59 protein-coding genes, 1 tRNA gene and 3 pseudogenes are annotated in these 44027 nt (G+C 50.2%); 36 read left to right on the top strand and 27 right to left on the bottom strand.

Annotation, left to right across the window (positions count from 1 at the left end; translation table 11 throughout):
• The 5 genes and pseudogenes from ABLU67_RS01525 to ABLU67_RS01505 form a co-directional block, all read left to right on the top strand.
• On the top strand, nt 1–1006 hold a 1006-nt coding region (locus ABLU67_RS01525), incomplete at its 5' end, for an FKBP-type peptidyl-prolyl cis-trans isomerase N-terminal domain-containing protein (RefSeq protein WP_348852124.1).
• An 841-nt stretch (nt 1007–1847) separates the two neighbouring features.
• Nucleotides 1848–1934: pseudogene (locus tag ABLU67_RS01520) on the top strand (type VI secretion system contractile sheath small subunit); the annotation flags it as partial.
• A 117-nt stretch (nt 1935–2051) separates the two neighbouring features.
• On the top strand, nt 2052–3626 hold the full coding sequence (gene tssA, locus ABLU67_RS01515; protein WP_049083326.1) for a type VI secretion system protein TssA: 1575 nt from the start codon (nt 2052–2054) through the stop codon (nt 3624–3626).
• Between the two features lie 104 nt (nt 3627–3730).
• Nucleotides 3731–4210, top strand: a complete 480-nt coding sequence (locus tag ABLU67_RS01510) for a hypothetical protein (protein WP_048260554.1) — start codon at nt 3731–3733, stop codon at nt 4208–4210.
• A 937-nt stretch (nt 4211–5147) separates the two neighbouring features.
• Nucleotides 5148–5804, top strand: coding sequence for a hypothetical protein (locus ABLU67_RS01505; RefSeq protein ID WP_142891100.1), 657 nt, complete (start codon nt 5148–5150; stop codon nt 5802–5804).
• A gap of 302 nt (nt 5805–6106) precedes the next feature.
• On the opposite strand, the gene ABLU67_RS01500 is transcribed toward ABLU67_RS01505, so the two are convergent.
• The 8 genes and pseudogenes from ABLU67_RS01500 to ABLU67_RS01465 all read right to left on the bottom strand — a co-directional run bounded on the left by ABLU67_RS01500 (nt 6107) and on the right by ABLU67_RS01465 (nt 10694).
• A complete protein-coding gene (locus ABLU67_RS01500; RefSeq protein ID WP_348852123.1) occupies nt 6107–8440 on the bottom strand; it encodes a primase-helicase zinc-binding domain-containing protein in 2334 nt (777 codons plus the stop codon).
• A gap of 11 nt (nt 8441–8451) precedes the next feature.
• Complete coding sequence (locus ABLU67_RS01495) at nt 8452–8772, bottom strand: DUF5375 domain-containing protein (protein WP_004185276.1); 321 nt, start codon at nt 8770–8772, stop codon at nt 8452–8454.
• Complete coding sequence (locus ABLU67_RS01490) at nt 8769–9029, bottom strand: hypothetical protein (protein ID WP_348852122.1); 261 nt, start codon at nt 9027–9029, stop codon at nt 8769–8771. The genes ABLU67_RS01495 and ABLU67_RS01490 overlap by 4 nt, the downstream gene beginning before the upstream one ends.
• Nucleotides 9030–9100: 71 nt before the next feature.
• Nucleotides 9101–9550, bottom strand: coding sequence for a hypothetical protein (locus tag ABLU67_RS01485; protein ID WP_240273340.1), 450 nt, complete (start codon nt 9548–9550; stop codon nt 9101–9103).
• Complete coding sequence (locus ABLU67_RS01480) at nt 9543–9842, bottom strand: Derepression protein (protein WP_072032091.1); 300 nt, start codon at nt 9840–9842, stop codon at nt 9543–9545. Before ABLU67_RS01480 ends, ABLU67_RS01485 begins: the two co-directional genes overlap by 8 nt.
• Nucleotides 9832–10032 carry a host cell division inhibitor Icd-like protein gene (locus ABLU67_RS01475; RefSeq protein ID WP_232633948.1) on the bottom strand — a complete coding sequence of 67 codons (201 nt, stop codon included), beginning with the start codon at nt 10030–10032 and terminating at the stop codon, nt 9832–9834. The genes ABLU67_RS01480 and ABLU67_RS01475 overlap by 11 nt, the downstream gene beginning before the upstream one ends.
• A 24-nt stretch (nt 10033–10056) precedes the next feature.
• Nucleotides 10057–10428 (bottom strand): annotated as a pseudogene (locus ABLU67_RS01470) (ash family protein); the annotation flags it as partial.
• The gene (locus ABLU67_RS01465; protein WP_181944414.1) at nt 10428–10694 is read right to left on the bottom strand and encodes an AlpA family transcriptional regulator; all 267 of its coding nucleotides are present in this window, start codon (nt 10692–10694) and stop codon (nt 10428–10430) included. The gene ABLU67_RS01465 and the pseudogene ABLU67_RS01470, both read right to left, overlap by 1 nt.
• 547 nt (nt 10695–11241) lie before the next feature.
• On the opposite strand from ABLU67_RS01465, the gene ABLU67_RS01460 reads away from it, so the two are divergent.
• From ABLU67_RS01460 to ABLU67_RS01440, 5 genes are all read left to right on the top strand, one after another.
• A complete protein-coding gene (locus ABLU67_RS01460; protein WP_117380451.1) occupies nt 11242–11979 on the top strand; it encodes a glycoprotein 3 in 738 nt (245 codons plus the stop codon).
• Nucleotides 11976–12221, top strand: coding sequence for an ogr/Delta-like zinc finger family protein (locus ABLU67_RS01455; protein WP_110223083.1), 246 nt, complete (start codon nt 11976–11978; stop codon nt 12219–12221). The genes ABLU67_RS01460 and ABLU67_RS01455 overlap by 4 nt, the downstream gene beginning before the upstream one ends.
• A gap of 17 nt (nt 12222–12238) precedes the next feature.
• Nucleotides 12239–12805 carry a phage polarity suppression protein gene (locus ABLU67_RS01450; RefSeq protein WP_267716852.1) on the top strand — a complete coding sequence of 189 codons (567 nt, stop codon included), beginning with the start codon at nt 12239–12241 and terminating at the stop codon, nt 12803–12805.
• A 509-nt stretch (nt 12806–13314) separates the two neighbouring features.
• Nucleotides 13315–14136, top strand: coding sequence for a hypothetical protein (locus ABLU67_RS01445; RefSeq protein ID WP_085831437.1), 822 nt, complete (start codon nt 13315–13317; stop codon nt 14134–14136).
• A complete protein-coding gene (locus ABLU67_RS01440) occupies nt 14133–14879 on the top strand; it encodes a hypothetical protein (protein WP_085831438.1) in 747 nt (248 codons plus the stop codon). Before ABLU67_RS01445 ends, ABLU67_RS01440 begins: the two co-directional genes overlap by 4 nt.
• 43 nt (nt 14880–14922) lie before the next feature.
• Here ABLU67_RS01440 and ABLU67_RS01435 read toward each other — a convergent pair whose 3' ends face one another.
• The 18 genes and pseudogenes from ABLU67_RS01435 to ABLU67_RS01350 all read right to left on the bottom strand — a co-directional run bounded on the left by ABLU67_RS01435 (nt 14923) and on the right by ABLU67_RS01350 (nt 26201).
• Complete coding sequence (locus ABLU67_RS01435; protein WP_085831439.1) at nt 14923–16116, bottom strand: integrase domain-containing protein; 1194 nt, start codon at nt 16114–16116, stop codon at nt 14923–14925.
• A 183-nt stretch (nt 16117–16299) separates the two neighbouring features.
• Nucleotides 16300–16402: transfer RNA gene (locus ABLU67_RS01430), tRNA-Leu, on the bottom strand.
• On the bottom strand, nt 16393–17583 hold the full coding sequence (locus ABLU67_RS01425) for a site-specific integrase (RefSeq protein WP_049091340.1): 1191 nt from the start codon (nt 17581–17583) through the stop codon (nt 16393–16395). Before ABLU67_RS01425 ends, ABLU67_RS01430 begins: the two co-directional genes overlap by 10 nt.
• Nucleotides 17544–17750, bottom strand: coding sequence for a hypothetical protein (locus tag ABLU67_RS01420; RefSeq protein ID WP_047683674.1), 207 nt, complete (start codon nt 17748–17750; stop codon nt 17544–17546). Before ABLU67_RS01420 ends, ABLU67_RS01425 begins: the two co-directional genes overlap by 40 nt.
• 345 nt (nt 17751–18095) lie before the next feature.
• Nucleotides 18096–18536: pseudogene (locus tag ABLU67_RS01415) on the bottom strand (DUF550 domain-containing protein); the annotation flags it as partial.
• A 146-nt stretch (nt 18537–18682) separates the two neighbouring features.
• A complete protein-coding gene (locus ABLU67_RS01410; RefSeq protein ID WP_348852121.1) occupies nt 18683–18910 on the bottom strand; it encodes a hypothetical protein in 228 nt (75 codons plus the stop codon).
• Nucleotides 18907–19287 carry an HNH endonuclease gene (locus ABLU67_RS01405; RefSeq protein WP_348852120.1) on the bottom strand — a complete coding sequence of 127 codons (381 nt, stop codon included), beginning with the start codon at nt 19285–19287 and terminating at the stop codon, nt 18907–18909. The genes ABLU67_RS01410 and ABLU67_RS01405 overlap by 4 nt, the downstream gene beginning before the upstream one ends.
• Entirely contained in the window at nt 19287–19640 is a 354-nt protein-coding gene (locus tag ABLU67_RS01400; RefSeq protein WP_348852119.1) for a hypothetical protein, read from the bottom strand. The genes ABLU67_RS01405 and ABLU67_RS01400 overlap by 1 nt, the downstream gene beginning before the upstream one ends.
• Nucleotides 19641–20363, bottom strand: a complete 723-nt coding sequence (locus ABLU67_RS01395) for a hypothetical protein (protein WP_348852118.1) — start codon at nt 20361–20363, stop codon at nt 19641–19643.
• A gap of 130 nt (nt 20364–20493) precedes the next feature.
• Nucleotides 20494–21009 carry a hypothetical protein gene (locus tag ABLU67_RS01390; RefSeq protein WP_348852117.1) on the bottom strand — a complete coding sequence of 172 codons (516 nt, stop codon included), beginning with the start codon at nt 21007–21009 and terminating at the stop codon, nt 20494–20496.
• Nucleotides 20994–21128: a hypothetical protein gene (locus ABLU67_RS01385; RefSeq protein WP_260456444.1), complete on the bottom strand. Its 135-nt coding sequence runs from the start codon at nt 21126–21128 to the stop codon at nt 20994–20996. Before ABLU67_RS01385 ends, ABLU67_RS01390 begins: the two co-directional genes overlap by 16 nt.
• Complete coding sequence (locus tag ABLU67_RS01380) at nt 21125–21910, bottom strand: ParB/RepB/Spo0J family partition protein (RefSeq protein ID WP_080528343.1); 786 nt, start codon at nt 21908–21910, stop codon at nt 21125–21127. Before ABLU67_RS01380 ends, ABLU67_RS01385 begins: the two co-directional genes overlap by 4 nt.
• Nucleotides 21903–22103 carry a hypothetical protein gene (locus ABLU67_RS01375; RefSeq protein ID WP_047683655.1) on the bottom strand — a complete coding sequence of 67 codons (201 nt, stop codon included), beginning with the start codon at nt 22101–22103 and terminating at the stop codon, nt 21903–21905. Before ABLU67_RS01375 ends, ABLU67_RS01380 begins: the two co-directional genes overlap by 8 nt.
• The gene (locus ABLU67_RS01370; protein ID WP_128334824.1) at nt 22103–22630 is read right to left on the bottom strand and encodes an HD family hydrolase; all 528 of its coding nucleotides are present in this window, start codon (nt 22628–22630) and stop codon (nt 22103–22105) included. Before ABLU67_RS01370 ends, ABLU67_RS01375 begins: the two co-directional genes overlap by 1 nt.
• Before the next feature lie 132 nt (nt 22631–22762).
• Nucleotides 22763–23590, bottom strand: coding sequence for a DUF2303 family protein (locus ABLU67_RS01365; protein WP_348852116.1), 828 nt, complete (start codon nt 23588–23590; stop codon nt 22763–22765).
• Between the two features lie 58 nt (nt 23591–23648).
• The gene (locus ABLU67_RS01360) at nt 23649–24020 is read right to left on the bottom strand and encodes a hypothetical protein (protein WP_004123001.1); all 372 of its coding nucleotides are present in this window, start codon (nt 24018–24020) and stop codon (nt 23649–23651) included.
• 1194 nt (nt 24021–25214) lie between these two features.
• Nucleotides 25215–25427 (bottom strand): hypothetical protein, encoded by a 213-nt coding sequence (locus ABLU67_RS01355; RefSeq protein ID WP_148675907.1) that lies wholly within the window; start codon nt 25425–25427, stop codon nt 25215–25217.
• A gap of 141 nt (nt 25428–25568) precedes the next feature.
• On the bottom strand, nt 25569–26201 hold the full coding sequence (locus tag ABLU67_RS01350) for a S24 family peptidase (protein WP_047683645.1): 633 nt from the start codon (nt 26199–26201) through the stop codon (nt 25569–25571).
• Between the two features lie 103 nt (nt 26202–26304).
• Between ABLU67_RS01350 and ABLU67_RS01345 the strand changes: the two genes are divergently transcribed.
• The 17 genes from ABLU67_RS01345 to ABLU67_RS01265 all read left to right on the top strand — a co-directional run bounded on the left by ABLU67_RS01345 (nt 26305) and on the right by ABLU67_RS01265 (nt 38651).
• Nucleotides 26305–26508 carry a Cro/CI family transcriptional regulator gene (locus ABLU67_RS01345; protein ID WP_047683642.1) on the top strand — a complete coding sequence of 68 codons (204 nt, stop codon included), beginning with the start codon at nt 26305–26307 and terminating at the stop codon, nt 26506–26508.
• A gap of 22 nt (nt 26509–26530) precedes the next feature.
• Entirely contained in the window at nt 26531–27082 is a 552-nt protein-coding gene (locus ABLU67_RS01340) for a YmfL family putative regulatory protein (RefSeq protein ID WP_348852115.1), read from the top strand.
• Nucleotides 27083–27254: 172 nt separating this feature from the next.
• Entirely contained in the window at nt 27255–27434 is a 180-nt protein-coding gene (locus ABLU67_RS01335; protein WP_064349867.1) for a DUF4222 domain-containing protein, read from the top strand.
• Entirely contained in the window at nt 27424–28335 is a 912-nt protein-coding gene (locus ABLU67_RS01330) for a conserved phage C-terminal domain-containing protein (RefSeq protein WP_049106564.1), read from the top strand. The genes ABLU67_RS01335 and ABLU67_RS01330 overlap by 11 nt, the downstream gene beginning before the upstream one ends.
• A complete protein-coding gene (locus tag ABLU67_RS01325; protein WP_281120124.1) occupies nt 28332–28790 on the top strand; it encodes a hypothetical protein in 459 nt (152 codons plus the stop codon). Before ABLU67_RS01330 ends, ABLU67_RS01325 begins: the two co-directional genes overlap by 4 nt.
• A gap of 178 nt (nt 28791–28968) precedes the next feature.
• Nucleotides 28969–29922, top strand: coding sequence for a phage N-6-adenine-methyltransferase (locus ABLU67_RS01320; protein WP_348852114.1), 954 nt, complete (start codon nt 28969–28971; stop codon nt 29920–29922).
• A complete protein-coding gene (locus ABLU67_RS01315; protein WP_015370239.1) occupies nt 29915–31765 on the top strand; it encodes a DNA cytosine methyltransferase in 1851 nt (616 codons plus the stop codon). Before ABLU67_RS01320 ends, ABLU67_RS01315 begins: the two co-directional genes overlap by 8 nt.
• Complete coding sequence (locus tag ABLU67_RS01310; protein ID WP_348852113.1) at nt 31762–32238, top strand: SOS-response repressor and protease LexA; 477 nt, start codon at nt 31762–31764, stop codon at nt 32236–32238. Before ABLU67_RS01315 ends, ABLU67_RS01310 begins: the two co-directional genes overlap by 4 nt.
• A complete protein-coding gene (locus tag ABLU67_RS01305) occupies nt 32235–32633 on the top strand; it encodes a RusA family crossover junction endodeoxyribonuclease (RefSeq protein WP_128334829.1) in 399 nt (132 codons plus the stop codon). Before ABLU67_RS01310 ends, ABLU67_RS01305 begins: the two co-directional genes overlap by 4 nt.
• Before the next feature lie 88 nt (nt 32634–32721).
• Complete coding sequence (locus ABLU67_RS01300) at nt 32722–33552, top strand: KilA-N domain-containing protein (RefSeq protein WP_348852112.1); 831 nt, start codon at nt 32722–32724, stop codon at nt 33550–33552.
• Between the two features lie 9 nt (nt 33553–33561).
• Nucleotides 33562–34086, top strand: coding sequence for a hypothetical protein (locus tag ABLU67_RS01295; RefSeq protein WP_080528332.1), 525 nt, complete (start codon nt 33562–33564; stop codon nt 34084–34086).
• Nucleotides 34087–34094: 8 nt separating this feature from the next.
• Nucleotides 34095–35150, top strand: a complete 1056-nt coding sequence (locus tag ABLU67_RS01290) for a DUF968 domain-containing protein (RefSeq protein ID WP_117066447.1) — start codon at nt 34095–34097, stop codon at nt 35148–35150.
• An 18-nt stretch (nt 35151–35168) separates the two neighbouring features.
• Entirely contained in the window at nt 35169–35999 is an 831-nt protein-coding gene (locus tag ABLU67_RS01285) for an antitermination protein (protein ID WP_047683618.1), read from the top strand.
• A 210-nt stretch (nt 36000–36209) separates the two neighbouring features.
• On the top strand, nt 36210–36401 hold the full coding sequence (locus ABLU67_RS01280; RefSeq protein ID WP_060591433.1) for a hypothetical protein: 192 nt from the start codon (nt 36210–36212) through the stop codon (nt 36399–36401).
• Between the two features lie 149 nt (nt 36402–36550).
• Nucleotides 36551–37630: a site-specific DNA-methyltransferase gene (locus tag ABLU67_RS01275; protein WP_117066448.1), complete on the top strand. Its 1080-nt coding sequence runs from the start codon at nt 36551–36553 to the stop codon at nt 37628–37630.
• A 443-nt stretch (nt 37631–38073) separates the two neighbouring features.
• Nucleotides 38074–38499, top strand: coding sequence for a tellurite/colicin resistance protein (locus ABLU67_RS01270; protein WP_015370231.1), 426 nt, complete (start codon nt 38074–38076; stop codon nt 38497–38499).
• On the top strand, nt 38496–38651 hold the full coding sequence (locus ABLU67_RS01265) for a DUF3927 family protein (RefSeq protein ID WP_117066449.1): 156 nt from the start codon (nt 38496–38498) through the stop codon (nt 38649–38651). Before ABLU67_RS01270 ends, ABLU67_RS01265 begins: the two co-directional genes overlap by 4 nt.
• A 478-nt stretch (nt 38652–39129) precedes the next feature.
• Here ABLU67_RS01265 and ABLU67_RS01260 read toward each other — a convergent pair whose 3' ends face one another.
• Nucleotides 39130–39540, bottom strand: a complete 411-nt coding sequence (locus ABLU67_RS01260; protein WP_014228559.1) for a hypothetical protein — start codon at nt 39538–39540, stop codon at nt 39130–39132.
• 242 nt (nt 39541–39782) lie between these two features.
• Between ABLU67_RS01260 and ABLU67_RS01255 the strand changes: the two genes are divergently transcribed.
• The 9 genes from ABLU67_RS01255 (at nt 39783) to ABLU67_RS01215 (ending at nt 43995) form a co-directional block, all read left to right on the top strand.
• Nucleotides 39783–40172 (top strand): phage holin family protein, encoded by a 390-nt coding sequence (locus ABLU67_RS01255; RefSeq protein ID WP_004139418.1) that lies wholly within the window; start codon nt 39783–39785, stop codon nt 40170–40172.
• Nucleotides 40162–40440 carry a phage holin family protein gene (locus ABLU67_RS01250; RefSeq protein WP_014228560.1) on the top strand — a complete coding sequence of 93 codons (279 nt, stop codon included), beginning with the start codon at nt 40162–40164 and terminating at the stop codon, nt 40438–40440. Before ABLU67_RS01255 ends, ABLU67_RS01250 begins: the two co-directional genes overlap by 11 nt.
• Nucleotides 40440–41069 carry a glycoside hydrolase family 19 protein gene (locus ABLU67_RS01245; protein ID WP_163586204.1) on the top strand — a complete coding sequence of 210 codons (630 nt, stop codon included), beginning with the start codon at nt 40440–40442 and terminating at the stop codon, nt 41067–41069. The genes ABLU67_RS01250 and ABLU67_RS01245 overlap by 1 nt, the downstream gene beginning before the upstream one ends.
• Nucleotides 41070–41071: 2 nt before the next feature.
• The gene (locus ABLU67_RS01240; protein WP_163586206.1) at nt 41072–41347 is read left to right on the top strand and encodes a hypothetical protein; all 276 of its coding nucleotides are present in this window, start codon (nt 41072–41074) and stop codon (nt 41345–41347) included.
• Entirely contained in the window at nt 41298–41495 is a 198-nt protein-coding gene (locus tag ABLU67_RS01235) for a hypothetical protein (RefSeq protein ID WP_227630585.1), read from the top strand. Before ABLU67_RS01240 ends, ABLU67_RS01235 begins: the two co-directional genes overlap by 50 nt.
• A gap of 154 nt (nt 41496–41649) precedes the next feature.
• Nucleotides 41650–42072, top strand: coding sequence for a hypothetical protein (locus ABLU67_RS01230; protein ID WP_348852111.1), 423 nt, complete (start codon nt 41650–41652; stop codon nt 42070–42072).
• Nucleotides 42069–43361: a DUF6575 domain-containing protein gene (locus ABLU67_RS01225; RefSeq protein ID WP_348852110.1), complete on the top strand. Its 1293-nt coding sequence runs from the start codon at nt 42069–42071 to the stop codon at nt 43359–43361. Before ABLU67_RS01230 ends, ABLU67_RS01225 begins: the two co-directional genes overlap by 4 nt.
• A 76-nt stretch (nt 43362–43437) precedes the next feature.
• The gene (locus ABLU67_RS01220) at nt 43438–43683 is read left to right on the top strand and encodes a DUF2560 family protein (protein ID WP_163586209.1); all 246 of its coding nucleotides are present in this window, start codon (nt 43438–43440) and stop codon (nt 43681–43683) included.
• Nucleotides 43684–43752: 69 nt separating this feature from the next.
• Nucleotides 43753–43995 carry a hypothetical protein gene (locus ABLU67_RS01215; RefSeq protein WP_117066452.1) on the top strand — a complete coding sequence of 81 codons (243 nt, stop codon included), beginning with the start codon at nt 43753–43755 and terminating at the stop codon, nt 43993–43995.
• Nucleotides 43996–44027: the final 32 nt, after the last annotated feature.

The following is a 44027-nucleotide window of genomic DNA, read 5'->3' as shown; positions in this document are numbered from 1 at the left end:
GAACGCCGAGCTGGCCGCTGCCGCCGAAGCGGCGCAGAAAAAGCAGGATGAGACCTCCCGCGCGCTGTCGGCGCAGATTGCCGCGCTGAACAAGCAGCGCGCGGAGATAAAAGGTAAGCAGAAAACCGAGCTTGATGCGCTGACCAAAAAGAACGCCGAGCTGGCCGCTGCCGCCGAAGCGGCGCAGAAAAAGCAGGATGAGACCACCCGTGCGCTGTCGGCGCAGATTGCCGCGCTGAACAAGCAGCGCGCGGAAAGAGAAGGCCAGCAGAAAACCGCGCTTGATGCGCTGACCAAAAAGAACGCCGAGCTGGCCGCCGCCGCCGCAACCGCGCAGAAAGAATATGATGTTTCAGTCGCTGCTTTAAACGATAAAAATAAAAAATTACAGTCTACGCTCGATAGCCTGGCTATCAAGCAAAGTGATTTAAGCCTTGCGGATAAAAGTCATAAAAATGCCTATGCGCTCGGCGTTTTCTACCTTACCCAGGCGCTATCCGATGTGAATAAAATGGCCGACAATAATGTCAAGCTGGCGCCTTCAGCGTTGGTTTCCGGGTTTAACGACGCTTATAATAAAAAACTCAAAATTAAAGAAAATGAAATAGAAAGTATCGTTAACATGCTTAACGAACAACTATCGTCTAAGTACGTCGATATTGAAAAAAGAATCATGGCTAAAATCAAAAACAAGAAATATGAGATTTTGCCTAATGGTGTCTATTTTGTGGTTGATAAAAAAGGAAAGGAGTCGTACAAGTCGAATGAGACTTTGTCTATGAATATCCTTGAGAAGAAGCTTGATGGTACGCCGATACTCAATACGATGAATTCAAAGATGGTTTACGATAAGCAAATCGATCCGCTAATGGCCAAAGTACTATCATCCGGATTAAAAGGCGGAACGGTCACGCTATATGGACAGGCCGGCTCGCTGTATAGCAGCACGCCAGCGGACCTGAACCCGGATACCTTAATCTCCATTACCTTCGAACTCATTCCCTGAGCGATCGATAGCGGCTCCCCGCCGACTTGCGTATCCGCAAAGCCATCGCCCGCATACCAGGGGGGGGGCAGTCAGATGTCCGGGACGGACATCATGGCTGCAACTATCGCCTGGCGGGCAGAATATTGCCCATCGCGCTTTCAACCGATCGCTTCCGGCAGCAGCCAATCCAGCTGCATGAGGTTTGACTCAAAGGCGGTGACGCCCGAGGCCTCCCCCGGCGTAATGCGCCGCTTCGTCATACGGGGCGAGGTGTGAAAAGCAGCATATTACCATTCTCAACGAGTATGAAGACGTAACTGCGATCCTGTCCCTTTCCCAATGAATCCCGAATTGATATCTGCCAGATATTATTTGTGAATTTTATATTAATCTTGCCAGTCATTAATTATAACCATATTAATACCCAGAGCTGGGCGGCTTACAGCCTGTAAACCATAAAAAAATAATTTATTTCACACTTCGCCATTCGCGATTTTTTCAGTGTCAGGAGTGATCTTTATTTCCGCTGCACATTGATTTGCATCAATCAACTCTGTCTATTCAGATATGAATTTAATTCATATTCCTCTGCCAGGTATACACTCAGCCTTTATTGTAAGCAAAAGGTTGTTATTACATACCGGCTTTGTTTGTCTGATGCGTTTCATTTTTACATTTGCCTTAAGATGTCTGAGGAAAGTCTTATAATGGACTTTGGGGCCGGCAGGTTGATATTTTTTGGCGCTTTGCTCTACTATATCCTGGTCATCACACGCCGTTATCTTTAACACATTATTCCTCACGGGAAGGGACCCCTATGGCTGATACGTTCCAGAATGAGGTGCCCAGGGCACGCATTTTCAGAAAAGAGTTCGAAAAAATCCTGAAAGACCCGGCGCTGACGCAGGAATTACGCGACGAAATCAGCGCGCTGGCCCCGAAATAAACGGCGTGCGTTATTTAATGGATTAACCGGGAATATGCTGGACGCGCAGGTGGCTGATTCCGTGGCCCGAATGGCGCTGGCAGCCGGCCCCGCGCTGACCGGAGAGGAGATGTACTGATGGCCAATGTTTATACTCTGATTTCAGTCTGTCAGGCCGCTGCTGATGCGCTGGCGGTACAAACGCAACAACGTCTGCTGTTGTGGAATAACTGGCTGCAGCCGCTGTCAGCCGATAAACCCGCGGGGGACGATCCCGGCTACGATGATGATTTCCAGCAGATGCGCGAAGAGGTGAACAAGATCACCGGTGCGGATAGCGATCTGATTTGTAGGTTGGCCGAAAAACTGCTCACCACCGTGACCAAAGATATTCGCGTTGCCTCATATTACGCGTGGGCGCGGCTGCACCGGGATGGCGAAAGCGGTCTGGCGGACGGACTGGAACTGCTGGCCGGGCTGATGCAGGGTTTTGGCGAGCAGCTGCACCCGCTGCGGGAGCGCAGCCGAAGGGCCGCATTTGACTGGCTCGCCGGACAGCGGATGCTTGACAGCCTGTCGCTGTACCCCGAGGCCGGCAGTACTGATGCCTTGCGTATCAGCGGCGCATTATTGCTGATGGAGCAGGCGCAGGAGGGGACTGTCCCCGATGCGCTGTGCGGCGTCCTCGAGACCCGTCTGTTGAAGTCGGGCGGGCCGGATGCCGTCGTGCCGCAGAATGTCAGCGATGTTTCGCCCTCTCAGGCAAACAACTATACGCCGGCGCTGAGCCCTATCACCTCCGGCCAGGAACTGCTGACGCAGGCGCGTATCCTGGCGAAATATCTCGGTGACCAGCCGGAGGGCTGGCTGGCCGCTCACCATCTGATGAAAAGCATCCGCCACGACACGCTATATCAGCTGCCGCCGCTATCAGCAGAAGGCAGAACCCGTATTGAACCGCCGAAGCCGGACCAGCGGGCATTGCTGAAGCGGTTGTATCTCCAGCAGAGTTGGACAGAACTGCTGGAACAGGCTGACGGGATGTTTTCTCGTGGCGCGAATCATCTGTGGCTGGACCTGCAGTGGTATATCCACCAGGCTCTGCTGAAGGCAGGGCGGGAAGCGGAAGCCGCTATTATTCAGAACGACCTGAAAGGGCTGCTGTCCCGGCTGACGGGGCTGGAAGGACTGGCATTTAACGACGGCACGCCGTTTGCCGATGAGGTCACGCTGAACTGGATACAACAGCAGGTGCTGGAGAACGCCGCAGGCTGGCGGGATGATACTGCCGCCAGCGCCGCTACCGCATCCGGCGATGACGATATTCTGCTGCTGGAGCCGGAGGCCCTCGCGGTTGCCGACAGCGACGGCCCGGAGGCGGCGCTGGCCTGGCTGCAGAACCGCCCGGGTATCACCAGCGTGCGCAGCCGCTGGCTGCTGCGCCTGCTGATGGCGCGTATTGCCGAGCAGACCGGCAAAAATGAGCTGGCGCAACACCTGCTGGCGGAACTGGGCGCGGATGCTGCCGGAATTCCGCTGGCACAATGGGAGACAGGTCTGCTGTTCGAAGTCAAAGCCCGCCACCTCAGGCTGCTACGCCTGAAGGCCGGGCGCAGTGAAACCGACAAAAACCGCCTGCAGTCTGCTATGGACCGCCTGCTTGCCGAGCTGATTGCCATCGATCCCGCCCGTGCCGCAGTGCTGTGCGCTTAATCTGTTTACGAAAAATAAGGTGGCGGGAGCGGCGATGAAAAAAAAAAGAGAATGCCGCTCAGCGCATATCTCACAACGTATTAAAAGTTAACGGGGGCGATAACGTGTCGGCCAGAGAACGTTTTTTTAAGAAAGTGCAGCAGAACTCCGATAGCACACCGCCCGGCAATAAATCCGCTGAGGCGGAAATTCAGGCATTCCGCCGCCGGATGGATGCGCTGGTGCAGCAAATCAGCCAGTGGTTTGCGGGGTCCGGCATTGAGGTCATTCTATCAACAAAGCATATTCATGATCTGAGCACGATCGGCTATAGCCTGAACAGCGGTATATGCCGTTATGACATCACCACACTCCGGCTACAGAACGGCGATCGTCACGTCAGCATAGTACCTGAACAGCTCTGTCGAGGTGTGGAAACGGGCTGCATGACAATGCGGGTTAATGCTCCTGGAATCACTCAGCTGTTTTACCTGAGCATGGCGCCGGAAACGGGCTGGTTTATCCGCCGCGAACATCAGAGCGAAAAAGAGAATGCCATCATGACGGAAGAGCTCTTTTTCCATGCCGTTGATTGCCTTGCCTGAATAGTCGCAGCGGTTTCTCATATTGTGCAGGCAACCGTTGCCTGACCCATTACAGATATTCGGGCTGTCTGCTCTGAAGGCTTCATGCTTGTGCTTTCAGCCGCAATGAGCCTCTTAATGAGTTTTACCATTTTAGGACCCGCGTTTTTTGGCTCTTTCTCCTGGAGCCCAAAAAGGCACCACAAGGCTGCGGTCCTCAGTCATTCCCGCCAGACCGATATAGACACAAAAAAGCCCGCAGGGCTTACGCCGTGCGGGCTCTTAGGACTTCATCGGATGACTCTGGTAATCACCGCTGGAGAATTTTGGTGGGCTGGCGGAGTCTGAATTAATCTTGTAACTGTTTAAAAATAAATAATTTTAATGTGTTCAACTTTCATTTGTGTACCTAAATGTGTACCAATTATGGGATGTCATAGCATTCTTACCTATCTAAAGTTGTCGATTGCTCTTTCTCCTGATGATTTTTCTGTATCTACAAAGGCTGGATAAAAAGTTTTTTTGCATTTAACTGTTCACACTGTTCACAATCTTATTTTTCTTTTTAATATCATAATGATAGATGGTGATCAGTTGGTGAAGAGTGAACAGTAAACTCTTCACCTCAGCGTGTTTCTTGCCTATTTCATGCGACCGTCACGGCAATACGATGGTGATAAGGGGGGAAGAAAAAAGTTTTTGTGAATACTGTGCTATGTGGTTTTTTTGTTTATTTTCAATGTATTATATTGTGATTGCTAGATGAGCAGTGAACACTTTACTGTTCACCTCTACGGGCTACAGGTACAAACGTTATATTTTGTTGTGAGCAAAACACAGAATTAAACTTACTATAACTTGATGAAGTGACATACGTATTGATATCCTTTTTCGTAGGGGAACAATACTTTTGATTAAGAAATGTCGAGTTATCTATAATACTATTAGGGTTCGAAATATGGGAAATATTAAAAAATACTCTATACATATGCTGCTTATAATACTTATTGCTCTTTTGCTTATATTAGTATTTTCAATTAAGGACGGTAGTATATTTTTGATTAACAGTAGTTTTACTGATTCAGTACAGGCTGTTAGCGGAGTTTTGTCATTTTTAGGTGGTGCTGCTGCTGTAGTGGTTTCAATTTATATATCACGTAAAGATACTCGTGAAAAAAAGAATGAAGAAGAAATTAAAAAAAAGAAAGTGCTCTATTATATTTATTATATGGTTCGTGATTTAGATGATGCATTTTATCAATTTGAAAGGGATTTTAAGGACTTGATATTTGATAGGGAAGTGTTTATTTCTGATTCTATATATGCCCATCATTACGCGCTTTTAATTAAATCAGCCAACCTGCTAAAGGAATATAGCATAACAGATATGCCCCGTTACGATATTTTAATAACATTTATCTCCATTAGAGACAATGTAAATAAAATAATTCAGTTTGTTGATGATTTTAAAGGGCTTCACAACGAGAAATTGGTTTATAATGATGACTTTATAATGTTGCAAGGTCATTATCAATCTGACTTCGTAAAAATGATGCAGGCTATTCATGAGGTGAAGGATGATACGCAGAAAATAAAGGAGTGCTTAGGGATCTAATATCATTAATTTTAACTTGTTTACAAAAATAATAGTGTGCATATATGAGGTGCTTTTTGCATCCTTTCGTAATTTGATATATCTCGATGAAAGTAACGCCTGCTCTTGGTACTCAGTTGCCTGATAACTTTCAAGGGTAAAAAGTTTTTTCTGGAAAAACTGTTCACACTGTTCACTCGGTGTTTTTATTGTTTATTTTCATGATGTTATCTTGTGAATACTCGGTGAACAGTGAACACTTTACTGTTCACTCGGGCCGGTATGCAGGCAAAAAAAGACCGGCTGTTGCCGGTCCGGGTAGGTTATGTAGCGGTGGGTTCGTCGCACTTCGGCAGCCAGTCGGCGTTGCTTTCCTCCCTGAGGGCGAGATTGGTCTGCATGCCCTGATTTGTGCGGCGCTTCTCGTAATTCAGGCCGTACTCTTTCAGAATGGCTGAGAGCCCCTTGCCGAACATGGTCAGACTGAGCGCATTCCTGTAGCCGTGGGCCTCCATGTACACCAGATAGGCGTGATACAGATACAGGCGGGGCTGGCGCGGGATAATGTTGGCGTTCCCCATATACATTCCGTCCGGCTCCGGCAGCGCCTCCAGATAGCCGCAAAAATCAAACGTCGGGTCAGCGTCGCGTTTAATACTGAGCGCCTCGTCGGAGTTCTGCTGCGACTGGAGCAGTGAACGGGCACTCATCGGGTCGCTGAACCGCTGCATTAACTGGCGCACGATGACGGCCAGCTCGCGGGCGATTTTATCCCTGAGCTGCGGGTCGCGCTCCTCCGGGGCTATCTGCTCCGGGAAGTGGATAATCACCCGGCGACGTGACACGCCGCCGCTGCGGTCGGTGAAGCGCATCGGATTATTGTTGACCGCCAGAATCACCGCCGGAATATGCGTCGAGTACGGGTTCTGGTATTTCGGGTCGACCGACACCGCATCGCCGCCGGTGATGGCCTTGAGCCCCGCACCGTCACCGCTCCATTTCTCCTGGTCAGGCAGACGAATGAGCGAGAAGCCAATCAGGGAGGCGCGCTTGCGCGGGTCTTCCAGCGTGTCGATATCCGCCGACGTGGCGTTATCCTCTCCGGCCAGCATCGTGGCGATTTCGGCGAGGATACTTTTCCCGCTGCCGCCCGGCCCGGTCACTTCGAGAAAGAGCTGCCAGTCGTAGCGGTTCGCCAGCACCATAAACAGTGCGGCCAGAATCACGTTACGTTTTGTCGGGTTGCCACTGGCCGCCCGGTCGAGCCAGCGCCAGAAGTTCGGCGCGTGGGTCTCCAGCGTTTCGCCCTCCACCGGCGGGGTGAAATCCACGTCACACAGGGTGCGCAGCCAGTGCGATTTGCTGTGCGGGCTGAACAGACCGCTCTGGGTATCGAGTACCCCGTTGCGAAAACCAATCAGACGGCGTGCCGGTGCCTCCTGCTGGGGAATAATCAGTTTCAGGGTTTCCACCACCGACGCAATTCTCCCCGATGAGAACGGGGCGCGCAGCCGCTGGAACAGCCCGGCCACATCGCGGGCAAAATCAGACGGCGTTATCACCTTCCAGATGCCGTTTTCATACCGGGACAGAAGCTGGCCGTTGGCATCCACGGCCAGCGCTTCGCCGTAATGCTCATGCACCCGCATCGCCTTATCACTGGCGCTCATGGCGGTAAATTCCGCCTCGCTCATGGTGTCGAAGGGGCTTTGTGCCGGTGGCCGGATGGCGGCATAAATGGCTTTCCGTGTGACCTCCTCGCCGTGCTGCATAAACGCATCATTCCAGTCGCCGAACACCGGCGGCAGGGCAACAACGCCCTCACAGGCGTCTGCGGCCACAGCGGCTTTACTCTGGCCGTCGCCGTTAAGGTCACGGTCGGCGGCGAGGACAATCTGACAGGCCGGGTGTTTCTGACGGGCCAGGCTCGCCAGAGAAAGAAGGTTCACGGACGACAGCGCCACCATGACGGTTTCTCCGGTCAGGTGATGCACAGTTAGGGCCGTTGCATAACCCTCCGCTATCCACAGGCGTTTCCCGGCCTGTTTCTGCCCGTCGATGAGATGACATGCTCCTTTCACCTGCCCGCCCTTCAGGGTGCGCTTGAGCCCCTCAGCATTAATGAGCTGGAGGTTAACCAGCGCGCCAGCCCCGTCATACAGCGGCACCACCACATCACCGGCGCGGTAGGCCACGCCGCCGGTTTTGTGCGACGTGGTCAGCGTCAGACACTCACGACCGGCAAAGCCCTTGCGGGTCAGGTAGGCGTTGCCGGTGGCCGGGCGCGTTTTCTCCAGCAGTCTGACGGCCAGCGCGGCCGCTGCTTTGCGGTCGGCCTCCGTTCCGGCGTCTGCGGCCTCCATCACCTCCGGGGCCACCGGTGGCAGATTCCCGGTGACGGCGTTCACTTTCCCGGCGGCCTCGGATGCCGATATGCCGAACACCTTCTCAACCAGTTTCAGGCCGTCACCGGCACCGCACTGGTTACAGAACCATGTGCCACGCCCCTCTTTATCGTCAAAGCGGAACCGGTCAGCGCCCCCGCACACCGGACAGGCCTGATGGCGGTTTTTTATCACTTTCATTCCCAGCGCCGGGAGAATACGCGGCCAGTGGCCGCACGCCTGTTTTACGGTGTCCGTTACGTTCATTTTCATGGTTTTCTCCCTCAGTGCAGTACAGGCGATGTGATATGGCGGGCGCAGAGCTCATCCATCACGGCGAGTCCGAGGAAGGACAGCGACGGGGCGGCTTTCAGCGGCCCGGCCTGCATCAAATCTTCCAGTAATGCACAGGCAATCAGACGGCCTTTTTCCTCGCCGTGCTGGCGCAGATAGAAGCCCTCCAGCTCGGCGGCGATGGCGCTTTCCAGCGCGTCGAGGGTGAGGTGAGGATAGCGGTGCTGGCGTTCGCACAGGGTCAGCCAGGCACAGGCGACAGCGCGGCGATACAGGGCGGCACGCAATACGGGCGGCAGAGGCGTTTTCATACATTGCCCTCCCCGGTGAACCAGCGGTGGTTGCAGCGTTCGACCACGCCGTTGAGCTGGGCGGTCATCAGGTAAATCACGGAGGTGAGCTGCGACTGTTGCGCCGGGTCGCGGCGCAGGGAAGTACAGTCCTGCTCCTGCATCATCGCGCTGACAAAGTGGCCGACGTTGCGAAGATGTTCCAGGCATTCAAGGTCATTCTGGCTGAATGCAGTCAGGCGCTGATTTTGTAGTATGGCTGAGGTATTAACAGGCATGATTCCGTCTCCTGAGGATGTGCGTATCCCTGCGCAGGTACGCACATTTTATTTTTGGGTGTCGTTTTTAATTACAGATAATGGCGGTAGCTGTTATCCGGTTTTATTTTCATGTCCGTGTCGACATTATTCCGCCATTTCCTCACCGCTGGTGCCGGACGTCTCTCCGGGGAAATATCACCCGGATACTTATCGATATTCCGCACGCGGTATTGCTGTAATTCCGGGTCAGCAGCGATTTCACGTAAAACGGCATGGCGGTTTTCAGGGTTTCGCTTTATTAAATCAAGGCGCTCACAGCTAAAGTCCCGCAAAAAGCGGCCGAGCGGAATTTCTGCCATGCTGCCACCGGCAATAATACGAATAAGGATGGTGTAGGTGTGCCGGTACGGGTTCCAGACCAGTCCCGGACAGCGGTACGGCATGTCCCACGGAATACCATCGGCCAGAACACTCAAGACCTTCACGTCAGGAAAACCGGAGCTCCGGTATATTTCACCCGGCTGAGGGAAATCAAACATGCTGTTCACCTCCGCTCACCGATGGTGGGGCCACGAAATCCCGGCACAGTCCTTTGGCTTTGAGCTCCTCCAGCACGTAGCTGATGTCCTCATGCAGATAACTCAGAATATGGGGCACCGAAAGCTGATGCAGCCCGGAGAGTTCACGTTGTTTCAAATCAAGCCCGACAAAGTGTGTCACGGCGCTGGCGCGATTGAGTTTGTGGTAAGCCTCAATACTGAGGTGCTCGCGGAAGGTGCCAGTGTCATCGCAACGTACAGAGACGCGCTGAATGCTGTTTTCAGTATGCATGTGATGCCTCCGCAAGCGGCAGACGGGCGGCAAGAGAAAGAACGTACTCGCGGACAAGGGAGCGACGTGCGGTACGCTCGTCACCGGCAACGGTGCGGAGCATACAAATGCGTGGCTTACGGTCTGCGCGACGAACAGCCGCAAATACAAAGACGAATTCAGGGTGAGACGGGGTGAGGATCGTAGCCATAAGGCAACCTCCGATGGATAGCTGATAATTGCTATCGCCGGAGTTCTCACGCTCAGTGGCGATAGCCCAGACGGGGGTGAGAATACCGGCTCCATCGAATACCGGCCAGCCCGAGGGCTGCCCCGCCTGAGCTACCATTGACATGGCGGCATAATGTGCGAATACGGACAGGAGACGGAGAGTCACACCTGCACGAATGTGCGCACACCACACCATTATCTGGTGCTCTGTGGCGTTGATTGCGACACAAAAAAAGACGCATGGCGCGTCTGGTATCGCCGATGGATTGCTCGGGTTCTCACGCCCGGTTGCCGATTTTGCGACAATGGCAAAACTGTACCAGGAAACACACAACAGATGCAAGCCAGAAAAAGGGGCTGTTTGCTGAACGGGCATCATGCGTCGTAACTCCGGTTGCGTTCGGCGATACGGTCGGCCATCCACCCGGTGATTTCCGACTGCGCCCACGCCACGTTTTTCCCGCCTAGGGAGATTTGTTTCGGGAAAGCCTCCCGGCTGATGAGGTCGTAAATCGTGGAGCGTGACAGGCCACACAGATGCATCACTTCGGGCAGACGGATAAAACGCTCGTGAACGGCATCAGAGACTGGCATCAGCGGCGCGGCAGGAGCAGAAGACGGGGAAGAAAAAGCGGTGTGCATCGGGCTACCTCATAAAGTCCATACAGTGCCGGTCGTGTCCGTCCGGCCTCGGGTAGCTCTCTATTTTGTGAATATTTTCCTTCATTGCAACAGAGGCATGTTGTGCCGTGGAGCGATTTTGTCTGTTATTTGAGCTGTGAAATGAAAAAGTGAAAAATAATTGGCACACGACGCGCTGAGACATTCATAAAACTCGATTAATTGCATTCTCCTATTAATTTCATGAAATAAAATGTTTAAAACAATGAATCATTCGAAAGGGGATTGCCGGTAGCGGTGAACAGTAGTGAACAGTCGGTGAACACTTTCACCCTCAACTGTTCACCACTTAACTTGCTGTATTTATTATCTTTTCATTTAAAGTGAACAGTAGTGAACAGTTATATGTAAAAAAACAAACGGTGAGTATGCTTTTCCTGAGACCTTTCTCTGGCAAGCCGGCTTTTGATGTCCTGTTTGTGCCAGAACTGCCACAACCTCAACAGGTCGTGTTGTTGTGTGTGCCCCGGCAGAATCACCTCATGTTGAAACCACGAGGAAACCTGCCATGACCGACAACACCTTTATCCCTGATTACCTGAAACCGGCGCTGGAGCGACTGGCCGCAGCCAGAGCGGCCCATCTTGAACAGGCCCGCCAGATGGAGGACACCCTGACGGCCATCACCCGCGCGGAGGAGCAGAAAGCGGAGCTGGAGCAGGACAACGGCAGCGATACCCGCACATGGCGCGCCGCTTTCCGTGCCGGGGGTGCCATGCTGACCGATGAGCTGAAAAGCGGTCATATCGAACGCGTGGCCCGCCGTGAGCTGGCTCAGGAATGTGACAACCTGACCGAAGTGCTGGCCTTTGAACGTGACCTGCTGAAAGTCGCCTGCAACAGCACCGCGCGGGCATTCCGCCAGGCGCATCATGCCGTACTGTCTGAATATGCGAAGGAAGAGCTCGACCGGGCGCTGAATGACACCCTCGGGCCACTGGTCCGGGCGATGGTGCTGAAAGCGGATGTGATGGCAAACCCGCTCGCCAACACCATTGGCCATCAGGGGTATATCGAGCCGGAGAAAGAGGTCATGCAGCAGGTGGTCACCTTCCTGACCAGGAAAGTGAGCGCCTTCTCCGTCACGCCAGCCGATGAGCCGGTGCTCTCCCTGACCGGCTTCCCGGCCGTCGCGCTTGCGCATATGGACCACGACGCCGCCAGCACGCCCGGCGAGCGTAAGGTCTGGCAGGAGAAAATGCGTCAGCGCGAGGCTGACCTGAAAGCGCGGGGGCTGCTGCCATGATGCACTGTCCGTTCTGTAAAAAGTCGGCGCATGCCCGTACCTCCCGCTATCTGTCGGAGAACGTCAAACAGCGCTATCACCAGTGCACCAATATTGAGTGCTCGGCGACGTTCCGCACCACTGAAGCCATTGACGAGGTTATCCGGCCCCCGGCGGAGAAAACGCCACCTGTCGCGGAGCCGGTCACACCTCCGGTACCCCGTAAAGTGCAGGGCTGCTACAGCTCGCCATACCGTCATTAATCAGGGGAGAACTGACCATGACCACCCTTACGCTACAGCAGGCTTTTGAAGCCTGTCAGAAGAACGAAACCGCCTGGCTGAACCGTAAAGCCGAACTGGCGGCCGCAGAGCAGGAATATCAGGAACAGGTGCTGGCCGGGGATGAGCGTATACCGGGCAGAATGCAGACACTGCGCGACATTATCGATGTCAAAAAATGGGAGATAAATCAGGCCGCCGGGCGCTATATCCGCGCCCATGAATCGGTACAGCGCATCAGTATCCGCAACCGGCTGAATGACTTTATGCAGGCGCACGGGACAGAGCTGGCGGCCACGCTCGCCCCGGAGCTGATGGGACTCAGCCAGCAGCCCGCACTCCTGACCGGCCATGCGCTCGACCGTTCGGCGCATTACCTGCGCGAAGCGCTGTCCGTGTGGCTGAGTACCGGTGAAGAAATTAATTATTCGGCAGAAGACAGCGATATTTTAACAGCCATCGGATTCAGGCCTGACGCGGCTTCGCGGGTGGATAATCAGGAAAAATACACCCCCGCACAGAGCCTGATTTATGCCCGCCGGCGCACGGAACTGGCCAGTAAGTAGCCCCCGCAATAAATCCCCGAAAATACCGCTATTTTTCCCCAATTAAGCCATGCATCCACAGGGTGCATGGTTTTGCATGCGTTTTCCCGTCCCGTCACTCCCTTCTCAGCCCTGTCCCGGCGCGGCCTGAGCCCCCCGATGCACCTGCATGAAAACCGACCCACGAAGCGGGCAGGCGAGGCGGGGAAAGCACTGCGCGCCAGCGGTAAAGTATTTATTTAATTATATTTAGTTTCGCTGTCTGAGCGCGTCTCTGTGCGGCGCGGGTTCTCGGGAGTGTCGGTGGTTAGTGCGGTGCTGTTCGAGAGCGTGGCGAGCCTCTGGGGCGGCGAGGCTTGGGAGTAAGGAAAACGCCCGGAGGCGGGGGGTAACTCCGCACGAAATTAGTTGATCATCATCAAAAAAAACATTTTATTCACTTGCTTGTTATAAACAATATGCGATTGATAGATGGTTAAGTAATATATTTATCCATTTGGAGCAAATTGCTCTCGATTCGTGGGGGAAAAATGAAAGTAAGTCTTGATCTTGTCATAAACAGTGGTGACAACGAAGTTGACATGGATTACGCTCTTCAGACTTTATCCGGAGCTTCAGGGGTTACAAGTATAATCACAGAAGCAATATTACGAGGGAAGGTTAAAGAAAATCGCCATCAGACTAATGAAATTCGCACAAAATTAAAGCATTCTTTTACGGGTTCTTTTGGCCAATGCTTTGATGTAGTAATATCGGATAGAAATGTCGCAGCTAGATTGTCTACAATGACTAGATCAGTCTTTTCAGAAGTGATGAGTTATTACATTTATGAATCTCTTTTTTTAGAAAGCCCTAGACTTAGCGATGCCGCTATAAAAATTATTAAAGGGTTAGAAGATATTGAGGATGAACTTACCAAAGCTATAAGAAATAGACTGAAAAACATGCACAAAATTTCTACGATGTGTAATTATTCAGTCGATTTGAATTATAGAAAACCTGGCGGTAAACAAAGGATAGCGACTTTGAATCAACATACAGCTTTAAATATTACAGAGTTAATTGAAACTGACCATGACCATTACATAGAGGCTATCATAACCCGCTTTAACACCTTCACAGGAAATGGTAGACTATTAGTTAATGGCGAAGAGAGAACTACATCGTTTGGTTTTTTAAATGGACTTAAATATGTCACTGATGCTCAGACGAAAAAAATAACAAGTAATCTTGATGCAAATAACAGGCTGGCCGAAGAAGAACGAGAGCACTTGTTATTAAAGGTCAGGGATATGACCATTAGCAATGGTGAGATCGTAAAATATTTAGTTATTGAGGTTGAAGACTTATGAAATATATTGGTTGGTTAGCGTCATTTTTGATAGTGTTAACTTTAGGTGTTTACTATTATCAATTTGGCGTTGGTCCAACCATTCTTTCAAAAGGAAAGGATGTGTGGGGGCAGTTTGGTGATTACTTTGGAGGGGTTCTCAATCCTATCTTAAGTTTTATTTCCATACTGCTTTTGATTAAATCAGTAAGAATGCAATTTACAGCTAATGAATGTTTAATTAATGAGACTAGGAGGCAAGAGATTCTGGATAAAAGAAAGTCATTTGAATTTCAATTTTATAATCTAATTGAGGCGCAAAAAAGTGGCTTTGATGACTTTTCTTTAATTTTTCCATCTCCTAATGGGGGGCATGAGGTAAAGAAGGTTGATGCAGTAAATAAACTTGAGCAACTTATAAAAACAAGCGTTCAGAGAGGTATGGTTGGTGTGAATTTAACTAACATACTTGAGACTTTAGACAATAACTCTGATGATAAAATGTTTTCTTTTGCTAGAAGATTTTATCTTGCAGTTAAATTGATTGACAAAGAGATTACTGTTCAAAATGGGTTCACTGAACAGGATAAGGTAATGTATGTGGAAACGCTTATTAACCTTTCTGATTTTGCTATGGTAAGATTGATATGTATAATAATTACATATCTCTCTTGGCCTAATGTAGAGTATTTGAAAAAATCAAAAGAAATCAACTTGATTATCAAGTCGACTGGATTGGAAACATATATTAACTCCATTAAATAAGAGATTGATTGTGGTCAATCTCTATTTTGATTTTCTGTTGGATTTATTTTTTGTTTTCTACGAAGTCTGCCCACCAATTCATTAGTTCAATTCGTTGCATGAGATAGGTTGTTCGATTGTAAGCTTTACGTACTTCATTTTTATCACTATGCGCTAGTGCTGCTTCTATCACATCTGGGTTCATTCCTGCTTCATTTAGCGCTGTACTAGCAATAGACCTTAATCCATGTGCGACTAGCTTACCTCCATATCCAATACGCTTTAAAGCTGCGTTAGCCGTCTGACTATTCATTGGTTTTTTAGGATCATTTCTGCTTGGGAAAATATATTGTCTATGAGCGCTAATAGGCTTCATTACATCCAGAATATCTAATGCTTTAGTAGACAAAGGAACAATGTGCTCACGCTTGGCCTTCATGCGTTCGGCGGGGATCGTCCAGAGTTTGGCATTGAGATCGATCTCGACCCACCGAGCACCAGAAGCCTCAGAAGGGCGCACTAGGGTCAGGAGCTGCCACTCAATAAGACAGCGAGTCGAAACAGAAAGATTGGACATAACAAGAGAACGCATCAGTTTCGGCAATTCCTCTGGCCGCAGCGTCGGCATGTTTTGCTTTTTTGGTTTCTCAAAGGCCATGCCAACACCTGATGCAGGATTCGCATCTATCAGACCGGTGTTAACCGCATAAATCATTATCTCGTTAACACGTTGTACCAAACGACGCACAGTCTCAAGTGCACCACGAGCTTTAATTGGCTCTAGTGCTTCAACAATCGTTCTGGCCTTTATCTCCTGAACAGGTATCGAACCGATAGTGGGGAACACGTCTTTATCTAAAGAGCGCCAAATGTCTTTTGCATAATCTTCTGTGACGCTTCTGCTTTTAATCTGGAACCAGTTAGCAGCCACTGTTGAGAAAATGCTGTCTAACTCAATCTGGCGTTGTTCTGACGCTTGCTCCTGCTGCTGTTGTGGATCCATGCCTTGCGCGAGGGTGGTTAAGTGCTGGTCGCGTATCTGACGAGCTGCTGCGAGTGTAAGGGCAGGGTATGATCCGAGACTCAAATTTGTGCGGCTGCTGCTTCCCGGTCGCTGATAACGGAAGCGCCAGAGTTTTTTACCGGAGGTTTTGACGAGCAAGAACAGGCCATCACCATCATGCAGGGTGAAGTCTTTTTCGCGGGGTTTCGCTTTGAGGATTTCGTTGTTAGTGAGGGGGCGTGTAATGCGCGCCATGTCTGGATCCCTTCCATAATTGGTACACGTTTAATGGACCACAGTATAGCGTGTACCTAAACGTGTACCAATTTTCTCTGGATTTAGCCGGATGTCCTCGGACAATGACAGACACAAAAAAGCCCGCAGGGCTTGTGCCATGCGGGCTTTCTGTACTTCACCGGACGTATCCGGATCACGATTTGGTGGAGCTGGCGGGAGTTGAACCCGCGCCCGAAACTTTATAACCTAATGATAAACAATGATAAAAAAATTTAGCGTTTTGCTGCGGATCCTTTACGGCTCCTTTGAGGTTCCACCGCTGACCAGCTTGGGTCGTTTTTCAGTGTTGCCGTCATACTCCTTCAGATAGCGTCCATAATGCCTGAACAACATTTCTGGCCCTTTATGTCCCATCTGTGATGCCAGCCAGAACAGGTTAGCGCCTCGACTTATATGTCGGGTCGCGAACGTATGCCTGGTCTGGTATGGATTGCGGTACCTGATCCCAGCTTTACGTAAAGTTGGCACCCAGGCTTTCTTTCTTATCGCATCGGCACCCGCCCATGGTTTTTCTGTCTTAGGATCCTCAAAGATCGTTGCATCTTTCATAAAGGTGAAAGGCTTCTGAGAAGTCAGGGCATACAAGGCTTCTTCGGTTAACTCAACTTTACGTGTTCCAGCTTTAGTTTTCGTGCCCTTAATTACCCCTACTACGCTGGCATTTTGCACATGCGCTGTTTTGCCGATAAAGTCGATATCGCGCCAACGGAGGGCGCAGAGTTCAGAACTACGTAGCCCGGTTTCAATTGCAAAGCGGAATATGTTTTCCCACTGCTTGTTACCTGCGGCATGCAAAAGCGCTTCAACCTCGGCCGGCGAAAGCGGATCAACAATATAATCACTTTCATCCTCGGTTTTACTGCTCTGGTAGCGCGAGGCTGTCACCAGTGAAACTGGGTTAATCTGCAATACACCATCAGTCACAGCTTCATCCAGTGCTGAGCGTAGGAATGAAAGTTGGTTCCTAATCGTCTTTAATGTCGTTTTCTGACTCTGGATCCATGTTTTTAAAGCAGCAGGTGTTAATTCACTGGCAGGAAAAACGTGAAGTGATGCCAAAGCATTTAAACATTTCTTATATCCGCCGATTGTTGAAGGAGATAATTTTCTCGTTTCACAAATTACAAGATATTCATCGAGATAATTTTTTACCGTTTTTCCTGTTGAAGCATTACCAAATATTTTAAGTCGTGCCGAACGGGGAAAGTGTTCACCATAATTGAATGTGCCCCGCTCAATTTTATTGTGAATTTCGCCGAGTGTTCGCTCGGCGTATTTAATGTTTTTGCTATTAACTTCAAGGTTTGATAAAGGTTCCCGGCATTTCACCCCCTTATAGGTAAAGGTAATATTGATAGTTTCCCCAGTACTATGTTTCCTGATCGTTACGCCGCGCGGGAGTTTAGGCGATTTTGTCGAGCCCATTTTGCAACCTCACTAAGATCAATCCATCTTTCCTTAACGCCTTCGACCTTTAGCACCTGTACTCCTTCACGCCATACGCCACGCTGGATGCGCTTATTTATGGCATCAGGGGTTTCGCCTGTCTCTTTGCAATAAGTTGAGATGGGAACACAATCGAGGCTCAGCATAGATTTCTCCATTACCCCGGCTGCACCCGGGGGAAATTATTAAATAACTGCGCTTTTTGGCGCTGGTGGTGCGACCGCGCTCATAGCGGTGCGGATAACACAAGCAATATGCTCACGCAATTGTTGTGTACCGTGATATTCAATAGCTATATCACGCAGTTTATTGACTAGTTCGCGGATTTGATGCTCTTTCAGCACTACTGGTAATGGCTGATAGTTGGTTACATTAGCGAAAGCTGCTCTCAATCCGATCTTAATATCCTCCACATCGTCATCACCCAGGGGACCATCGGTTAGCGCATGATGGAATGCGTAAGCCATAGCATCTGTTACTGGCCCTACCGCCGATGGCTGATCTTTAATGTGCAACCGCGGCTCACCGTCTTTCGGCTCAGGCCATTCGCGTTGCTTGTTCACCGCCAGTTTTTCGATCATCGCCTGGGTAATCTGCTCGTCTGTAATACCAGCCCGTCGCTGGGCGTCCCACAGTAGGAATTGCATATCGGCCCATTCCGACAGGTCGCTAGGATCGGCAGCGGCTTCCAGTGCTTCTTTGCTGAGATGCTTCAGCGGGCCAATCGGGCCAACATTACCGAATGTTGATTGTGACCACTCGGCATGCTCGTTGCGTATCTGCTCGCGGTCAGGCGCTGGCTGTGCGTGGCGATAGAGCGCGATATCTCCCACCTCTGTGTTATGCTTACCCCACAGATACGCCGTCTCTCTCCCTCGGTCGATATAGCCCAGGTTGCGCTCGTCGGTATACGCCACCGGCTCGCTGTCCATTGCGGACAGCGCCAGTTCAGCAAGCTGCAGGTCAGCCAATATTTCTTCTCGCGCGCTTTCGAATGCTGTCTGCCGTGACGCCATTTTCAGCGCTTTGACGTTTTCACGAGCACGTTCAAGCAATTGCTCTCTGGTTAATTTGCTGGTCATTTGTTAGCCCTCACCCATCCCTTCGTTGTGCTGCGGATTTTTCCAGCTTTACGTAGTGCCTGGAGTCGGCGATCGAGAATGCGAAAGGGTTCTGGTTTACTCTCATCCTTCGCAATGCGGCTGCATTCTTCTGCTACATCTCTGACGTAAAGCTTGGAAAATGGCGTTGGATGACCACCAATTTTGTTCATTATTTTTGAGTCAAGTAATTCATATTTGGTCATTGGCTGGCTCCTTCTGCCTGATATTTTTCAAACCAGAACACTACCGGCGCGTTAGTTGGTTGAACCAGGCCGAATGATTCAGCTGTGCGGTAGCTTCTCGATGCCCGGCGAGTCACGTCGACCTGGGTAGCAATACGCTTGCGAAAATCCTCAACGGTGCTGCACATTTTGAACAGGTTGCAGGGGATGCATGCCGGAACCATGTTGCTGACTGTATCGTTTTCAGGCCTGTCCATTGCGTAGCCGTTACTGATATTTCTTCGTACCGCTTCGACGTGGTCAGCGTGCCATTTATCGCCAAGCTCACAGCCACAGTAAGCGCAGCGGCCGCCAAATTTCATGCGCAGCTCTGCGCGCTGTTCTTTGGTCAGAGCCATCACTCAGCTTCCCCGAATGTCTGAATGCAGGTAGTTTTGCCAACGAAACGGGCCGGACCTTTTCTTTTGGGAAGGCGATATTCACCATCAAACCTGTAGATGCCGACAGCAGCGCACGGACCATCATCACGAATTAACTCCCAGATGAAGTCCTCTCTGTCAGTGAAATATCCAGGGCCTTCACCGAACGTTGAAAAGTCGCTGTACACCACGTCCATATCGCCATGCTGACCGTTGATAAAAACGAACCAGCCTTTATGCCGCTCTCCCGGCTTCGCATCCAGATGTCCGAATGTTTCGTGTATTACTGCAGCAGCTCTCGCAGCAGTAATTTGCATTCCGATTTCGCGCATCTACTCAGTCTCCCACTTAATGCCATTGGTAATCGAAATCAGGACATCACCAAAGCACGTGATGTAGCTAATTCGCCCCGAGCGCTGCAATGCTCCGATTGCCTCGAGCCGCCGCACCTGTTCCTTATCCAAATCGTGGCCGCCAGATTCAGGGTCATCACAGCATTCGGCGAAGCGGTGGAGCGCTGCTAAGTCGGCATCAGTGACAAACGAGCGGAATGGCTCAATGGTGACGGTACGGGACTCCATCTCTGCCAACCGGCGCTCAGCCAATTCCGCGCGAGCATCAAGAGTCACGTTAGCAGCACAGAGTTTTTGCTCTGCGTCTTCCAGCTCGGCGATGCGTTTAGCCTGCTTTTCGATCAATTCCATCGGTCCGTTAGTGATAACGTAATCGTCCGGGAAAAGGTCGAAGATATTTGCTTTACGCTGCGCCTTCTCCAGCGCCTCTATCAGCTCAGCATTTCGGGATTCAGCCTCTTTCAGTTTTTTGGTCAACCTGTCGTGACCATCAACAATTTTCGAAACTTGGCTGACCATATGCTCTTCTGCGCGCTCTACAGCATCACACAACGCTCTGGTGCTAACGACACGCTGACCGGATTCACAGAGAGCATGCAGTGGTGTAAAAAACTCACGACGCGCCATCCGGGCTGCGACAATAATCAAAATACTCCCCGACTCGCGGGCGGCTTCTGGTGTCAGTTCGGTGATATCAGTCATGCTGCACGCTCCTCGTCTTTCCGGCGACGGATATACGCACGGATGGCTTGCCGTAGCTCCTCGCGCTGCGCATCAGTGAGCGGAGCCGTTGGCCGCATCCAATCAGGGACGGTAGGTTTTTGAATCTTGCTCATTTGGCCCCCTCGCGCAGCTGCTGGGCGAAAACTTCAGCCTCTTCTGCACTTTCTAAACAGAATTTAATACTGCTCATCACCACATCACCTCCGCGTTTTTTCAAACGCTCCGCTACGCCTCGCTGCTCTGCCGCGAACTTCTCTACCCCGCGCGCCTCGGCGGCCGCCAAGATGCGATCGGTGGCGGGAGCGCTTTTCATCACATACACGCTATCTTCGCCAGCCTCATGACCACAGATATACCCATGCAGCACAGGCTGGTAAGTTTCGCGACCAAACAGCCCGAGGCGCTCACCTATCTCCTGAATATCTGAGCCATCCAGCGATGCGCCGTCTGCTGCTGCGCGGAAACAGATTTTGACGAATTCCTGCCTGACTACATTCTCCGCAGCCAGCTGCTGGTAAGCTTTCGCCAGCTCCAGATACTTCTGCTCTTTGATTGACAGCTCGCCCGCCGACTCAAGCGACTGAATGAGCTCGTTTACTGTTGAGATGTTCATGCCGTCACCCATTCGATCATCATGCATACGCCCCAGATTACAGCGACTACTGCAACCCACCCGGCAACACTGACCAGTGCAGCAAACCAGAGAAGGGCGCGCCGGCTGTAATTTTCAGGTTCAAAGTTCATTTCGCCTCCCCAAGTACCCAGAGCAGAGCCTCGGCATATTCGCCGCTGGCATCTTCAAGGGCTTTAGTGATTTCCTTACGCGATTTGATGCGCGGCTTTGCCTCACCGAGAACCTGACGCTGCCGACGGGATTTTTCATGGCCTTTGGTACCAGCTGTCGCCAGCTCGATTTCTGCCACTTTTGCCCGCTGCTCTTCAGGTGGGAGCGCGCCAAGCTGACGCGCCTGGGTAACGGTAACTGTGCCAGACTCCACCGCTTCCCGAACAGCCTGGGTAGCATCGAGTAGTGACAGCGTTGCACGGACAGTCTGAACGCTACAGCCAAACAACACCGCAAGGTCGTCCTCGTCATGACCACGATCCAGCGCGTCTGACATTTTCTTAGCTCGACCTAATGGCGTATCAGGTCGGCGGATTTCGTTTTCGCTGACCATATATTTGGCCATTTGGTTTGCAGACCCACGCTTAACGACTCCAGGAACAAGCAGCGGAGTTTTGCCTTCTTTCAGCAGGAGCTTATTGGCTTCCAGCGTATGTTTAACGCGCTGGCGACCGACAACCACACAGGTGAGCCCCTTTTCAGGGTCTTTCCAGACAATAATCGGCTCAAGAACACCCAGCTCCTTGATATTCAGCACCATCCCTTCATCGATCGGCAGATTGACTCGCTCATCGTAAAGCGGGTGGGCCTTGTCAGTGACAATATGCAGATTTTCCGGCTCGAACATCAGAACGTTTGTCTTGCCGCTGGCGCCATAAGCATCGATCGAGTTTTTAGCCATTTCTGTTTTCCTCGCTCAGGTTCGCTATCATCGCGGCCATAGCGGTGTTCTGGTCCATTGCCTCTGTAAGGGCGACAAAGGTCACATCCAGCCTTGACGCTATGTCTTGCATTAATTGTGCTGCTGCTGGTGGTAGGTCAGGTGCTGCAGCGTATGCTGCAGCAACCAATTCTTTCACTTTCACATGTGCCATTAGCGCCGCTCCATCAGTTGGTTAAAGCGGTTCATGAACATGCCGTAAGACTGACCAGGTCGGACGGGATTAATCACAAATTGGTCGGTAGGAATAATGCCTTCGAGCATCGGCCAGTGGGTGCCGTCGTCGATTTCAAAGTCGCGACGTTCGCTGGCCAGCATCACAAGGTCGGCATACTTCACGGTCGGGTGCTGCTCAGATGGCAGGCCAAATTTTTGACGGATAGCAGCATCAACCCGATCCTCAATGGCGCGGTAGTCCGGGAGCAGGCGTTTAAGCGGTGCTGGAATATCCTGCAAATAAGCCTCTGCGGCATCGTGCAGCAGTGCTTCAAGTGCAAACTCCTGTGGTACCAGGTGACTGGTTAACACGCTGTGCTGACCGACGCTGTAGAACTCCGGAAGATGGCCAGCAAAGCGGCAAATATTCGAGAGCGCGTTAGCGATATCTTCGATCTCAATGGCATCCAGCTGGATATCGAGATAGTTAAAGTGCTTGCCTGTGAACGTTTGAATAAAGCTCATCGTATTTCTCCATTTAATTGCGCTCTGCACAGCGCTGATTTTTGGGTGTAGGAATCCCTCGCCAGGTGGCGATTAATTGCAGGATTACGCTTTAATAAATCCCCGCAACGACGGGGATTTAATGGAGAGCAATCAGGCCTTGAAGTTGCCGATAAAGGTTTCTACCGGCTTGCCGGCGAACTTGCCAACCAGCAGATCACGGAACTCATTGGCGATCGCTTCTTCCTGGGCTTCCAGCTGGACGATACGCAGGACGAATACCGGGTCATTACTTTTCAGCAGACTGTTGCGCAGACTGAAACGACGTTCGCCCAGGCCTTCATAGGGTACACACTTAAACTCAAACGCTACCGGCATAACCTCTTTACTGCTGGCTTCAATACTCTGCATCAGCGATTTTTTGCCACTGAAATCACCATCTTCATGGTCGGAGGCATTAGTTTGCTGGATGGTGACGCGGCGAACTGCCTGAGCGGCCTGGGCGATTTTCATCGTATTACCGTCAGCATCGAACGCAGTGAGATAGTCGCTCCAGTCTTCAAGCCATTCGGCGATTTGCTTCTGATTAAGGTGATCGCCGTTGATCGCCAGTAACGCGCGGAAGGGCGCTGTTTTCTTTAGCTTGATCGAGGCGACGTTATCAGCGTGGCCGGGATTATCCAGCGTACCGATGTTGAAGATTGAACGAGCCAGCATGTTATCGGCATCAATAAAGCAACGTGCTTTTTCTTCTTCCTGGGCATAAGCGACAGAATAGCGAACGAAATCATCAATGCTAGTCGTGTCCATGGCACCGCGGAAACGGAAACGCTCAAGAGCAAAACGCTCCAGGCTTTCAATGCTGGTATTCTGCGGTAGCAGGGCGGTCGGACAGGCCAGGCTGGGGATATCGTTCAGGTGATAACCGGAAAGCACCAGATCTTTAACCTGCTGAAAAGTACCGCTGTCTAACTGAGACATAAAAAAATTCCTTATTAACTGATTAGCGAAGTGGTATCAGTGAATTTGTGCGGGCGGATCACTGAGCCGCTTTAAGCTTTCCGTCCACCGTGCCGGTGATACCGAAGAGTTGCCCCTGATCTTCCTGCAGGATGGTGAGCTTGCCGCCTTTGTTAACCCACATTGGTGTTTCGGTGGTGTCCTCTTCCGACGCTTTGCCGCGGGGCGTTGGGGTGCTGTAGTTCAGCTTGTGCTTAATCTTGACGCGCTTCTCTTCAACAGAGTTGCCCATACGCTCAAAATCAAAGGTGAGGACTACCTTTCCTTTGTTGCCGTTGTTCAGAACGCCGAGCGCGGTGGTATTAAGAGCCGCCGCAATCTTGTTCATGAATACGCCGGCGTCCAGTTCGCCCAGGAAATCGGGCACGACTGTCATGCGATCATTACTCATGGTTTTTACCCTCATGAAAGGCGGCTGCCACCGCCGGGAATTTCTCCGTACACAACACAGAAGAGCACCTGCGGTTAGGACGCCGCCCGGTGATGCTCTTGTGTATTGTGTAAAAAGGGCGGTTATCCATCAGAACGTTATCCTCTTCCTCCTTTGGATAGTGGAAAACTGGATAACCGCCAAGACTACACACAGCACAGTTAACTAGGTTGTGGCGGTGGTGCCTCCACCTGCCGGGTTAAGCCATAACCGGCGACGTACACTGCCCGGAAGCGCATTCATTGAACGGGTTTGGCTCGTCACGTGCGCATAGCCGCAATTACCACAACGAAGAGAGCACTGCCGGTGTCCGAATCGAACGGACCTTTTCCCTGCCCATCACCAGATATAGAACTATCCTGGCGTCTGGAATCGAACCAGACTCTGTGCCTTGCTCGTCAATGCCCTCATCGTTATGTCCCGGACTCTTCCCGGGCGTCACACCATTTCGCCGCGCTGGTGGGGCGCACGTCGTGCCTGAAACACTTGGCTTGCATATTCCAGTTGTCCGGATAGCGCATGGAACTTCAAGGGAACCATCCGGGCTGCTAACGCTGCATGTGCCATACAACGGTCGTGAATATTGCCGTTCACAACTGGAAGCGCACTCCTTCAGTTACAAACCAGTCCCCACGACGGATGAAGATGGAATGCGCTTTCAGTTGTGTTGTGGTGGCCGGTACTGATCTCCAGCATTCGGTTTGGTTGTGCCAATATCCCGCGCGGATTAAATGTCCGCTGCACATCAGCCTGTGCATTCACCACGGTGATTACGATTCATCTACCCCGGTCCGGCGGCGCCACCTCGCCGGGGCAGATGCAAAGGACCGTTACGCGATCATTCGGCTTGTTGGTCTGGCCGGAAGTATCAAGTCCCGACATCGCGGATTCTGCTTCTCCGCCCCGATTTCACCCCCGCTATTGTTTAGCGCGCAAACCGAGAAAATCGCCTTCAACGCTGTCGGCTTTCGCCATGTTCGATCAGGAATCTTCGGGCGGGGCGCCGGCGACCAACCGGCACAACCCCTACAGTATTAATCCAGGTCTACTGGACCCCCGACGCCGTGGGTTAAACGGCTGCTGTATGTCGGGTGAGTTTCTGTTGCTGGTGGTCAATCCAGCTCCGCAACCCCTCCCGAAGACACCTGTTTCAAATCAAAACTTCAAATTACGCACCAGAGGGGCTGCCGTTGAGCCGCCTGACATTTGAACTCTGATACGGTTTACTGATGGTTTGCTACGTTCTTCGCCAGTAAAGCTATTGAATGTACACAGCCCCAGAACTAAACGAGGGACGCCGCGTAAAATTACAATTCCTCCTGCTTTTGGTAGCTTGCGGTATGCCTTGCGGCGTTGTGCTGAATTCATCTTGGTTGCCTCTCACCGTAAAGTAAGTGTGCTGATGAATGTAATATTAGAATACTTACATTTTAAGTCAAGAGGAAAATGTAAGAGAGCTTACTTTTTGTGGCGGGGTAATAAAAAACCCGCGGATGCGGGTTCTGGGGCTTAGAGATCGATGATTATTTGCTTAACTATACCGATCAGTTTTGTATCTTGGTTCACCTCTATAGGCTTAAACGCCGGGTTTAGAGGTATGAGATAGGAAAATGGAGGGTCTATGGCGAGCTTTTTAATGGTCGCTTCACCACCAGTAACGGTTTGGGCTATCACAATTTTGCCATTTGCCTCATCAACAAAACCGTATTCTGGCTCGACAATGACAACCGAACCATCAGGAATGCTAAGCTCTTGGCTCGAAGTCATCGAGTGACCTTTAACACGTAATGCAAAAGCTGATTCAGATAGCTTCTTTGTAGTTTTAACCAGTTCGTTAGCTGGGTCGCCAATAACCTCGGTCCAGTTACCTGCCTGTACCCAAGATATAACAGGCACTTCTCTAACAGATATCAGGTTAATGTTGATACCGTTCTCGATATCGCCTGTACCGAAGATAAGCCATTCGGGAGAACATCTCAGGCACTGACATGCCAATACAAGATTCTCGCCTGATAACTTGGTGGAATCATTTTCCCATTGTGTAACCGCAGACGCGCTGACGCCGGCCCACTCAGCAACATCACGTTGCGTAAGTTTTTTCTGCTTACGTCTAAATCTTAATCTGCTGCCAACGGTATCCATAAAATCTCCTCCGGATTACACGTTAGCAATCTTACATTTTATTGACGTAAGTATGCTGTCGATATAGCATGTAAGTATGCTAACTTTATAGGGGAGGTAATCCATGTTGAAAGCTAAAGTCGTCACGTTCTATGGCGGTATATCTAAAACCGCTACAGCTCTGGGAGTGACCCATAGTGCTGTATGCCAGTGGGGAGATGTTATCCCCGAAAAACAAGCGCTCTACATTGAGCGGCTCACAGATGGAAGGCTGAAGTACGACGCTTCCCTCTATCACAAGAATATCAATCCAACGACTCAGCAGTAACCACAGACGCAGGGGGTAAGCCGTGGGTATAGAACCTGAATGGAAAGTAGAGAAGCAACCGGCGTGGCTGGTGGCCGCGATTAAAAAGACTATCACCGAACTGGATGGGGGTTATGCAGAAGCTGCTGAATGGTTAGGCGTTACAGAAAACGCGCTCTTTAACCGCCTTCGCGCAGAAGGGGATCAGATATTCCCGCTCGGTTGGGCAATGGTACTCCAACGTGCAGCGAGCACAAATCATATAGCTAATGCTATCGCACGCCACTCCAACGGCGTCTTTGTTCCGCTTGCTGAAGTAGAAGACGTGGACAATTGCGACATTAATCAACGGCTTATGGAGTCGATTGAGTGGATTGGAAAACACTCCAGCTTCATTCGTAAAGCAACTGCTGATGGCGTTATTGATGCCGATGAAAAGGCTCAGATTGAGCAGAACAGCTATCAGGTGATGGCAAAGTTCCAGGAGCATGTAGCGCTTCTGTTTCGCGTTTTTTGTACTCCAGAAAAGAGTGACGCCCGCGAGTGTGCAGCTCCGGGCGTCGTGGCGAATAAATCTTTGTGTATGGAGAAATAATCCGCATGAGCAATTTAATCGTAAATCTTCAATTACCGCAACTACGGATGTACCCGATCCCGGGCGTTTCGTCGTTTCGGTATGAGCGCATGGTATGCGGTAAATGGGTCGAGTGTAACCACAGTCGGGCACGCGGAGTTGTGGGGGTCTTTAACCGGAGGGCTAAAGCGTTATGCGAGAAGTTAACCGGAAGTTCAAAGACCATTATGGCAATCCAGTCAGAGTTATCCGCTGGGAGCCTGAGACACGTCGCGTCATCTACCTGCGGGAAGGCTATTCCCACGAGTGCTTTAGCCCACTCGATCAGTTTCAACGCAAGTTCAGGGAAGTAGAGGGCAGCCATGAGCAGTAAATTACACGGCCTCGTATGGGAAGCATGCGCTTTCAAAGGGCTGATAATCTCAGAAATAGCGGTCATGGCTCGCCTGGCAGATTTCAGTAATGACGAAGGTGTGTCATGGCCAGCGGTAACCACTATTCAGCGACAGATCGGCGCCAAGAGCGAGAATACTGTCCGCAGCGCTATCAAAAAGCTTCAGGCTAAAGGCTGGCTGAAGAAGCAGGAACGGCGCGTGGGCGGAAAGAATAATTCGAACGTTTATAAACTCAATGTGGACATGCTGGAACGTGCAGCAGCTGAAGCAAAAATCTTCTACGCAACGCCACGTGAACAATCAAAATTTGATGCCTCAGAATTTGAGGGTTCAAAATTTGAGGGGTCAAATTCTGATGCCTCAAATAATGGGTCTGTACCCCCTCAAATATTGCGGGAGGACCCCTCAATGGTTGAAGGCGATCCGTCATTAGATCCGTCATTAGATCCGTCATCTAAAAAACCTTCTTGTCGGGCTCCTGCGGAACCCGACGATAAGCCGGATCCTGAAGTTGTTATTACCGATAACGCGATCGAAGTTCTGGCACACCTGAATCTGGTCAGCGGTTCCCGTTACCAGAAATCTAAGACCTCGCTGGAGAACATTCGCGCCCGCCTCCGCGAAGGTCATACCGTTAGCGACTTGAAACTGGTAATTGACGTCAAGCATGAGCACTGGCATGGCAACGACGAGCAATACCAGTACATGCGACCCGAGACACTTTTCGGCCCTAAAAAATTCGAGGGATATCTGCAAAGCGCTATCCGTTGGGATGCTAAAGGCCGCCCGCCAAGGGAGTCGTGGGACAAAACCAGACCGCGGGATGTTAATTCAATTAGTCCAGTACAAACCACGATTCCACGGGGGTTCCGGGGATGAACATAGCCAAGTCGATCTTTGAATTTATTGAGAAGAATCCAGGCAAAATGCTGCGCGATATCACTGCGGCATTTCCTGAAACCAAACCGGTAACAGTGAAGAGCGCTGTTCATCGCCTGTACTACGACGGGAAACTTGCCAGCGTTGAAGTTACTGGTGGGTTTATCTACTTCGTAGCGGGATCCATCGATATTGAAGAGTACCTGCCTGGTGGGCTTTCGGGGGAGATTCTTGCCCTTGAAGCGACAGCCAAAAAGCTGGAAGAGAAACGCTATTACCGCCGTGCGGCGACGGTATGGCAGCAACTTTGTGACAGCAACTGTAAGGCTAAAGCAAGAGAGCGATACCTGCGTCTTAAGAATGCTTCTGTTCGAAACGCCAGAAACATGAATGATTCCGCCGGGTCATGCTATCTGGCCGGAAACTACTGCGGAGGTGATCTGTGCTCCGATTGAAGAAGATTTTGATAAGTCTCCGGCGCCTTGTGCGTTTGCATCACTGGCGTTACTGGTGGCAGCACGACGTTATTTTTCGCAGAAAATATGCACTCCTCAGAAATGACCTTTTCAGCTTTGATCGCCGTTACTGGTTACTGAGAGCACTTGTTGATGCTGATCAGCGCAGGGGAAAACTATGAGTCAGGAAGTACAAGAAGCTATGACCGCAGAAGAGCAAACTTTAACAAAAACCGTCAGCCCTTATTGCCTGGCACTTGAGGAACAGCGCCAGCGTAGTGCGCATTATTTAAAAGAAGTCGGGGATCAATGGCGTACCCCTGATCTGCTGTTCTGGGGCGTTAACGCTATGTTTGGCCCGCTTGTACTGGACCTGTTTGCAGACGACAGCAATGCAAAATGCCCCGCATGGTATACCGCTGAAGATAACGCATTAACACAGGACTGGTCCGCTCGCCTTGAAGAACTTGGTGGCGCAGGATTTGGTAATCCACCGTATAGCCGTTCTCAGTACCACGAAAAACAGGCAGTCACCGGCATGACTCACATCATGAGTTATGCATCTGAGCAGCGAGAAAAGGGTGGGCGCTATGTTTTCCTGCTGAAGTCAGCGACAAGCGAGACATGGTGGCCAGAAGATGCCGATCATGTCTGTTTTATCCGTGGTCGTATTGGTTTCGATCTCCCGACCTGGTTTATGCCGGCGGATGATAAACAGAAACCCACCAGCGCCTTCTTTGCTGGCGCAATCGTGATATTTGATAAGACATGGTGTGGGGAGCGCTTTAGCTATATCGATCGTATAGAGCTTGAGGCGAAAGGGCGCGCGAGTATGGCTTTGGCTGAGTTTGCTGCAGGAAAATTCCTGTCACCAGCTTCGCCAGTTCAGTCTCCTGAAGTGATCATCCCCGATGCTGTTGCATCACTAGCTGAGGCTGAATCCCGGATCTGGCCACTGGAAGTTGGTCTCGTCTTTGAACAGTTACAAGGCGCAGAGGATCTGGAATTCTCACAGCAGAACAAGCTGAAGGCCCACATTAACCAGTTGTGGCTGGAGCGGGTGCCCACCAGCGAAATCATCACCGTTGCTGGTGGTCTTGTCGGCAGCATGAGGGGGACCGCTCATGCGTGAGCTCATCGTAGACAACTTTGCGGGCGGTGGCGGTGCATCAACTGGGATAGAAATGGCGATCGGTCGTAGCGTTGATATTGCGATAAACCATGACGAAAACGCAGTGGCCATGCACCGAACTAACCATCCTGAGACGCTTCATTATTGTGAAAACGTTTTTGATGTTGACCCCTTGGCTGCGACAGGCGGGAAAGCTGTTGGGTTTGCGTGGTTTAGTCCGGATTGCACCCACTATTCAAAGGCCCGCGGCAGCAAGCCCGTCAAACGTGAGATCCGTGGTTTGGCCTGGGTATCTGTTCGCTGGGGATTGGATGTACGTCCTCGCGTGATGGCTCTTGAAAATGTTGAAGAATTTAAAACGTGGGGCCCGCTACTCTCTTGTGAGATGCGTCCTGATCCTGAGCGTTCGGGTGAAACCTTCCAGGCATTTGTTGGAATGCTTTCTACTGGTATACCTGAGGATCACCCGGCGCTGTTCGAATGTTGCGAATTTCTCGGGATATCGCCGGATAGCAAACAAGCCAAACGGCTGATTGCTGGCCTCGGGTATAAGGTCGAATATCGCGAGCTTCGTGCCAGTGATTATGGTGCACCGACGATCCGCAAGCGATTCTTCATGTTGATGCGTTGCGACGATAAACCCATTGTCTGGCCTGAGGCTTCGCATGGTGATCCTAAATCGGCCTCGGTGCTGACAGGTAAACTGGCGCCATGGCGGACAGCAGCTGAATGCATCGACTGGTCCATTCCTGCACCATCGATATTTGACCGCAAAAAGCCGCTTGCAGTTAACACGTTGAAGCGTATAGCTCGGGGTATCCAGAGATTTGTGGTCGATAGCGATAACCCATTCATCGTGAAATGCAACCATACCACGACACGCGGTAAATATGATTGTTTCCGTGGACAGGAGTTGTATTCGCCAATACAGACAATCACCAAAACTCATGGTTACGCGTTGGCGGTACCTACTTTGGCACCGTTTATGGCTGGAAATGGTGGTAGCCAGTACCAAGCTAAACCGCGCCCACTCAACAAACCAGTTCATACCATCCTAAAGCAATCCCGAGCATGCGTAGTTGCCCCGGTTATCGCCCGCCAGTTCGGTGCCAGCATTGGCCATCGGGCAGATGAGCCTAGCGCCACGATTACCGCTGGGGGTGGGGGAAAGTCTCAGTTAGTCACGGCCACGCTTATTCAGATGGGGTATGGCGAACGGGTGGGGCAATCACCGCGGGTTCTAAATCTTGGTAAACCGTTGGGTACTGTTACAGCTGGGGGCAATAAGTTTGCCGTAACAACTGCGTTCCTGGCAAAACACTATGGCGGGAACTACACCGGTCCGGGCGTTGGGCTTGATGAGCCAGCTCACTCAGTGACTACAGTCGATCATCACGCTCTTGTGACATCGCACCTGGTAAAACTGCGCGGTACCTGCCGTGATGGTCAGCGCACCGATGAACCGATGCCGACAATCACCGCAGGAGGTCAGCATGTGGGAGAGATTAGCGCGCTGCTGGCGGCTAATGATTACGATGAGCGCCGTGCGGATCAAGTCAAAGAGTTCCTAAATTCGTTTGGCGTCAGCGAACTGGTGACGATTAAGGGCATTGTTTACCGGATTGTTGACATCGGAATGCGAATGCTACAGCCACATGAACTTTACCGCGCTCAGGGATTCCCGGACTGGTACATCATCGACCGGGACTACCGCGGCGTGAAGTATTCGAAGGAAAAGCAAGTTGCGCGCTGCGGAAACGCCGTGCCGCCGCCGTTTGCTGAGGCGCTGGTTAGGGCCAATCTGCCGGAAATGTGCGTTAACAAACAGGAGCGAGCAGCATGATGAAGTTAACTCTCAGGCAGCAGGAGGTTCTGAACCTCCTGATCGAGTACCAACGTAAGCATGGTTTCCCTCCGACCACTTACGAACTGACCGGCATGTTGGGGTGCCGGTCCCCCAATGCCGCAGCAACGCACCTCAAGGCGCTGGAGAGAAAAGGGGCCATCAAGATTACCCGCGGAGTTTCTCGCGGTATCAGTATCACCCCTTCGCTGTTGGCCAGAGAAATATCGGTCAATCTCAACAGCATCGTAAAAGTGAAACTTACTGCCGAAGCTCTAAGTTACATGAGAAGCCAGCACGAAGAGAATCGAATCCAGCACCCGGCGATCTTCGGAGACTTTTCGCCCCCGGCAACAGACGAAAATGGCTATACGTCAATGACCCTGTGGAGCCTCATGTCTGACCTTGGCCCGCTCTGCTATTGCGGAGGAGATGTTCCGTTTGAGTTGAAAATAGTGCTGGAGGCAGAATGAAATTTATTCTTCCATTCCCACCCAGCGTGAACACCTACTGGCGGTCCCCAAATAAGGGGCCCGCAAAAGGTAAACACCTTGTCAGCGCAGCCGGCCGTAAATTCAAACATGCAGTACGTTCAGCGATCATTGAGCAACTGCGTGCAATACCAAAACCATCTACCGCGCCAGCAGCTGTAGAAATTATTCTCTATCCGCCAGACTATCGCCGGCGTGACCTGGACAATTACAACAAGGCACTTCTTGATGCTTTGACTTATGCCGGTATCTGGGAGGATGACAACCAGGTAAAGCGCATGGCTATAGAGTGGGGTGAGAATGTTAAAGGCGGGCGGGTAGAAATCACCATATCGGCGTATAAAAAAACGCTGGATGTTTGTTCAGTGGTAGGTTGAAGTCTATGCAACTTGCCAGTAATCTCAAAGAGTGCAAACGAAACGGGCGTGCAGGCCCTTCGTCACATAAAAATGTATGGAGAAAGCTATGACTAACCACGTCATGGGTGCTGCTGCATCCAATAATCACACTTTTTTTGTTATTGATGGTATTTCTGTTCGTCGTGATGTCCTTGGTCGTTATTGCCTAAACGATCTCCATCGTGCTTCCGGCTCCCTTGACCGCCATAAGCCTGCATTCTGGCTCCGTAACGAACAAACTGCGCAATTGATAGGCGAGTTGCAAAATAGCAACTCGGATACTTCAGAACCTGTAAGTGTCATCCGCGGCGGAAATGAGCAAGGTACCTATGTTTGCCGTGAGTTGGTGTATGCCTACGCGATGTGGATCAGCGCTGTTTTTAATCTGAAGGTCATCAGAACGTTTGACGCGCTCCACACTGCTGGGGCTGCAACCGTCAATACCGATCGCATTCAGGCTGGCATAATCCTCCTGGAATCTGCAGCCAAAATGCTCAATCTCTCTAATTCGTCAAAGCTCGGGGCATATCAGAAGCTTCAGCAGGTAGCAGGGCTGCCTGATTTAATGCCTTCATATGCCATTGATGCACCAGCTGGCGCGCAGGATGGTTCCAGCAGACCAACGCTGTCTCTTAGCGCTTTGCTTAAAGCTAACAACATCAGAATGACCGCGAACCAGGCTTATCACCTTATGGCTGGTCACGGCATAGTCGAGCAGAAGGAGCGCCGCAGCCGAACGGGTATCAATGGCGTGAAAAGATTCTGGTCTATTACGGCAAAAGGTTGTCTGTACGGTAAAAACATCACCAGCCCAGCAAATCCACGTGAGACGCAACCGCACTTCTTCGAATCGAAATTTCCTGAGCTTTTAAAGCTCATTGGCGTTGTCACGCAGTAAGGGGTGAACATGAGAATGACTCCCCCACACCTGCAACCAGTGCTTTCCAGGGTAAAGCGTTTTGTAGAGAGGCAACCAGAAGGCGCAACGCTAACCCACCTGACGCACAAAGTGGCGGCATACAGTGGGCTCAATCGCAAAGACAAAGAGACCCTGATCGAAATAATCCGGGAAAGCGGGATGCTCTGCGTGATAGATGATGGAAGGTCTACTACCTTGCACCACCCGAAATATGGTCACAAATCTGTGGCGCCTGTAATGACACCTCCTCAGCCGACGATGGAATGCAAAATGAATAAACAACTCGAAGTAACTCCGGAAGCATTACGTAAACAGGCTGACGCCTTGATCAAAGCGGCAGAGGAAGCGGAGAAAAAAGCCGGGGATCGTGCAGAAATTAAGAAACAGCTCGATCCCTTGAAGTTGGAGATTCTCCAGGCATATGGAATGGCCAGCAGGAAGTTTGACGAGTTCGTAGATGCTATGGCTGAAGTTGGTAAAGCCGTGCAGAAGCTTAAAGATCTGACTGTTTAGGGGGGATTGTGCGAGCATTGCTTACTCCGGAAATTGTGCCGCGCCTGGGCGTTGTTCTTTTCAAACCAGGCCGCGAATTGATGTCTCTCTTTACCGGCGGCCGTGTCCTGATAGAGCGTCAGCCAGAGAAGATGAAAACACTGCCCACTGGGCGGATCGCCGATGCACGTCAGCCGCTTGCAGAAATGGACATTCTGCGTTTTTTCATGAGGGATGAGAGGGTTATTAACGCAGCGGGTGGAATAAACGCTCTTGAGGCCTGGCTTCTACGACATGTCAGAGAGTGCCAGTACCCGCATTCCCACTATCACCACCATGAATTAGTGACTATGCGGCATCCGCCTGGCGCCATGGTTGTCTGCTGGCATTGTGATAATGAATTACGTGAGCAGACCACCGAAATGTTGTCAGAGCTGGCTTATCAGAATCTGGTTCAGTGGGTGATTGAAAGGGTGTTGATCAGCCTTGGATACAATAAGGAGCGCGAATTATCGATGGCGGAGCTCTGCTGGTGGGCTGTGAAATCCGGCATTGCTGACGCAATAACCGAGACGATGGCGCAACAGGCCTTAAGACTGCCTGAGGAACCTTTCCTGTCCGTTTATAAGGATAGCGATATTGTCCCGTCATTAGCTGCAGGTGAAATCCTTCAGGATCTTGTCGAGGGCATAGACCTGGCGGACGCCAGTGTACTCATTGAGCAACCTCAGATTGAAAGTAAACCCATTCTGAGGCTTAGTGTCGATCCGAACAGCCCCGAATCATTTATGCGCCGCCCAAAGCGCCGGCGCTGGACCTGCGAAGTTTACACACATTGGGTTAAAACTCAGCCATGTGAATGCTGTAGGCAACCATCAGACGATCCACACCATATAATAGGGAATGGTCTGGGGGGAACTGGCACCAAGGCCCATGATCTCTTCGTGATACCACTGTGCAGAGTGCATCACGATGAATTACACGCCAATACATCAGAGTTCGAAAAGAAATATGGCACTCAGTTAGAGCTGTGGGCTCGTTTTCTGGATCGGGTAATGGGTATCGGCGTCATTGTAAAAGCTTGAGTGTATGGAGTACTGAGCATGAATATTGAATCAATTCCCAAATTTTTCGCGCCCAAAGGAATGCATATTTCCGATAGCGGTCGTGCAACCGCCAGCGAGCAACTTACTGTGACAGATGTAATGGCGGCTCTGGGGATGACACAGGCAGAGGCAGGAATAGGCCTGTCAATGTTTTTGGGTAAAGCTGGAATCAGCGAACACGACAGAAAGGCATCCGTCAGTTGGTTGGCTGAATATGCAAAATCAAAAGCGCCTCGATCGATAAGAAAAGCAGCAGGGAAGAAGTTCCCGCTGTGTATGCTGATAATAGCTCGGTTCGCTTATAACGACTATGCCTCGTCTGCAGCTGACAGCGTAGATTGCAGGAAGTGTTCTGGTTCAGGCTTCATAAAAAAAACCTCAATGGTGGAAAAAAGCCACTACACAATGAGGTTACCGCAATGGGCAAAAGACCTCAGGCAGTCACCTTCGGATTTTGAAGTGAAACGTCAGGTGGAAGAGGTTGACCATGTTCTTTGCTTCAAATGCGGCGGCACCGGGAAAATCAGCAAGCGATGCCAGTGCGGCGGTACGGGAAAAACCCTGGACCGTAAAGAGTCAGAGCTGCAGGGAGTGCCTGTCTACAAAGTATGTAAACGTTGTGAAGGCCGCGGTTATAGTCGTCCTAAGTCTTCAAATGCATACAGGGGTATGCTCTCTGAGCTGCCTGGTCTGCCAGAACGTACCTGGAGATATAGCTGGAAACCTTTCTATGAAAGTCTGGTTACAAAATGCTTTGAGGAAGAGAGTTATACCGACTCACAGCTTAAACGTGTGACAAAGGTGTCTGATTTGATAAATATCGCATAATTTAGCGACACGTTACTTGCAAAGTTGCCGCTTTTGTGTAATTTTATTTATAACGATGGGCTTTGTATGTTCAACGTTGATTAACCCGCCAGCGAGCGGGTTTTTTTATGGGCTAAAATCGATAAAATCTTCTTCTCTTTCAATTAGTTCTTGCTGGATACCGTCACCAGAGTTATCTGTATGTCACACCACTTATTTGAGGTAAAAGACATGCTAAATCAGCAAGATATGACGGAAACAGCTAAAGCTGTTTTTAATGAGCTAAGTGACAAACCGGCTACTGCTGGAGAGATTGCTCAGAATACCCACCTGAGCCGCGAACGCTGCCAGCTCATACTTACGCAGCTGGTAATGGCGGGGTTATCTGATTATCAGTTCGGATGTTATAAGCGCCTCCAGTAATGGGGGCTTTTGCTGTGAAAATGGGCGGCTGGTGGGTGTTGTAGCACCCGGCCAGCCATCAGCTCATGCTTTCAGGTCACAAGCTAACCACGGCCCACTGCTTTAGCGCAAAAGCAAAGTGAGCCTATCAGAGTTACGCTTACTGATCTATGAAAAATACTGTAAAAATATCCAGTATTGAGTTAATCAATGCTGATTGCCTGCAATACCTCCCATCGCTACCCGATAACTCCATTGATCTTATTGTTACCGATCCGCCTTATTTTAAGGTGAAGCCAAACGGCTGGGATAACCAATGGAAGGGGGACGAGGACTATTTACGTTGGCTGGATAGCTGTCTGGCACAGTTCTGGCGAGTGTTAAAACCTGCCGGCAGCATGTATCTGTTCTGTGGGCACCGCCTGGCAGCGGATATTGAGCTGTTGGTGAGAGAGCGGTTTAACCTGCTCAACCATATCATCTGGGCTAAACCTTCGGGACGCTGGAACGGATGCAATAAAGAAAGCCTCCGGTCATATTTCCCGGCGACGGAACGTATCATTTTTGCCGACCATTACCAGGGGCCATACAGGCCGAAAGACGATGGATATGCCGCAAAGTGTAATGAGTTAAAGCAACACGTCATGACGCCTTTGATTTCTTACTTCCGTGATGCACGGGAATCTCTTGGCGTGACGTCGGCTCAGATTGCTGAAGCCACAGGTAAGAAAAATATGGTTTCCCACTGGTTTGGCCTTAGTCAGTGGCAGCTGCCGAATGAAGCAGATTATTTGAAGTTGCAGGCTCTGTTTCGAAAAATCGCCATGGATAAGCACTCACGCAACGAACTGGGAAAACCTCACCACCAGCTTGTCGCCACCTGGCAATCATTAAGCCGAAAATATTCTGAACTCCAGCAGGAATATTACCGTTTACGGCGACCATTCAGCGTATCGGTCACGGTGCCATATACCGACGTCTGGACTCATAAGCCTGTTCAGTTTTATCCAGGTAAGCACCCATGTGAAAAGCCTGCGGATATGCTGGAGCAGATAATCACAGCGAGTAGCCGCCCGGGTGATGTTGTAGCTGATTTCTTTTTTGGATCAGGTTCAACGCTCAAACAGGCTGCGCTTCTCGGGAGAAGGGGACTAGGAGTCGAACTGGAAACCGAGCGATTTGAACAGACGGTCAGTGAAATGCGTAATTTGCTGGAGCACCGGCCACCACAACCAAATCCCTTACCTTAGGGCTTAACCGGGCGTAAGCCGCCGGATAAACGTAACCGGAAAATTGAGATCGCAGGAACGACCAACAAACGGTAATCCGTATGGAGAATAACCCGTTGAGGAAGAGACCTGGCCGGAACCGTAACCGGCACTTATATGGCTGCGGGGCCAGCGGCTGAAGCGAATCCCGATCACAATGCGTAACTTACATGTCCCAGCTGACCGCAAAGTGACTTAAAAGCAGGGCCACAATTTGAATCTGCGACAACTTAGGTTGGTCGCTCCGTATCAGTAAGCGGATCCACCAGGCTCGCATTCGCGGGCCTTTTTCGTATCTGCGCCACGCTCGGCGTTATTTAACCACAGAGCCTTTCAGGGGTGAGCCATAGGGAATAGTCAGTGTGACTGTCTCTGTGGGCTGATCATTCCTGAGCGCTGGCTCACCCGCTAAAAGGAAAGTCACTATGTTTGGTATTTTTAAAAAGAAAGCCCGTAAAGCCGTTGTTGAAGTGAAAAAAATGGAAAACCGCGATGCTGTAGAAGCCACGGTCTGGGGTGCGTACTCGATTGCATACGCCGATGGTACCTGCGATGCAAAAGAGATTGCAGTGCTGGAGAAGACTATTTCGGCCCTCCCAGCATTTGCGCCATTTGCTGGTGAAATTGCCCAGATGAGTTCGAATATTCGCGCTCGCTATGAAGCATCACCACGTTCAGCCAACGCTCAGGCGTTGCGCGAACTGGCTGACGTTGCCGGGACGGATGACGCTGTCGATGTTCTTTGCCTGTGTCTTGATGTAGCTGATAACGACGGCATCGGGGAAGAAGAAGAGAAACAGCTGAAGAAAATTGCCCAGGCTCTGCAACTTCCATTGGACCAGTACCTGTGATCGGTAAACTTCGCTGGGCCGCAGCTGGGGTGCTTTTGTTTCTGGTGGTTGCTATCGACTTCACCAGCAAAATGATGTCAATCCTGGCTGATGGCGTGCTGGTAGCCGGGGTAATCGCTTTGCTCTGGCCCCATATTAAATCCAGTGATTAGCACTGTGCAAAAGGCATCGTAATGGTGCCTTTGACAGAGTGTCAGTTATTGACGCTGCCTATGACTACATCCTAAATTATCCGTGTGGTGAATCCCCCTATGCGGAGGGGCATTGCCAGTCTGATATGTTTTTTTGCGCATTGCGAGTCGTCTGTGGACTGGCGGCGACTTACCGGGAGGCACCCGGCACCACACCTAATAAAAAATGATGATAGCTGTAAGGCCCACTTCGGTGGGCTTTTTCTTTGGGCAAAAAAAAGCCCGCATGGTTTCATGCAGGCAAGGCAGTTACATTTAGATTTTGTCCCGGTATATGTTTTTTTGTCCGGAAGTCGAAAGATACTGTCTCGAATACATTTTGTAAATAACGGATTCAAACCACAAGGCCATGCATTTGCATGGCTTTTTTATTTGTGCCACCAGAGCATCATTCACTCTGTGCTTTGTCGTTAATCCATCTGGCGGCCATCCTAAAGGACTATCTGCTGAGTTCTTTTTTCAGAGGTTGCATTTTCTTCAGTACCTCATCTGAATTAGTGACTGAGAAACCCGTCGGGAAAAATAGCATTCCATCGGATGGATGTTCATCGTGCCAGTGCTTCGTGGCGGCCATCGTATGAGCGTCGAGATAACTGGTGTAAGCATCAAGGAGAGCGTTTTTCCTGCGCCTCGGGGCGTAAGGTAGCAACTGGTTGAAATCAGCATCGCTGATAAGCCTGAATGGATAAGAGCCTCCTTCAATAGCCTCAATTTCGCTTAGCAACTTTCCCCGCAGTGGTGCGGAATGCTTCCTGAACTCTGCCTTACGTGACGAATGGTTACTGATTAGTGACGGAATAAAGAGCCCTAGCAGTGTCAGTATCACTCCGATTACTGAAATAATTTCCATGAGATTTCCCTATGCCTGATTTTATTTATTCAGTATTACCCTTGGTGGGATTCGGTTTTTCTTGTTTTGGTCTTGGATACATCCTTGGCTTCGTACGCGGACGAGACTGAACAAGAAGAATAAATCCGTCTGAGAGGGTGGTGAATCCTGATATTTTTACAGTGATTTTTGGTGGCTGTCACCTGGCGGCCATCCTATTTTCCCCTCGTTCTGAGAGGATCCACAGCAATAGAGGGGGCTAAATGTCCGATCCTGTCTCTGGTACTTCAGTTGCGGCCGGCGGCCTGATGGGGGCTAGCATGTTCGGTCTGGCTACCGGAATAGATTACGGCGTGGTATTTGGTGCGTTCGCCGGGGCGGTTTTTTACGTGGCCACGGCAGCTAACATATCGCGCGGTAAGCTGGTGGCATACTTTATGACGTCATTCATTGTTGGTGTTCTGGGCGCCGGTCTGGTGGGTTCCAAGCTTTCAAGCTGGACTGGCTACAGCGACCGTCCGCTTGATGCGTTGGGAGCCGTATTAATATCAGCGCTTATCATCAAAGTTCTGACGTTTCTCAACAGCCAGGATCTAAATAGCTTGTTCAATATGCTGACCCGGTTCCGGGGAGGAGGTTCAAGTGGTAAATGATCCTTCAGCGCTGGCTAATGCAGTCATTTGCGCCGTCATTGTGCTGGCATTGATGTTCTACCAACGAGGTAGTGCGAGACACCGTCCGGGCATATCCGTTCTGGCTTATCTCATGGTGCTGGTTTATGCCAGTATCCCTTTCCGTTTCCTGTTTGGCCTGTACGAGTCATCCCACTGGCTGGTGGTGCTGGCGAACATTCTTATCTGCGGCGCGGTTCTCTGGTTCAGGGGGAATGTGGCGCGACTGGTTGATGCACTGAGGCACTGATGAACCAATCACAATTTCAAAGGGCGGCTGGTATTAGCGCCGGGTTAGCTGCGCGCTGGTTTCCGCACCTTGATGCTGCAATGAACGAATTCAGCATCACTAGTCCACTCGATCGGGCGATGTTCATAGCGCAGTGTGGACACGAAAGCACGTCATTTACCCAGATGGTCGAAAGTTTTAACTATAGCGTTGCCGGCCTGGCTGGTTTTGTGAAGGCAAAGCGCATCACGCAGGACCAGGCTAACACCCTGGGGCGTAAAAGTTACGAAAAGGTTTTGCCGATCGAACGTCAAAGAGCGATCGCAAATCTGGTCTACAGCAATCGCTTTGGCAATAAGACTGCGGGTGATGGCTGGAAATACCGTGGACGTGGAATTATAGGGATCACCTTCCTTGAGAATTACATCAAGTGCGGTAATGCACTGAAACTGGATTTAGTCAGCAATCCTGAGTTGTTGGAGAAAGATATTAATGCGGCCCGCAGCGCAGCCTGGTTTTACACCTTAAACGGATGTTTGAAGTACCCAGGAGATTTAGTGCGCGTGACCCAGATTATCAATGGAGGGCAAAACGGCATTGATGATCGACGCGCCCGCTTCCTGAAAGCAAAATCGGTACTGGTGGGATGATCATGGGAATAGAAGCTATCGCAGGGTTGGTGGTTGTAATATTGGGCGCTATCGCTGGCGCGTTCGGCATTGGTCATGCTCGCGGCACCAGTAAAGCAGAAGCGAAAGCCAGTCAGCAGCGTACCGAAGAGAACGCGGCCGCCAGCGTCGCCGCGGCAGAACGTAAAGCAGAAGCCACGAAAGGGGCCAGCGATGTACAGGAAGACGTTAAGCGTATGGGTGATGACGATGTTGATCGCGAGCTGCGCGAAAAGTTTACCCGCCCCGGTAGTCGTTGATACGGCCTGCAACTGGGTGAGGGTCATCTACCTGACCGACCACGATATCGATGTGCTGGATAAGCAGACCAAGCGCGACATCTTGGCGCATAACAAAACGGCGCAGATAATCTGTGCTAAGTATTTGAATGCTAAAAGTGCGAATTAACAAGTTATTGGAGCGGTAAATTGCTGAGAGCAAATTGGTGTTCACAATAAAATTTTTTTTGCTATATTGCTGATGATGCCAGCAAAAAAAGTAAGTTTCTAACTATCAATCAATAACGCGTTGGCAGATTTTTTGACTACACGGGATGATTTTTATGTCAGAAGCTGCAGCAGAGGTTTTTCAGGATGCATGGCCTGAATTTTTTCCTAAAGGCGTACCACCGAAGTCAGCCGAGGATGCTGAGGGGGAATTTTTTCGGTTAGTTCGTGTAAGCCCCCCTTCAGCACAATGTTTTCTCTCTACGCATGAAGAGTACCCGAATCGCCATAAAAAATGTAAAGGTGAGGCTTTAATATGTGTTTTTGGAACCTCTTTCTTTTCTGAAATGAGAGGTGCCAATGATGCAAAAGCCAAATTTCCTGAAGCATTGGGCGACCGTATGGTTGCTAAAGGTCAGGTAACCCCATTAATGGGTGTTATGAAAAAAACGTTTGCGGATCCTGCTCATTACACAATTTGGCTTAGAACTAATAGCCATATACATGAACACTTCGAGTGTGTGGGAGAAGGAGAATGAGTAATATCTTCCTCCCCAAAACTATGTTGGGAACACTGCTTTATAAAAGAGTGTATGAATTCTTTGAAGAGCCTCGTTTCTTTTCAGTAGAAAATGAAGTTGGCTCTTTATACGTAGTGTATTGGATCTCTGAAGATGAAAATTCAGATAGTTGGTTTATCATACCAGTATCACCAACTAAACTTGAGCTAATTGAAAGAAAGAGAATAGATATTCACTCGGCTATTACTGCGCATGAGCAAAGTTTTTTTTACAAAGTACAGGCTCCTTACAATAGAGATGAGACTCCTGCTTGGGATGTTTTGTATGCAGAAGACTTAAATAATTATAAGTTACCTGCCAGTGGATTGTTCATTAGTTCAGTTGTACCCGTTCTTGGTAATGGCCGAATTGGCGCACCGATAAAATACTCCACGCATGAAATACATTTGGAAAAAAGTGCTAAGAAAAGTGAAGGTAATCTTGTTTTAGGCAATGTTTCAAGCGTATGCGACAGATTTAGCGATCTATACAATAGTCTTTTGGATTTTGGTGGCCTTAAAGACAAATTACGTCCAGTTGATGCTCGACCAGGATCGTTCATAATTTCATTTCAAGCAGAGAAACTTTCTTTGTTTGAAGAATTGTTAAAATCTTTAAGCTCTTTGATAGAAGCAAGAGCTAATGTAATTGATTTCATTAATGAAAAAAATATTGATATTCAATCACTATCAAATCTTTTTCAGGCAGTTGTTTCTTCCGGCACAAACATGGAGCTCAGAAGCAACGAGACTGGTGAATTGATTTTTGTATTGACAAAGGCTGGTGCTGATTTTTATCTAAAAGATATCAATAAGTTATCAATGCTATCTGTTAGCGGTCACCAGATACCGCAAGCCGATACCTTAGAGCGAGTTTTTAATATCGTTGAAGTAAAATGGCGTGGCGAACCTTGCAGTGAGTTCAATACAGGTCTGCAGGAGCGCCATATATATTATTATATTCATGCTGCTAAGGTATTAGGGTTCCTTGATACTAATAGTAAGGTAACATCAGTTGGTCAGCAGTTAATTCAATCCGAAGACGATGTTAAACTTAAGATTGCGGCGAGATGTTTTGAAACCAGTCATATAGGTTGGGCTTGGATAAATTGGGCGGGTGTTGAAAATCTCTCTCAGTTAGAACCGGAAACTGCAGAAGGTTTTCTTTTAGAGCAGTGCCATTCTTTAAGTGCCGAAACCGTGTCTAGGAGATCTAGAACCATAAGGCATTGGTGTAAGGTATTAAAGGAGCACTACACCCCCCTTTAAGTTCAGCCTATGAATACTATCTTTTGAGCCTCGCATCTGCGAGGCTTTTTTATATGCAAAAATGCAGAGGTTAGACATGTCCGAGATCACCGCATCCGAGCAAATCCGCTTGGATATCATTAAAAAAGTTAACTACGACACCGCCGCGGCGAAGCTGGCCATTGACTGGGTTGGCGATAGCAATCTGAAATCTGAGCTATTCGCTGACTCTTTCGATCGCGTGTTCACGGAAAGTGAGATTGTCTCGAAAACCCGGAAGGCGATTCAGGAAGCGACCGAGGCGCTGGCGCTGTTTGAAACCGCGACTGAGCAGTCCAGCTAAGGCATTACAGCAGGCATTCAATGAGTGCCTGTGATAATGTAAATGCTAAACAATTAGCAGGAACAAATTATGCATAATGTGATGCTGTTTGGTGAGGGATGGAATGGAGAAGTCAGGGATGTCGAGGAAGGTGCGCGCAATCTTTTATACATTCCCAATCCTAAGGATCCACGATTGCGTGAGGTAGCATTCACAATTGTTGATTACATCTCCGATAATGGCAATATGTATTTGGTCGGTTTTCACGGTCAGGAACCCCTGATGCCAGATGTTGAAGAAGCAATATTAAGAAACAATCCTCGCCCGGTTTAATCAATAGATTCTTCAAAGAAATCAGCAGCCCC

It is taken from the genome of Klebsiella sp. GN_Kp190, assembly GCF_040061795.1.
In the GTDB taxonomy this organism is placed as follows: domain Bacteria; phylum Pseudomonadota; class Gammaproteobacteria; order Enterobacterales; family Enterobacteriaceae; genus Klebsiella; species Klebsiella michiganensis.
Note: the sequence above shows the minus strand (reverse complement) of the source record. Positions and strands in the feature narration are given on the sequence as shown.

Excerpts from the sequence above, each read along its gene's own strand:
- tssA (WP_049083326.1), top strand. The coding sequence starts at position 2,052 with ATGGCCAATGTTTATACTCTGATTTCAGTCTGTCAGGCCGCTGCTGAT.
- ABLU67_RS01505 (WP_142891100.1), top strand. The coding sequence starts at position 5,148 with ATGGGAAATATTAAAAAATACTCTATACATATGCTGCTTATAATACTT.
- ABLU67_RS01500 (WP_348852123.1), bottom strand. The coding sequence starts at position 8,440 with ATGAAAATGAACGTAACGGACACCGTAAAACAGGCGTGCGGCCACTGG.
- ABLU67_RS01495 (WP_004185276.1), bottom strand. The coding sequence starts at position 8,772 with ATGAAAACGCCTCTGCCGCCCGTATTGCGTGCCGCCCTGTATCGCCGC.
- ABLU67_RS01490 (WP_348852122.1), bottom strand. The coding sequence starts at position 9,029 with ATGCCTGTTAATACCTCAGCCATACTACAAAATCAGCGCCTGACTGCA.
- ABLU67_RS01485 (WP_240273340.1), bottom strand. The coding sequence starts at position 9,550 with ATGTTTGATTTCCCTCAGCCGGGTGAAATATACCGGAGCTCCGGTTTT.
- ABLU67_RS01480 (WP_072032091.1), bottom strand. The coding sequence starts at position 9,842 with ATGCATACTGAAAACAGCATTCAGCGCGTCTCTGTACGTTGCGATGAC.
- ABLU67_RS01475 (WP_232633948.1), bottom strand. The coding sequence starts at position 10,032 with ATGGCTACGATCCTCACCCCGTCTCACCCTGAATTCGTCTTTGTATTT.
- ABLU67_RS01465 (WP_181944414.1), bottom strand. The coding sequence starts at position 10,694 with ATGCACACCGCTTTTTCTTCCCCGTCTTCTGCTCCTGCCGCGCCGCTG.
- ABLU67_RS01460 (WP_117380451.1), top strand. The coding sequence starts at position 11,242 with ATGACCGACAACACCTTTATCCCTGATTACCTGAAACCGGCGCTGGAG.
- ABLU67_RS01455 (WP_110223083.1), top strand. The coding sequence starts at position 11,976 with ATGATGCACTGTCCGTTCTGTAAAAAGTCGGCGCATGCCCGTACCTCC.
- ABLU67_RS01450 (WP_267716852.1), top strand. The coding sequence starts at position 12,239 with ATGACCACCCTTACGCTACAGCAGGCTTTTGAAGCCTGTCAGAAGAAC.
- ABLU67_RS01445 (WP_085831437.1), top strand. The coding sequence starts at position 13,315 with ATGAAAGTAAGTCTTGATCTTGTCATAAACAGTGGTGACAACGAAGTT.
- ABLU67_RS01440 (WP_085831438.1), top strand. The coding sequence starts at position 14,133 with ATGAAATATATTGGTTGGTTAGCGTCATTTTTGATAGTGTTAACTTTA.
- ABLU67_RS01435 (WP_085831439.1), bottom strand. The coding sequence starts at position 16,116 with ATGGCGCGCATTACACGCCCCCTCACTAACAACGAAATCCTCAAAGCG.
- ABLU67_RS01425 (WP_049091340.1), bottom strand. The coding sequence starts at position 17,583 with ATGGGCTCGACAAAATCGCCTAAACTCCCGCGCGGCGTAACGATCAGG.
- ABLU67_RS01420 (WP_047683674.1), bottom strand. The coding sequence starts at position 17,750 with ATGCTGAGCCTCGATTGTGTTCCCATCTCAACTTATTGCAAAGAGACA.
- ABLU67_RS01410 (WP_348852121.1), bottom strand. The coding sequence starts at position 18,910 with ATGACCAAATATGAATTACTTGACTCAAAAATAATGAACAAAATTGGT.
- ABLU67_RS01405 (WP_348852120.1), bottom strand. The coding sequence starts at position 19,287 with ATGGCTCTGACCAAAGAACAGCGCGCAGAGCTGCGCATGAAATTTGGC.
- ABLU67_RS01400 (WP_348852119.1), bottom strand. The coding sequence starts at position 19,640 with ATGCGCGAAATCGGAATGCAAATTACTGCTGCGAGAGCTGCTGCAGTA.
- ABLU67_RS01395 (WP_348852118.1), bottom strand. The coding sequence starts at position 20,363 with ATGACTGATATCACCGAACTGACACCAGAAGCCGCCCGCGAGTCGGGG.
- ABLU67_RS01390 (WP_348852117.1), bottom strand. The coding sequence starts at position 21,009 with ATGGGTGACGGCATGAACATCTCAACAGTAAACGAGCTCATTCAGTCG.
- ABLU67_RS01385 (WP_260456444.1), bottom strand. The coding sequence starts at position 21,128 with ATGAACTTTGAACCTGAAAATTACAGCCGGCGCGCCCTTCTCTGGTTT.
- ABLU67_RS01380 (WP_080528343.1), bottom strand. The coding sequence starts at position 21,910 with ATGGCTAAAAACTCGATCGATGCTTATGGCGCCAGCGGCAAGACAAAC.
- ABLU67_RS01375 (WP_047683655.1), bottom strand. The coding sequence starts at position 22,103 with ATGGCACATGTGAAAGTGAAAGAATTGGTTGCTGCAGCATACGCTGCA.
- ABLU67_RS01370 (WP_128334824.1), bottom strand. The coding sequence starts at position 22,630 with ATGAGCTTTATTCAAACGTTCACAGGCAAGCACTTTAACTATCTCGAT.
- ABLU67_RS01365 (WP_348852116.1), bottom strand. The coding sequence starts at position 23,590 with ATGTCTCAGTTAGACAGCGGTACTTTTCAGCAGGTTAAAGATCTGGTG.
- ABLU67_RS01360 (WP_004123001.1), bottom strand. The coding sequence starts at position 24,020 with ATGAGTAATGATCGCATGACAGTCGTGCCCGATTTCCTGGGCGAACTG.
- ABLU67_RS01355 (WP_148675907.1), bottom strand. The coding sequence starts at position 25,427 with ATGAATTCAGCACAACGCCGCAAGGCATACCGCAAGCTACCAAAAGCA.
- ABLU67_RS01350 (WP_047683645.1), bottom strand. The coding sequence starts at position 26,201 with ATGGATACCGTTGGCAGCAGATTAAGATTTAGACGTAAGCAGAAAAAA.
- ABLU67_RS01345 (WP_047683642.1), top strand. The coding sequence starts at position 26,305 with ATGTTGAAAGCTAAAGTCGTCACGTTCTATGGCGGTATATCTAAAACC.
- ABLU67_RS01335 (WP_064349867.1), top strand. The coding sequence starts at position 27,255 with ATGCGAGAAGTTAACCGGAAGTTCAAAGACCATTATGGCAATCCAGTC.
- ABLU67_RS01330 (WP_049106564.1), top strand. The coding sequence starts at position 27,424 with ATGAGCAGTAAATTACACGGCCTCGTATGGGAAGCATGCGCTTTCAAA.
- ABLU67_RS01325 (WP_281120124.1), top strand. The coding sequence starts at position 28,332 with ATGAACATAGCCAAGTCGATCTTTGAATTTATTGAGAAGAATCCAGGC.
- ABLU67_RS01320 (WP_348852114.1), top strand. The coding sequence starts at position 28,969 with ATGAGTCAGGAAGTACAAGAAGCTATGACCGCAGAAGAGCAAACTTTA.
- ABLU67_RS01315 (WP_015370239.1), top strand. The coding sequence starts at position 29,915 with ATGCGTGAGCTCATCGTAGACAACTTTGCGGGCGGTGGCGGTGCATCA.
- ABLU67_RS01310 (WP_348852113.1), top strand. The coding sequence starts at position 31,762 with ATGATGAAGTTAACTCTCAGGCAGCAGGAGGTTCTGAACCTCCTGATC.
- ABLU67_RS01305 (WP_128334829.1), top strand. The coding sequence starts at position 32,235 with ATGAAATTTATTCTTCCATTCCCACCCAGCGTGAACACCTACTGGCGG.
- ABLU67_RS01300 (WP_348852112.1), top strand. The coding sequence starts at position 32,722 with ATGACTAACCACGTCATGGGTGCTGCTGCATCCAATAATCACACTTTT.
- ABLU67_RS01295 (WP_080528332.1), top strand. The coding sequence starts at position 33,562 with ATGAGAATGACTCCCCCACACCTGCAACCAGTGCTTTCCAGGGTAAAG.
- ABLU67_RS01285 (WP_047683618.1), top strand. The coding sequence starts at position 35,169 with ATGAATATTGAATCAATTCCCAAATTTTTCGCGCCCAAAGGAATGCAT.
- ABLU67_RS01280 (WP_060591433.1), top strand. The coding sequence starts at position 36,210 with ATGCTAAATCAGCAAGATATGACGGAAACAGCTAAAGCTGTTTTTAAT.
- ABLU67_RS01275 (WP_117066448.1), top strand. The coding sequence starts at position 36,551 with ATGAAAAATACTGTAAAAATATCCAGTATTGAGTTAATCAATGCTGAT.
- ABLU67_RS01270 (WP_015370231.1), top strand. The coding sequence starts at position 38,074 with ATGTTTGGTATTTTTAAAAAGAAAGCCCGTAAAGCCGTTGTTGAAGTG.
- ABLU67_RS01260 (WP_014228559.1), bottom strand. The coding sequence starts at position 39,540 with ATGGAAATTATTTCAGTAATCGGAGTGATACTGACACTGCTAGGGCTC.
- ABLU67_RS01255 (WP_004139418.1), top strand. The coding sequence starts at position 39,783 with ATGTCCGATCCTGTCTCTGGTACTTCAGTTGCGGCCGGCGGCCTGATG.
- ABLU67_RS01245 (WP_163586204.1), top strand. The coding sequence starts at position 40,440 with ATGAACCAATCACAATTTCAAAGGGCGGCTGGTATTAGCGCCGGGTTA.
- ABLU67_RS01240 (WP_163586206.1), top strand. The coding sequence starts at position 41,072 with ATGGGAATAGAAGCTATCGCAGGGTTGGTGGTTGTAATATTGGGCGCT.
- ABLU67_RS01235 (WP_227630585.1), top strand. The coding sequence starts at position 41,298 with ATGTTGATCGCGAGCTGCGCGAAAAGTTTACCCGCCCCGGTAGTCGTT.
- ABLU67_RS01230 (WP_348852111.1), top strand. The coding sequence starts at position 41,650 with ATGTCAGAAGCTGCAGCAGAGGTTTTTCAGGATGCATGGCCTGAATTT.
- ABLU67_RS01225 (WP_348852110.1), top strand. The coding sequence starts at position 42,069 with ATGAGTAATATCTTCCTCCCCAAAACTATGTTGGGAACACTGCTTTAT.
- ABLU67_RS01220 (WP_163586209.1), top strand. The coding sequence starts at position 43,438 with ATGTCCGAGATCACCGCATCCGAGCAAATCCGCTTGGATATCATTAAA.
- ABLU67_RS01215 (WP_117066452.1), top strand. The coding sequence starts at position 43,753 with ATGCATAATGTGATGCTGTTTGGTGAGGGATGGAATGGAGAAGTCAGG.